The organism is Pseudomonas sp. UBT, assembly GCF_050915955.1.
GTDB classification, from domain to species: Bacteria; Pseudomonadota; Gammaproteobacteria; order Pseudomonadales; family Pseudomonadaceae; genus Aquipseudomonas; species Aquipseudomonas antarctica_A.
Map to the genome: position 1 here is coordinate 1461046 of NZ_CP168079.1, position 57671 is coordinate 1518716.

Annotated in this window: 50 protein-coding genes and 1 tRNA gene (2 of these 51 only partly in view); 24 read left to right on the forward strand and 27 right to left on the reverse strand. The window is 60.5% G+C overall.

Annotation, left to right across the window (positions count from 1 at the left end):
• The 4 genes from ACDZ94_RS06705 to hutC all read right to left on the reverse strand — a co-directional run.
• A protein-coding gene (locus tag ACDZ94_RS06705; RefSeq protein WP_064450269.1) for a purine-cytosine permease family protein crosses the window boundary here: on the reverse strand, nucleotides 1-1309 show its 5' portion. Its footprint begins 149 nt before the window's first position; 1309 of the gene's 1458 nt are visible here — the first part of the coding sequence; its start codon is at nucleotides 1307-1309; the stop codon falls past the left edge of the window.
• A gap of 143 nt (nucleotides 1310-1452) precedes the next feature.
• Entirely contained in the window at nucleotides 1453-3123 is a 1671-nt protein-coding gene (gene hutU, locus ACDZ94_RS06710) for a urocanate hydratase (RefSeq protein ID WP_064450268.1), read from the reverse strand.
• 406 nt (nucleotides 3124-3529) lie between these two features.
• On the reverse strand, nucleotides 3530-4090 hold the full coding sequence (locus tag ACDZ94_RS06715; RefSeq protein WP_262666802.1) for a HutD/Ves family protein: 561 nt from the start codon (nucleotides 4088-4090) through the stop codon (nucleotides 3530-3532).
• Nucleotides 4087-4797, reverse strand: coding sequence for a histidine utilization repressor (gene hutC, locus ACDZ94_RS06720; protein ID WP_232000148.1), 711 nt, complete (start codon nucleotides 4795-4797; stop codon nucleotides 4087-4089). The genes ACDZ94_RS06715 and hutC overlap by 4 nt, the downstream gene beginning before the upstream one ends.
• Nucleotides 4798-4944: 147 nt before the next feature.
• Between hutC and ACDZ94_RS06725 the strand changes: the two genes are divergently transcribed.
• On the forward strand, nucleotides 4945-6309 hold the full coding sequence (locus ACDZ94_RS06725; protein ID WP_432751226.1) for a formimidoylglutamate deiminase: 1365 nt from the start codon (nucleotides 4945-4947) through the stop codon (nucleotides 6307-6309).
• A 131-nt stretch (nucleotides 6310-6440) separates the two neighbouring features.
• Here ACDZ94_RS06725 and ACDZ94_RS06730 read toward each other — a convergent pair whose 3' ends face one another.
• From ACDZ94_RS06730 to ACDZ94_RS06755, 6 genes are all read right to left on the reverse strand, one after another.
• A complete protein-coding gene (locus tag ACDZ94_RS06730; RefSeq protein ID WP_064450265.1) occupies nucleotides 6441-7010 on the reverse strand; it encodes a lipocalin family protein in 570 nt (189 codons plus the stop codon).
• Between the two features lie 30 nt (nucleotides 7011-7040).
• On the reverse strand, nucleotides 7041-7295 hold the full coding sequence (locus tag ACDZ94_RS06735; protein WP_017849914.1) for a hypothetical protein: 255 nt from the start codon (nucleotides 7293-7295) through the stop codon (nucleotides 7041-7043).
• Nucleotides 7296-7439: 144 nt separating this feature from the next.
• Entirely contained in the window at nucleotides 7440-8450 is a 1011-nt protein-coding gene (locus tag ACDZ94_RS06740) for a class 1 fructose-bisphosphatase (protein ID WP_053253909.1), read from the reverse strand.
• Nucleotides 8451-8546: 96 nt separating this feature from the next.
• Nucleotides 8547-9890, reverse strand: coding sequence for a DUF3999 domain-containing protein (locus tag ACDZ94_RS06745; protein WP_432751488.1), 1344 nt, complete (start codon nucleotides 9888-9890; stop codon nucleotides 8547-8549).
• Nucleotides 9890-13426 carry a DUF2339 domain-containing protein gene (locus ACDZ94_RS06750; protein ID WP_432751227.1) on the reverse strand — a complete coding sequence of 1179 codons (3537 nt, stop codon included), beginning with the start codon at nucleotides 13424-13426 and terminating at the stop codon, nucleotides 9890-9892. The genes ACDZ94_RS06745 and ACDZ94_RS06750 overlap by 1 nt, the downstream gene beginning before the upstream one ends.
• Nucleotides 13427-13596: 170 nt before the next feature.
• Complete coding sequence (locus ACDZ94_RS06755; protein WP_064450262.1) at nucleotides 13597-16047, reverse strand: glycogen/starch/alpha-glucan phosphorylase; 2451 nt, start codon at nucleotides 16045-16047, stop codon at nucleotides 13597-13599.
• A gap of 236 nt (nucleotides 16048-16283) precedes the next feature.
• Between ACDZ94_RS06755 and ACDZ94_RS06760 the strand changes: the two genes are divergently transcribed.
• Nucleotides 16284-16718: a YkgJ family cysteine cluster protein gene (locus ACDZ94_RS06760; RefSeq protein ID WP_064450261.1), complete on the forward strand. Its 435-nt coding sequence runs from the start codon at nucleotides 16284-16286 to the stop codon at nucleotides 16716-16718.
• 358 nt (nucleotides 16719-17076) lie between these two features.
• On the opposite strand, the gene typA is transcribed toward ACDZ94_RS06760, so the two are convergent.
• Both typA and thiI read right to left on the reverse strand, forming a co-directional pair.
• Nucleotides 17077-18897: a translational GTPase TypA gene (gene typA, locus ACDZ94_RS06765; RefSeq protein WP_064450260.1), complete on the reverse strand. Its 1821-nt coding sequence runs from the start codon at nucleotides 18895-18897 to the stop codon at nucleotides 17077-17079.
• 139 nt (nucleotides 18898-19036) lie between these two features.
• A complete protein-coding gene (gene thiI / locus ACDZ94_RS06770; protein WP_221293720.1) occupies nucleotides 19037-20491 on the reverse strand; it encodes a tRNA uracil 4-sulfurtransferase ThiI in 1455 nt (484 codons plus the stop codon).
• Between the two features lie 333 nt (nucleotides 20492-20824).
• Here thiI and glnA point away from each other — a divergent pair, with 333 nt between their 5' ends.
• A complete protein-coding gene (glnA, locus tag ACDZ94_RS06775) occupies nucleotides 20825-22231 on the forward strand; it encodes a glutamate--ammonia ligase (protein ID WP_017138628.1) in 1407 nt (468 codons plus the stop codon).
• A gap of 68 nt (nucleotides 22232-22299) precedes the next feature.
• On the opposite strand, the gene ACDZ94_RS06780 is transcribed toward glnA, so the two are convergent.
• Entirely contained in the window at nucleotides 22300-22539 is a 240-nt protein-coding gene (locus ACDZ94_RS06780) for a DUF6124 family protein (protein ID WP_064450258.1), read from the reverse strand.
• A 429-nt stretch (nucleotides 22540-22968) separates the two neighbouring features.
• On the opposite strand from ACDZ94_RS06780, the gene ACDZ94_RS06785 reads away from it, so the two are divergent.
• The 3 genes from ACDZ94_RS06785 to ntrC all read left to right on the forward strand — a co-directional run bounded on the left by ACDZ94_RS06785 (nucleotide 22969) and on the right by ntrC (nucleotide 26411).
• Nucleotides 22969-23505 (forward strand): chorismate mutase, encoded by a 537-nt coding sequence (locus tag ACDZ94_RS06785; RefSeq protein ID WP_432751228.1) that lies wholly within the window; start codon nucleotides 22969-22971, stop codon nucleotides 23503-23505.
• A 387-nt stretch (nucleotides 23506-23892) separates the two neighbouring features.
• Nucleotides 23893-24978: a nitrogen regulation protein NR(II) gene (gene glnL, locus ACDZ94_RS06790; RefSeq protein ID WP_056860661.1), complete on the forward strand. Its 1086-nt coding sequence runs from the start codon at nucleotides 23893-23895 to the stop codon at nucleotides 24976-24978.
• The gene (gene ntrC / locus ACDZ94_RS06795) at nucleotides 24975-26411 is read left to right on the forward strand and encodes a nitrogen regulation protein NR(I) (RefSeq protein WP_008435682.1); all 1437 of its coding nucleotides are present in this window, start codon (nucleotides 24975-24977) and stop codon (nucleotides 26409-26411) included. The genes glnL and ntrC overlap by 4 nt, the downstream gene beginning before the upstream one ends.
• A 626-nt stretch (nucleotides 26412-27037) precedes the next feature.
• Here the strand turns inward: ntrC and ACDZ94_RS06800 are convergent.
• Nucleotides 27038-27478, reverse strand: coding sequence for a hypothetical protein (locus ACDZ94_RS06800; RefSeq protein WP_407015932.1), 441 nt, complete (start codon nucleotides 27476-27478; stop codon nucleotides 27038-27040).
• Between ACDZ94_RS06800 and ACDZ94_RS06805 the strand changes: the two genes are divergently transcribed.
• Nucleotides 27477-27932 (forward strand): tRNA (cytidine(34)-2'-O)-methyltransferase, encoded by a 456-nt coding sequence (locus ACDZ94_RS06805; protein WP_065930799.1) that lies wholly within the window; start codon nucleotides 27477-27479, stop codon nucleotides 27930-27932. The two genes, ACDZ94_RS06800 and ACDZ94_RS06805, sit on opposite strands and share 2 nt — an antisense overlap.
• A gap of 119 nt (nucleotides 27933-28051) precedes the next feature.
• On the opposite strand, the gene secB is transcribed toward ACDZ94_RS06805, so the two are convergent.
• From secB to ACDZ94_RS06820, 3 genes are read right to left on the reverse strand one after another with little or no spacing between them, the layout of a single operon-like run.
• Nucleotides 28052-28531: a protein-export chaperone SecB gene (secB, locus tag ACDZ94_RS06810; RefSeq protein ID WP_064450254.1), complete on the reverse strand. Its 480-nt coding sequence runs from the start codon at nucleotides 28529-28531 to the stop codon at nucleotides 28052-28054.
• Nucleotides 28532-28573: 42 nt separating this feature from the next.
• Nucleotides 28574-28828: a glutaredoxin 3 gene (gene grxC, locus ACDZ94_RS06815; RefSeq protein WP_064450253.1), complete on the reverse strand. Its 255-nt coding sequence runs from the start codon at nucleotides 28826-28828 to the stop codon at nucleotides 28574-28576.
• Nucleotide 28829: 1 nt separating this feature from the next.
• On the reverse strand, nucleotides 28830-29243 hold the full coding sequence (locus tag ACDZ94_RS06820; RefSeq protein WP_064450252.1) for a rhodanese-like domain-containing protein: 414 nt from the start codon (nucleotides 29241-29243) through the stop codon (nucleotides 28830-28832).
• 151 nt (nucleotides 29244-29394) lie between these two features.
• Between ACDZ94_RS06820 and gpmI the strand changes: the two genes are divergently transcribed.
• The 4 genes from gpmI (at nucleotide 29395) to ACDZ94_RS06840 (ending at nucleotide 34597) form a co-directional block, all read left to right on the forward strand.
• Nucleotides 29395-30921, forward strand: coding sequence for a 2,3-bisphosphoglycerate-independent phosphoglycerate mutase (gpmI, locus tag ACDZ94_RS06825; protein ID WP_221293719.1), 1527 nt, complete (start codon nucleotides 29395-29397; stop codon nucleotides 30919-30921).
• A 258-nt stretch (nucleotides 30922-31179) separates the two neighbouring features.
• On the forward strand, nucleotides 31180-32475 hold the full coding sequence (locus ACDZ94_RS06830; protein WP_064450250.1) for a murein hydrolase activator EnvC family protein: 1296 nt from the start codon (nucleotides 31180-31182) through the stop codon (nucleotides 32473-32475).
• 30 nt (nucleotides 32476-32505) lie between these two features.
• On the forward strand, nucleotides 32506-33822 hold the full coding sequence (locus ACDZ94_RS06835; RefSeq protein WP_064450249.1) for a S41 family peptidase: 1317 nt from the start codon (nucleotides 32506-32508) through the stop codon (nucleotides 33820-33822).
• 1 nt (nucleotide 33823) lies between these two features.
• Nucleotides 33824-34597, forward strand: coding sequence for a divergent polysaccharide deacetylase family protein (locus ACDZ94_RS06840; protein ID WP_064450248.1), 774 nt, complete (start codon nucleotides 33824-33826; stop codon nucleotides 34595-34597).
• Between the two features lie 309 nt (nucleotides 34598-34906).
• On the opposite strand, the gene ACDZ94_RS06845 is transcribed toward ACDZ94_RS06840, so the two are convergent.
• The 6 genes from ACDZ94_RS06845 to hisB form a co-directional block, all read right to left on the reverse strand.
• A complete protein-coding gene (locus tag ACDZ94_RS06845; protein WP_064450247.1) occupies nucleotides 34907-35662 on the reverse strand; it encodes a substrate-binding periplasmic protein in 756 nt (251 codons plus the stop codon).
• Between the two features lie 66 nt (nucleotides 35663-35728).
• Nucleotides 35729-36499: an imidazole glycerol phosphate synthase subunit HisF gene (hisF, locus tag ACDZ94_RS06850; protein WP_064450246.1), complete on the reverse strand. Its 771-nt coding sequence runs from the start codon at nucleotides 36497-36499 to the stop codon at nucleotides 35729-35731.
• A 79-nt stretch (nucleotides 36500-36578) separates the two neighbouring features.
• Nucleotides 36579-37328 carry a 1-(5-phosphoribosyl)-5-[(5-phosphoribosylamino)methylideneamino]imidazole-4-carboxamide isomerase gene (gene hisA, locus ACDZ94_RS06855; RefSeq protein ID WP_020299544.1) on the reverse strand — a complete coding sequence of 250 codons (750 nt, stop codon included), beginning with the start codon at nucleotides 37326-37328 and terminating at the stop codon, nucleotides 36579-36581.
• 83 nt (nucleotides 37329-37411) lie between these two features.
• Nucleotides 37412-37672, reverse strand: coding sequence for a DUF2164 domain-containing protein (locus tag ACDZ94_RS06860; RefSeq protein ID WP_064450245.1), 261 nt, complete (start codon nucleotides 37670-37672; stop codon nucleotides 37412-37414).
• Nucleotides 37673-38311 carry an imidazole glycerol phosphate synthase subunit HisH gene (gene hisH, locus ACDZ94_RS06865; protein WP_064450244.1) on the reverse strand — a complete coding sequence of 213 codons (639 nt, stop codon included), beginning with the start codon at nucleotides 38309-38311 and terminating at the stop codon, nucleotides 37673-37675.
• Entirely contained in the window at nucleotides 38311-38904 is a 594-nt protein-coding gene (hisB, locus tag ACDZ94_RS06870; protein ID WP_432751229.1) for an imidazoleglycerol-phosphate dehydratase HisB, read from the reverse strand. Before hisB ends, hisH begins: the two co-directional genes overlap by 1 nt.
• A 220-nt stretch (nucleotides 38905-39124) precedes the next feature.
• Here hisB and ACDZ94_RS06875 point away from each other — a divergent pair, with 220 nt between their 5' ends.
• Nucleotides 39125-40381, forward strand: a complete 1257-nt coding sequence (locus ACDZ94_RS06875; protein WP_221293716.1) for an MASE1 domain-containing protein — start codon at nucleotides 39125-39127, stop codon at nucleotides 40379-40381.
• Between the two features lie 43 nt (nucleotides 40382-40424).
• A complete protein-coding gene (locus ACDZ94_RS06880) occupies nucleotides 40425-41765 on the forward strand; it encodes an HdeD family acid-resistance protein (protein ID WP_064450242.1) in 1341 nt (446 codons plus the stop codon).
• 50 nt (nucleotides 41766-41815) lie between these two features.
• Here the strand turns inward: ACDZ94_RS06880 and ACDZ94_RS06885 are convergent, their stop codons facing one another.
• Complete coding sequence (locus tag ACDZ94_RS06885) at nucleotides 41816-43477, reverse strand: OFA family MFS transporter (RefSeq protein WP_064450241.1); 1662 nt, start codon at nucleotides 43475-43477, stop codon at nucleotides 41816-41818.
• Between the two features lie 333 nt (nucleotides 43478-43810).
• Here ACDZ94_RS06885 and ACDZ94_RS06890 point away from each other — a divergent pair, with 333 nt between their 5' ends.
• The 5 genes from ACDZ94_RS06890 (at nucleotide 43811) to ACDZ94_RS06910 (ending at nucleotide 48380) form a co-directional block, all read left to right on the forward strand.
• Nucleotides 43811-46027, forward strand: a complete 2217-nt coding sequence (locus tag ACDZ94_RS06890; RefSeq protein ID WP_064450240.1) for an AsmA family protein — start codon at nucleotides 43811-43813, stop codon at nucleotides 46025-46027.
• Nucleotides 46024-47091, forward strand: coding sequence for an A/G-specific adenine glycosylase (gene mutY / locus ACDZ94_RS06895; protein WP_064450239.1), 1068 nt, complete (start codon nucleotides 46024-46026; stop codon nucleotides 47089-47091). Before ACDZ94_RS06890 ends, mutY begins: the two co-directional genes overlap by 4 nt.
• A complete protein-coding gene (locus tag ACDZ94_RS06900; RefSeq protein WP_053253876.1) occupies nucleotides 47088-47360 on the forward strand; it encodes an oxidative damage protection protein in 273 nt (90 codons plus the stop codon). The genes mutY and ACDZ94_RS06900 overlap by 4 nt, the downstream gene beginning before the upstream one ends.
• 103 nt (nucleotides 47361-47463) lie before the next feature.
• Nucleotides 47464-47539: transfer RNA gene (locus ACDZ94_RS06905), tRNA-Phe, on the forward strand.
• 166 nt (nucleotides 47540-47705) lie between these two features.
• Nucleotides 47706-48380, forward strand: coding sequence for a hypothetical protein (locus ACDZ94_RS06910; RefSeq protein ID WP_064450238.1), 675 nt, complete (start codon nucleotides 47706-47708; stop codon nucleotides 48378-48380).
• Between the two features lie 20 nt (nucleotides 48381-48400).
• On the opposite strand, the gene ACDZ94_RS06915 is transcribed toward ACDZ94_RS06910, so the two are convergent.
• Nucleotides 48401-50008 carry an ArnT family glycosyltransferase gene (locus ACDZ94_RS06915; RefSeq protein WP_407015936.1) on the reverse strand — a complete coding sequence of 536 codons (1608 nt, stop codon included), beginning with the start codon at nucleotides 50006-50008 and terminating at the stop codon, nucleotides 48401-48403.
• Nucleotides 50009-50096: 88 nt separating this feature from the next.
• Entirely contained in the window at nucleotides 50097-51062 is a 966-nt protein-coding gene (locus tag ACDZ94_RS06920; protein WP_407015937.1) for an arsenic resistance protein, read from the reverse strand.
• A 170-nt stretch (nucleotides 51063-51232) separates the two neighbouring features.
• Here ACDZ94_RS06920 and ACDZ94_RS06925 point away from each other — a divergent pair, with 170 nt between their 5' ends.
• Nucleotides 51233-52141 (forward strand): alpha/beta hydrolase family protein, encoded by a 909-nt coding sequence (locus tag ACDZ94_RS06925; protein ID WP_407015938.1) that lies wholly within the window; start codon nucleotides 51233-51235, stop codon nucleotides 52139-52141.
• A 73-nt stretch (nucleotides 52142-52214) separates the two neighbouring features.
• Nucleotides 52215-52628 carry a hypothetical protein gene (locus ACDZ94_RS06930; protein WP_407015939.1) on the forward strand — a complete coding sequence of 138 codons (414 nt, stop codon included), beginning with the start codon at nucleotides 52215-52217 and terminating at the stop codon, nucleotides 52626-52628.
• 141 nt (nucleotides 52629-52769) lie between these two features.
• On the opposite strand, the gene gabP is transcribed toward ACDZ94_RS06930, so the two are convergent.
• Nucleotides 52770-54161 (reverse strand): GABA permease, encoded by a 1392-nt coding sequence (gabP, locus tag ACDZ94_RS06935; protein WP_064450234.1) that lies wholly within the window; start codon nucleotides 54159-54161, stop codon nucleotides 52770-52772.
• A 555-nt stretch (nucleotides 54162-54716) separates the two neighbouring features.
• On the opposite strand from gabP, the gene ACDZ94_RS06940 reads away from it, so the two are divergent.
• The 4 genes from ACDZ94_RS06940 to ACDZ94_RS06955 form a co-directional block, all read left to right on the forward strand.
• Nucleotides 54717-55490: an ABC transporter ATP-binding protein gene (locus ACDZ94_RS06940; protein ID WP_053253869.1), complete on the forward strand. Its 774-nt coding sequence runs from the start codon at nucleotides 54717-54719 to the stop codon at nucleotides 55488-55490.
• 13 nt (nucleotides 55491-55503) lie between these two features.
• On the forward strand, nucleotides 55504-56256 hold the full coding sequence (locus tag ACDZ94_RS06945; protein WP_064450233.1) for an ABC transporter substrate-binding protein: 753 nt from the start codon (nucleotides 55504-55506) through the stop codon (nucleotides 56254-56256).
• 74 nt (nucleotides 56257-56330) lie between these two features.
• Nucleotides 56331-57026 carry an ABC transporter permease gene (locus tag ACDZ94_RS06950; RefSeq protein ID WP_053253867.1) on the forward strand — a complete coding sequence of 232 codons (696 nt, stop codon included), beginning with the start codon at nucleotides 56331-56333 and terminating at the stop codon, nucleotides 57024-57026.
• A gap of 38 nt (nucleotides 57027-57064) precedes the next feature.
• Nucleotides 57065-57671, forward strand: partial view of an ABC transporter permease gene (locus tag ACDZ94_RS06955; RefSeq protein ID WP_026013808.1) — the 5' portion only. Its footprint extends 83 nt past the window's final position; 607 of the gene's 690 nt are visible here — the first part of the coding sequence; its start codon is at nucleotides 57065-57067; the stop codon falls past the right edge of the window.

Genomic DNA, 57671 nt, shown 5'->3' on the forward strand with positions numbered 1-57671 from the left:
CCACATCACCCAGCGCGGCCACCAGCGGGCCGGTGTAGAACTTGGTGGAGATGAATGGCAATTGCACCAGCACGCCGAAGACATAGACGCTGATACCGAGCAGGTTCCAGCGACCGTAGCGACCGTTCGGGTCGGCCAGCGCCGGCACGTCATAGCGCTCGCGGGTGATGCAGTAGTAATCCACCAGGTTGATCGCACTCCAGGGCGTAAAGAACGCCAGCAGGAACAGGATGAAAGACTTGAAAGCACCGAGGAACGAGTGCTGGCCGAGCAACGCGATCAGGGTCGCAGTACCGACAATGACCAGCACGAAGACCAGGCGTTGCAGACGCGTGACCTCCAGGCGACCCCGAAAGCCGCTGATGATGGTCGCGATGCACATGAAACTGCCGTAGGAGTTCAGCGTCGAGATGGTGACCTTGCCGAAAGCGATGCTGAAGTACAGCAGCGCAGCCGTGGCACCCGTACCACTCAAACCAACGATGTAAGCCACTTCGTGACCTGCGAATTGCCCGTTGGACATGGCCGCGGCAAACACGCCGAGGATCATCGCTACCTGTGCACCAATGACCGAGCCCGCGCCAGCGGCGAGAAAGGTTTTCAGCGAAGACGTCTTGCTCGGCAAGTAACGTGAATAGTCCGCCACGTAAGGGCCGAAAGCGATCTGCCAGGAGGCCGCGAGCGACACCGCCAGCAAAAAACTGCTCCAACTGAAGTGACGGATTTGCAGGAGTGCGCCAACGTCGGTCTGGCTGATCAGGCGGCTGAACAGGTAGACGAAGGCAACCACACCGATGACGCTGGCGACGCGACCGATCCAATGGATCACCCGGTAACCGAGCACCGTGACCAGCACAATGACACTGGCGAAAATAAGGATACCGACGCTGTCGCTGACGCCAAACAACTGGCCCAGCGCTTGGCCGGACAGTACGGTGCCGGTCGCGGTAAAGCCGAGGTACATCAAACAGACCAGCACGATCGGGATGGCCGCGCCATAAACACCGAACTGTACCCGGCTGGAGATCATCTGCGGCAGGCCAAGCTTCGGCCCTTGCGCCGCATGCAATGCCATGACACCGCCACCGATCAATTGGCCGATCAACAGACCGATCAACGACCAGAACACATCACCGCCCAGCACCACGGCCAGGGCCCCGGTGACAATCGCGGTGATTTGCAGGTTGGCACCCATCCATAGGGTGAACTGACTGAACAGACGACCGTGTCTTTCCGCTTCCGGGATGTAGTCGATCGAACGCCTTTCGATCAACGGTGTGGTGCTTGCACGTGCGTCATTTGCAGCCATGTGTGTTCAACCTCTGATGGATTGTTTTTGTTTGCAACACAGATCAAATGTGGGAGCGGGCTTGCTCGCGAAAGCGGAGGGTCAGCTAACGATTACGGTGACTGGCACACCGCATTCGCGAGCAAGCCCGCTCCCACCTTGCATTACTTGATCATCGGAAGATCGAGGCCCTGCTCTTTGGCGCAGTCGATTGCGATCTGGTAACCGGCGTCTGCGTGGCGCATCACACCGGTGGCCGGGTCGTTGTGCAGTACGCGGGCGATCCGCTCGGCGGCTTCATCGGTACCGTCGCAAACGATCACCATGCCGGAGTGCTGGGAGAAGCCCATGCCCACGCCGCCGCCGTGGTGCAGCGAAACCCAGGTCGCGCCGCTGGCGGTGTTGAGCAAGGCGTTGAGCAGTGGCCAGTCGGACACAGCGTCGGAACCGTCCTGCATGGCTTCGGTTTCGCGGTTCGGGCTGGCGACCGAGCCGGAGTCGAGGTGGTCACGGCCGATCACGACCGGTGCCGACAGCTCGCCGCTGCGCACCATTTCGTTGAACGCCAGGCCCAGCTTGGCGCGCTGGCCCAGGCCTACCCAGCAGATACGTGCCGGCAGGCCCTGGAAGCTGATGCGCTCGCGCGCCATGTCCAGCCAGTTGTGCAGGTGCGCGTCGTCGGGGATCAGCTCTTTGACTTTGGCGTCGGTCTTGTAGATGTCCTGCGGGTCGCCGGACAGCGCCGCCCAGCGGAACGGGCCGATGCCACGGCAGAACAGTGGGCGGATGTAGGCCGGTACGAAGCCTGGGAAGGCGAAGGCGTCTTGCACGCCTTCTTCTTGCGCCATCTGGCGGATGTTGTTGCCGTAGTCGAAGGTCGGGATGCCTTGCTTCTGGAACTCGAGCATGGCTTTGACGTGCACGGCCATCGACTGCTTGGCGGCCTTGATCACAGCAGCCGGTTCGGTTTTGGCGCGGGCGCGGTATTCGTCCCAGGTCCAGCCGGCCGGCAGGTAGCCGTTGAGTGGATCGTGGGCGCTGGTCTGGTCGGTGACCATGTCCGGGCGCACGCCACGCTTGACCAGCTCCGGCAGGATTTCCGCCGCGTTACCCAGCAGGGCGATGGAGATGGCCTTGCCTTCCTTGGTGTATTTGGCGATGCGGGCCAGGGCGTCGTCGAGGTCGGTGGCTTGCTCGTCGACATAACGGCTGCTCAAGCGGAAGTCGATACTGACCTGCTGGCACTCGATGTTCAGCGAGCACGCCCCGGCCAGGGTTGCGGCCAGCGGCTGGGCGCCGCCCATGCCACCGAGGCCGGCGGTGAGGACCCAACGGCCGGTCAGGTCGCTGTTGTAATGCTGGCGACCGGCTTCGACGAAGGTTTCGTAGGTACCCTGGACGATGCCCTGGCTGCCGATGTAGATCCAGCTGCCGGCGGTCATCTGGCCGTACATGGCCAGGCCCTTGGCATCCAGCTCGTTAAAGTGTTCCCAACTGGCCCAGTGCGGTACCAGGTTGGAGTTGGCGATCAGTACGCGCGGGGCGTTGCTGTGGGTCTTGAACACGCCGACCGGCTTGCCGGATTGCACCAGCAGGGTCTCGTCGTCATTCAAATTGGTGAGGCTCTCGACGATCTGGTCGTAGCACTCCCAGTTACGCGCCGCACGGCCGATACCGCCGTACACCACCAGCTCTTTCGGGTTCTCGGCCACTTGCGGGTCGAGGTTGTTCATCAGCATGCGCAGCGGCGCTTCAGTCAGCCAGCTTTTGGCGGTGAGCTTGTTACCGCGGGCGGCGCGGATTTCGACGTCACGGTATTTTGTAGGCTTGGTCACTGCTAAGACTCCTCGGCGATCGATGCGCGAACATTGATGGTGCGAAGGAGAGTCTTACGCACACATCTTTACTTGTACATACAAGCATATGCAATCAAGCGGCCAACTTTCTTAGCGAGGGCGTGAGATTTTTTGGGAAGGTGTGTGAAAGCCTTGGAAATTAAGGCCTGGAGGCTTGGTGAAATTTCTTGCGGAGGAGTTTTGCAGCGAGGGAGATTGTTCATAAAAGCGTGGCTTTGCGCCACGCTGGGGCATTCGGTAACAAATTGGTGCGCTGGCCGGAAACAGATCCCTTGAACAACACAGAAACAAATGTGGGAGCGGGCTTGTCTGCGAGGACGGTGTGTCAGCCAGCGCATCCAGTACTGATACACCGCCATCGCAGGCAAGCCAGCTCCCACAGTTTTTAACCGAGTGCGGTCAGTTCGATAATGCAGCAGCGGCCGGTAACCGAGAGGTCCAGCAGGTCGGTGTTACCGTCGATTTGCAGGCAGTCGTGATGACCCAGCTTTTGGTCCAGCACCTTCACTTCATCCGCAACGCTGAACACCAGCACGGTCTGCGCCGTACTGAAAAAACGCTGCACACCATCCATCCACTGCAAGCGTGCGTGGTAACGCTGCGGCGAATAAATCAGGTTGAAATCGCGGATCGGCCCGGTGATCAAACGGCATGACACCGTGCTTTCACCCTTGAACGCAAAGGGCTGTAGCGGTAACAGGCCGCGCTGTTCCTCGCCATCCACGGTCAGCACCATGCCCGCACCTTTGATCACGGTGATGATGCGCTGGTAGCCGGCGAAGGTGGAAAACCCACCCGACTCACCGATATCGGCAATCGACAGGCGCCAGCCAAAGCCATCCAGGCCTGTGCCTGCGTCACGGGTAATTTCTTCGGTGCTGCCGCCGCCGTTTTTCCAGGGCATGCGGATGTAATCGGTGGCGCGCCAGACTTTCACTGCACTCATTTACTGAAACGTCCTTCCAGGCTATGACGGGAACCGGGGTGGATCAAACGCGCGGCGGTCACCGGCTGGCGACCGGACCAGGTGCGACGGCGGATCAACAGGCACGGCTCGCTGGGCTCGATCTGCAGCAACTTGCACTCTTCGGCATCGGCAAGGATCGCTTCGACCACGTGCTCGCCTTCGGTCAGCGGCGCAACCTGATTCAAATAGGCGTAAGGCGTTTGCTGGGTGAAATCCTGCTGCAAGTAATCCGGTGCCACCAGGGCGTTGACGAAACGGTCTTCGATTTGCACAGGAATGTCGTTCTCGAAGTGCACGATCAACGAGTGGAACACCCGCCCGCCTTCGCGCATTTCCAGGGCGACGGCGCGCTCGGAACCGGCAGCCTCTTCGCACAGGTGAATGACCTGGCAGGTATGCCGATGCCCACGAGAGGCGATCTCATCGGCAATGTTGTGCACTTCAAACAGCGCCGACTGGCTCTTGGGTTCGGCGACGAAGGTACCGACGCCTTGCATGCGCACCAGCAACCCTTCAGCGGTGAGTTCGCGCAGGGCGCGGTTGATGGTCATGCGGCTGAAGCCCAGTTGGCTGACCAGCTCGCTCTCCGACGGCACGCGGTAATGGGGCGGCCAGTTGCCGTTGAGGATTTGCTGGCTGATCATCTGTTTGACGCGGGCATACAAGGGCGCCGGACTTTCGTCCATGTGGGCAGCCAGCGAAGACTTGGCGGGCGGAGTCGGCACAGGGAATCCTTGCAGGGGGAAAAGATGCATAGATTGCCGGAGTTTACCGAGCAGGCAAACGTCTGTATATGTATATACAAATAAACACACGACCGGGGTGCCTTGATCATGTCCGCTTTCTTTGCCGAACGCGCGCTGCTGCCTAATGGATGGGCCAACGATGTACGCTTTGAAGTCAGTGCCGATGGCTTGCTGACCCACGTTGAGCCCAACGCCAGTGCAGACGGCGCCGAACGGCTTAGAGGTCCGGTGTTGGCGGGCATGCCAAACCTGCACTCCCACGCCTTCCAGCGCGCAATGGCAGGTTTGGCCGAAGTGGCCGGCAACCCGAATGACAGCTTCTGGACCTGGCGCGATTTGATGTACCGCATGGTCGGCAAGATCAGCCCGGAGCAACTGCAGGTCATCGCCCGCCAGTTGTATATCGAGATGCTCAAGGCCGGTTACACCTCAGTGGCGGAATTTCACTACGTGCATCACGACGTCAGCGGCCAGCCGTATGCCGACCGTGCGGAGCTGTCGCGGCAAATCAGCCAGGCGGCCGCCAGCAGTGGGATTGGCTTGACCTTGCTGCCCGTGCTCTACACCCACGCCGGGTTTGGCGGCCAGGCGCCGAACGAAGGCCAGCGACGCTTTATCAACAGCACCGAAAATTATCTGGACCTGCAAGCACGCCTCAAGCCGATGCTTGCCGCACAACCGGCGCAGCAGTTGGGCCTGTGCTTCCACTCCTTGCGCGCCGTCACGCCGCAGCAAATCAATGACGTGCTGGCCGCCAGTGACAAGGCTTGCCCGGTGCACATCCACATCGCCGAGCAACAAAAAGAAGTCGATGACTGCCTGGCCTGGAGTGGCAAACGCCCGCTGCAATGGCTGTATGACAACGTTGCAGTCGATGAGCGCTGGTGCCTGGTGCACGCCACACACGCTGATCCTGACGAAGTCACGCGCATGGCCAAGAGCCGCGCAATTGCTGGCCTGTGCCTGACCACCGAAGCCAACCTGGGCGACGGGATTTTCCCGGCGGTGGATTTCCTCGCCCAAGGCGGACGCATGGGCATTGGCTCCGACAGCCATGTGTCACTCAGCGTGGTGGAAGAATTGCGCTGGCTGGAATACGGCCAGCGCCTGCGCGACCAGCGGCGTAACCGCTTGTACCGCGGTGATCAACCAATGGTCGGCCGCACACTGTTTGATGCTGCATTGGACGGTGGCGCCCAGGCGCTGGGCCAGACGATTGGCCGCTTGGAAGTGGGCAAACGCGCGGACTGGCTGGTGTTGGATGGCAACGACCCGTACCTGGCAACGGCGACGGAGGACGGCATTCTCAATCGCTGGCTGTTCGCCGGTGGTGATCGGCAGGTGCGCGATGTGCTGGTCAACGGGAAGTGGGTAGTACGGGACGGGCATCATGCCGGTGAAGAGGAAAGCAGCCGCGCCTTCACGCAAGTGCTGAGGGATATGCTGGGCTAACAAGCACTGCAAAACAAATGTGGGAGCGGGCTTGCTCGCGAATGCGGTGTATCAGTCATTACATCTGTCGACTGACACTCCGTATTCGCGAGCAAGCCCGCTCCCACATTTTGATTGGCGATGGTCCAGGTTTACTGCGAAGTCTTCGCCATCTGCTTGTCCGACGTACGCCAGATCAACCGCGTGGTGTCATACCCTTGCTGCCGCGCCCTGCTCAGCAGGTCTTCGCGGGTGTCGGCGCTGACCGTCGGCGTGCGCGACAAGATCCACATGTAGCGCCGGCTAGGGCTGCCAACGAGAGCGGTCTTGTAGTCATCACTGACGTACAGCACCCAGTAATCGCCCTTGGCAACGCCCGGCAGCAGCGCCGTGAACCAGTTATTGAATTCCACCCAAAGCTTGTCGGTCTTGCCGGGCACTTGCGGCGTGGCCGTGCCCTTGGCTTCTTCCCACTTCCACTCAGGCGTCAGGCAGCGGTTGAACACCGACATGTCGCCATCCGGCAGCAGGCTGTAGCGGGCTTCGGACTGCGCACAGTTACGCTGGAAATACATCGGCAATCGGGCCAACTCGTACCAGGTCCCCTGGTAGCGCTTCAGGTTGACGTTGCTCGCTGTCTTGGGTTGCAGATCATCGCCAGAATGGCTGGCGCAGCCCGCCAAAAACAGGCTGGCGCAAAGGAACAAAACAAAACGGATCATTCTTCTTCTCCCGCAGGCTCGCGCCCCGGTTTACTTCAGGCCTTGCCCGGAAAACATCAGAACTTTGTCACCGGCGTACTGCACGCTGATAAAGCTGTTTTTATCGCCCCACGTGCAACTGGACATACCCAGTGCGCCGGAACAATCGGTCGGCTTGCCCAGCAACGACTCAACCTCGGCCTTGGCCATGCCAGCCGACAGCTTCGCGTAATTTTCTTGATTGACCTTGCTGCAAGCGGCTAACAGCACGCAAAAAGCCAGCAAGGCGAGACGGCGTAAAGACATGGAAAAGCTCCTGAAGAGACGAAGCAGCTGGGGTATCTGCCAGAAGCTTAGAAGGGAAAAGGGGTGTCTGGTTCCCGACGAGCGAAAACAAAAAAGCCCCGAAAACGCTGAAACGTTTCGGGGCTTTTTAATTACCGCAAGGTTTTACTTCTTGTGGTAACCGGTCACACGCTCAACCTCTTCCTTCGAACCCAGGAACACCGCCACACGCTGGTGCAGGCCTTCAGGCTGGATGTCGAGGATGCGCTGGTGGCCGTCGGTAGACGCGCCGCCCGCTTGCTCAACCAGGAACGACATAGGGTTGGCTTCGTACATCAAGCGCAGTTTGCCAGGCTTGGAGGGCTCGCGGCTGTCACGTGGGTACATGAACAGGCCACCACGAGTCAGGATACGGTGCACGTCGGCCACCATCGCGGCGACCCAGCGCATGTTGAAGTTCTTCTTCAACGGGCCTTCCTCACCTGCCATCAACTCGCCGACGTAGCGAGTCACCGGCTCTTCCCAGTGGCGCTGGTTGGACATGTTGATCGCAAATTCCTGGGTGGAGGCAGGAATAGTGATGTCTTCGTGGGTCAGCACGAAGCTGCCCATTTCACGGTCCAGGGTAAAGCCTTTGACGCCGTCGCCCAGGGTCAGCACCAGCATGGTCTGTGGGCCGTAGATCGCATAACCGGCAGCGACCTGCTCGGTGCCTGGCTGCAGGAAGGCCTTTTCGTTCAGGGCTTCGTTCTGGCTCAGGTATTCGTTCGGGCAACGCAGTACCGAGAAGATGGTGCCGACCGGCGCGTTGATGTCGATGTTGGACGAACCGTCCAGTGGGTCGAATACCAGCAGGTACGCGCCTTTCGGGTACTTGCCCGGGATCTGGTAGGCATTGTCCATTTCTTCGGACGCCATGCCGGCCAGGTGACCGCCCCATTCGTTGGCTTCGAGCAGGATCTCGTTGGAGATGACGTCGAGCTTCTTCTGCACTTCGCCTTGAACGTTTTCAGTGCCCATGCTGCCCAGGACACCACCCAGTGCGCCTTTGGACACGGCGTGGCTGATTTCCTTGCAAGCACGCGCCACCACTTCGATAAGGAAGCGCAGATCGGCAGGCGTGTTGTTGCTGCGGGTCTGCTCGATCAAATAGCGACTCAGGGTAACGCGGGACATGTAAGGCTCCGGAGAATGGGGGGCTTATAAACCCGCGCAGTTTAACGCGAGTCGAGGCGTATTTCCCCTAATCAGAGGATTTAACTCCAATAGAGTTCACGGTTTGCCCGCTGGCGTGCGCAACAAACTGTAGGCCATCGCCCCCAGTGCCGCCACACCCAGCAGGAGCACGGCCCACAGGCCAAGTTTCTTCCAGTCGGTGCCCATTTCGGGCAATGGGGCAACGGCGAGGGGTTTGACCACCACCTCTCCTGTGACCGTGGCCTGACCCAACGTCTTGAGCCGCTCGGCGCTGTAGTCGGGGATCAGGGTCGACAACGGCAGGTTCGCTGCCTTGACTGAGCCATTACCCAACGCCAGGGTGAACGGCGATTCACCCCGCGCCAGGAATACCAACTGGGTGGCGCGCACAGCAAAGCGCAAAGCCGGGGCTTCGATGCCCAAGCCGCCGCCGCGCTCATCCACCTGCAGTTTTAGCTCGGCCACGGCCTGGCCAGGCAGCTGCAATTCGTCCTGCACCACGTCCTGGCCGTTTTGGGTCAGGCGGTACAACAAACCGTTGCTCAGCGGCTGCCAGGCTTGATTGGCGTCACGGCGCCCCGCCAACGTTACCGGCGCCAGCGTATTGGGCTGCTTCAACTCAATGCGCAAGCGCTCGACATGCAGCCCCGTCGGCAGCTGCCAGCTGTATTCGCCCGCCTTGAGCCGCGTCCCCGACAAGGGCTGTGACCACACCAACGGCAGCGGCAAGCTGCTGCTTGTGGCGCTCACAAGCTTGGCCGAGGTCAGCGTCGGCGCGACCTGGCCCTGCCACACCAAACGCAGGTAACGCGCCGACTGCCCCGGCAGGCTGACGTCATGCTGTTCGACGCGCTCATCGGCAAACGACAGGCGTGCCACCTGCCCATCGCCCCACGACTGCCAGTGCTGCAAGTCATCACTGGCTTCAATGCTGAAACGCTGGAAGCCATCCTGCTCACGGCTCCAGTCCAGGCTCAGTTGCTGCAACGGCGCCTTGATCGCGCTGGCATCCAGCACCCAGCCACGCAGCACTTCTTTGCCCGCCTTGGCTGGGCGGACTTCCAACAACGTGCCTTCGGCGGTGGATTTCATCACCACGTCCGGCACGTTCTCACGGGTGTCGGCGGCGTACAGCGGGAACCACTTCACGTCAGCCACATCGCGGCTTTCAGTACGCTGCGCCGATTGACGCGAAAGCGCATAGGCTTGGGGCTCACCGGCGGCATTGAACACCCGCACATCACTGAGATCAGCCTGACGCGCACTCAATTGCACCGCCAATGGCAGCTCCAGGCGATACCAGGGGGCGTTGCCGCTCACAGCCAGCGGCACGTGCGTGGTGAAGTCGGCGGGCGTTTCCTGCGCCCACACCGACAACGTCGTACACACGCCCACCGCGATTACGCTCAACTTACCGATCAAGAGGATGCTCCTTCAGTTTCCAACACCGGTTCGGCACGCTTGGGCGGCAGCGGCGCAAAGTAGCCCACCACCAGCAACAACCCGCCCACGCCGATAAACGACACGATCCGCGCCAGCCCGCCACGGTTGCTCAGTTCGACGAAGAACAGCTTGGCGACCACCACCGCAATCAGCGCCGCGCCGATCAGCCACACTTCGCGACGATGGCGCAGATGGCCGCCGATCATCAGGCCGAGAGCGACCAAGGTCCAGACGATCGACAGACCAGCCTGGACCACCATCGATTCCAGCAATGCATCCAGCTGGAAGGGCACGCCAGCCCAATGGTGGGCAGTACGCATCACCAATGCCGTAAAGAAGGCAAACAGCGAAATACCCGCGACACCTTGGGCGATCAGCTCAGTACGCGGCCCGCGTTGCGGCGCCACGCTGCGCGACCATAAATACACACCCAGCAGTGCAAACAGCAGGCCCAGATCCAGCGGGTTGAGCAGCGGTACATACGGCAGCGGTCTGGCCGTACCGTCACTGAAGATATTTGCCAGCCAGAACCAGCCGAGCATCAATACCGCCAGCGGCAACGCGGCCAGCACGCGGTATTCACGCGGATACGCCGACACCGGCCACGGCCAGCTGCGCGGCGCAGCCGCCAGCACCAGGTACAGGCTCGGCAGAATCGCCCAACCCAACCAGCGCCAGGCGTTGTACTCGCTCGACAGCAACAGCAGGCCGTAACGCAGCTCCAGCGCCAACACGCCGATCAACATCCAGCAGCCGAGCACATGAGCGATGCTCAACACGTTGCCCGGCACCCGCGCAGCCAAACGGCGCAGCGCGATGAAATGCACAACGAACACCGCCAACCAAGCCAGCCAGCCGTACTGCGCCGCCGGGTGGTAGTAGTCATGGGCAGACACCAGCAACACCACGCCCGCCGCCGGCATCAGCAAGGCGCACAGCATGCCCAGCGACGCCCAGCGCAAACGTTCGGCCAGCACTGCCCAGATCGCCACGCTCACCGCCGCGATGCCGAGCAAAAATGGCCCCTGCAGCTCCTGCGGGATAAACCGCAACACTTCACCGATCAGCGCCAGCGTCCACCAGGCCGCGCCCCACACCAGCAGCAGGTCGGACAGGCGTTGCAGCTTCAACACAGCAAACACCGGCGCATGCGGTTCACGCTGCAAGCGCCAGGCGCCCACCATCGCGGCCAAGCCCAGCACCATCGGCGTCCAGAAACCGCTGTGCGCCAAGGGGCGCAAGCCTTCGCTGCTCAGCGGCCCGAGCAACTGCGGCGCCGCCAACAGGAACGAGCCGCCGCCGATCAATTGCAGCAGCAATCCAAACACGAAGCTGACACGCTGTTGCAGGTACAGGCTCAGCCAGATGATCAACAAGCCACTGGCCGCCCACACGCCGCTGGCACTTTCCCAAGGCAGTACAAACAGCACGGCGAGATTGATCAGCACCAAACCTGCGAGCAACACCACTGACAGGCCACGCAGCAGCCGCACATCGCTGCGCACCCTGTCGTCGCGCGCCGCCAGCAGCATGCCGCCGATCAAGGCGAGGCCGATCAGCGAGGCCGTCAACAAGCCGGACCAACCCGCACTGAAGACCGCCGCCCCGTCGCCGCCTTGCAAGCGCAGCAGGAACAACGCCCCGCCAAGCAATTGCACGGCGAAGGCGGTGAACAGGAAGGTACGCGAGCCGATGCGCAGGCCGATAAACAGAGTGACCAGACCGGCTATTGCCCAACTGATGGCGGTGCCTTGGGTCAGTAACAGCAACGGCGCGAGCAGGTACAAAAAGGTCAGGCCCAGGCTTGCCAGCACGGGCAGGCCTTTGCGCTCCCAATCCGCAGCCTGTTCAGTCGGCGCCTTGCGCAACTGAGCGAAGCTGAACAGCAATGCCCCGCCCAGCAGCAGCGCACCCAACGGCGCACCGTCGAGCAAGCTCTGTGCGCCCACGCGCAGCTCGCTGAGGAACGCCAGCGCCGACCCCAACTGCAACAACAGGCCAAAGGCCCGTGCCAACGGCCGCTGCTGACGCAAGCCAAGCCAGAAGATCCCGGCGCCCTCCACCGCCCACGCGGCAGCCGTCCAGCGTGCATCGAGGCCCAGGGGAATCGCCAGGCTGGCAAAGATCACACCCAGCGCCAGGCAGGTTTCCGCCAGCAACAAGGCGCGCCCACCCCTCAACAACCGGGCCAGGCCCATGTAGATAATTCCCAGGCCCAACGCACTGAACGCGGCGGCAAAGTCCAGGTGCTGCACCAGCGCGAACTGCAAGCCAAAGCCCACCAGCGGCGGGCCGAACAGCATGCTGCCGTCGACATAATCGCCCTTGGCCGCCGACCAGCGCAGCAGTGCGTCACGGCCTTCAGGGGCGTCGCCCATCGCCAGCAGTTTGCGCCGGGCGAACAGCAGCCCGATGGCCAGGTACATCAGGAAGAACAGGATCAGGAACGGCTCGGTGCTCCACAGCAGTTCCGGCGTGTAAGCGCGCATGCCCCAGGCGAAACCAATGCCGAAGGTACCCACAAACCCGATCAGGTTGAGCAAGCGCCAGGCCTTGAACCAGGCGATGGCGAGAATGCCGGCGTTGAGCAGTGCGAAGTAGCTGAACAGCGCCACATGGTTACCGGCGCCGGTAGAGGTCAGGATCGGCGCGGCAAAACCACCCAACGCTGCCGCGCAGGCCAGGCCCAGGGCGTCCTGGGTGATCGCCAGGATCGCCGAGAACACCGTGACCGCCACCAGCAGGCCGAGTGCCGCGCCTGGGTCGATCAACGGGTGCAGGCGCATCGCAGCGAACACGGTCAGGTACAACACGGCAATGCCGGTGCCTTGCAGCATCAAGCCGTAATTGCTGTTACGCAGCCGCAACCACCAGCCCAGGCCAAGCAGGCCGATGGCGGCGGCGGCAACGCCGGCGTAACGCAGCTCGATCGGCACCACCACGCCTTCGGTGGCGTAGCGCAGCAGAAAGGCCAGGCCGAGGAATAGAAGCACGACGCCGACGCGCAGCACGGTGTTACCGCCAAACAGCCAATTGCGCGCGCCACTGATGGCCCGTTCGATCAGGTTGGGGCCTCGGGGAATGGCAGGTGCTTCAGGTGGCGGCGTTGGAGCTGCGGCCCAGACGTCATCCGGCAGTGGCTGGCTGGCCTCGGCCACCACGGCGACAGGCGCCAGCTCGGCAGGCAACTCCCAGACGAGATCGGGCGCCTTGGCCGCGACCTTCGGCTCAGGGATAGGCGATTCGGGAATGGGGGGTTCGACAAACACACTGCGCGCCAGTGGCGCAGGGTTGGGCGTTTCCAGCTGCGCCAGGCGCTGCTCCAGCGAGTTCAACGCCTTCGACGTGGTCTCTAACTGACGAGCTTGCTGGTCTGCTTGGGCGGACAGCCTCGACAGACGAATCGCCTGGCCAATGCCCAACCCCAACAGCGCACCGAAGCCGGCATCGGTGAACGACTCATCGAGTGTCCAACCGAGCACCAGGCCAATCAGCATGAAAATCCATTGCATGGTCGATATCCCTAAGCAGCCCGAGGCGGGCAAACCGGGGCCTAGTATATCGACGCGGGGCTAATGTGGGAGCGGGCTTGCTCGCGAAAGCGGGGTGCCAGTCGACATATTTGTTAACTGACCCTCCGCATTCGCGAGCAAGCCCGCTCCCACACTTTTTACTGCGGTGCTTAGTCGAGCGCTTTCCAGATCTCGGTGGCGTATTCGCGGATCGTCCGGTCCGACGAGAACCAGCCCATGCGCGCCGTATTGAGCACCGCCGAACGCCACCACGCCTTCGAGTCGTGCCAATGCGCCTCGACACGCGCCTGGGCGTCCCAGTAGGAGTCGAAGTCGGCACACACCAGGAAGCGGTCGTAGTCGATCAGGCCGTCGATCAAGCCCACATAACGGCCCGGATCATCCGGCGAGAACACCCCGCCGCGGATCGCTTGCAACACATCGTTGAGACGATGGGAGGCTGCCACTTCCGGCCCGGCGTGAAATTCACCGGCGTGCTTGCGGGCTTCCACTTGTTCGGCGCTGAGGCCGAAGATAAACATATGCTCGGCGCCCACGCGCTCGTGCATCTCCACGTTAGCGCCGTCCATGGTGCCGATGGTCAGCGCGCCATTGAGGCCGAACTTCATGTTACTGGTGCCCGAGGCCTCAAAACCGGCAGTGGAAATCTGCTCCGACAAGTCCGCCGCCGGAATGATGCTTTCCGCCAGGCTGACGTTGTAGTTGGGCAAGAACACTACCTTGAGCAAACCGCGCACGGTGGGGTCGTTGTTCACGGTGCGGGCGATGTCATTGGTCAGCTTGATGATCAACTTGGCCTGGTGATAACTCGCGGCCGCCTTGCCCGCGAAGATTTTCACGCGGGGCACCCAATCGGTGCCCGGCTCGGCGCGGATTGCCTGGTACAAGGCCACGGTGTGCAGCAGGTTCAGCAGCTGGCGTTTGTACTCGTGGATCCGCTTGACCTGCACATCGAACATCGCCGCCGGGTTCACAGAAATGCCCAGGCGCTCGTGAATGATCTCGGCCAGTGCGCGCTTGCTGTGCAGGCGCTGTTCGGCGAAGGCTTTGCGGAAAACCTGCTTCTCGGCGAAGGTTTCCAGCTCCGTCAGGCGGGTTTCCATGGTGTCGAGAATGTCCGGGCCCAAGGCTTCCACCAGCATCTCGGTAAGCTTGGGGTTGGCCTGGTACAGCCAGCGGCGGAAGGTGATGCCGTTGGTTTTGTTGTTGATGCGCTCCGGGTACAGCTTGTGCAGTTCGGAGAACACCGTGCTGCGCATCAGTTGGGTATGCAAACCGGACACGCCGTTGACGCTATGGGAGCCGAGGAACGCCAGGTTACCCATGCGCACGCGGCGGCCGTTGTCTTCTTCGATCAGCGACACCGCGCGCAGCACGTCGAAATCGTGGATGCCCTTGGCCCGCAGCGAGTCAATGTGCTGGGCGTTGATCAGGTAGATGATTTGCATGTGCCGCGGCAGCATGCGTTCCATCAGGCCGACAGGCCAGGTTTCCAACGCCTCCGGCAATAAGGTGTGGTTGGTGTAGGAAAGCGTTTCAACCGTCACGTCCCACGCGGCTTCCCACGGGATGTCGTGCAGGTCCACCAGTTGGCGCATCAGCTCGGCCACGGCGATGGATGGGTGAGTGTCATTGAGCTGGATGGCAGCGTGCTCGCCCAGGCTGAGCACCGAGCCGTGCATGTTTTTGTGGCGGCGCAACAAGTCTTGCAGCGATGCGGAAACGAAGAAGTATTCCTGGCGCAGGCGCAGTTCCTGCCCTGCTTCGGTGCTGTCGGCCGGGTAAAGCACACGCGAGATGCTTTCGGCGCGGGCCACTTCGGCGACGGCGCCCAAGTGGTCACCGGCGTTGAAACGCTCCAGGTGCAGGTCCTCCACGGCCCGTGCACGCCACAGACGCAGGGTGTTCACGCTGGCGCCGCGCCAGCCGACCACCGGGGTGTCATAAGCAACGGCGCGCACGGTTTCGTTGGGCGTCCACACCTGGATGAGCTTGCCGGAGGCGTCCGGCAGGGTTTCGACGCTGCCGCCAAAACCGATCGGGTAAATCACTTCGGCCCGCTCAAACTCCCACGGGTTGCCGAAGTCCAGCCAGCGCTCGGTCTGCTCCTGTTGCCAGCCATCCACAATCGCCTGGCGGAACAATCCGTGCTCATAGCGAATGCCGTAACCGTGGCCGGCAATGCCCAAGGTGGACATGCTTTCCATAAAGCAGGCCGCCAAGCGGCCAAGGCCGCCGTTGCCGAGCGCCGCATCGGGCTCCAGCAGGCGGATGCGTTCCAGGTCGACGCCCAGTTCGGACAGGGCTTCGCGCGCAATCTCCAACACGCCGAGGTTGCTCAGGCTGTCATAGAGCAAGCGGCCGATGAGGAATTCCAGGGAGAGGTAATAAACCCGCTTCTGGCCTTTGCGGTAAATACGTCGCGTATGGTCCATCCAGTGGTCGACCATCTGGTCGCGGGCGGCCAGGGCAATGGCTTCAAACCAGTCGTGGTCGAAGGCGTGGTCGGGGTCTTTACCCACCGCGTAAGTGAGTTTGGTCAAGACAGCATCGCGGAATGCGGCTACCTCTGCTTCTCGTGCAAGCGGTTCCTGAGACATCGGTGCGACCTCGGGCGAGATTGAAGGAGTTGCTAGAGCCTAGTCGGTCTGACAGACGGTGAACGTGCTCGTTCGGCAGTTTTTTAACTCATTCACCTTTGCGGGAAATTGATGCAGGGGTCGTGCCCGATCGGTGGTTGAGCAGCCTTCGGGCTGAAAACCGCAAAATACTGTTCAAAAAATCATCAATCCCGGTATTATCGCGCGCCCAGATAGCGCCCCACCTTGGAACCCTGATGAAGCCTCAACTGATCGCCGCCGCGGAACTCGACCGTCTCGAGACTTGGCAGAAATATTCCGCCCACATGTGCGGTGGCTGCGTGTCCAGCTGTTGCACGCTGCCGGTTGAGGTGAAGATCAAGGACCTGATCCGCATTGGCATCGTCGATGAGTTCGAACGCGGCGACCCGCCGAAGAACATCGCCAAGCGTTTGCAGAAAGAAGGCATCGTCGAGCGCTACAACTCCAAATCCGAGATTTTTACCCTGCAGCGCATGAGCAACAACGATTGCCTGTACCTGGATCGTAAGACGCGCTTCTGCACTATTTATGACAAGCGCCCGGATACCTGCCGCAACCACCCGAAAATCGGCCCGCGCCCGGGGTATTGTGCGTACAAGCCGAAGGAAGTGGTGCGCGAAACCACGTTCAAGACGCTCGACAAGTTCTGATCCGGATTTTGTAGTGCCCTCAAGGGCCTCATCGCAGGCAAGCCAGCTCCCACATTTGAATGTATTCACAGATCCAAAATGTGGGAGCCGGGCTTGCCCGCGATGAGGCCGGCACAGTCACCACAAAAACTACAGGCATAAAAAAACGCCCCCGGCCTTTCGACCGGGGGCGTTTTTCATTCAGCCTGAGTTAACTCAGTTCTTGGCTTTCTCCCACATTTGAATGCATTCACAAATCCAAAATGTGGGAGCCGGGCTTGCCCGCGATGAGGCCGGCACAGTCACCACAAAAACTACAGGCATAAAAAACGCCCCCGGCCTTTCGACCGGGGGCGTTTTTCATTCAGCCTGAGTTAACTCAGTTCTTGGCTTTCTTGGCAGCGCGGGTACGCTCGCCTTCGTCCAGGATCTTCTTACGCAGGCGGATCGACTTAGGCGTAACTTCGCACAGCTCGTCGTCCTGGATGAATTCCAGGGCTTGTTCCAGAGTGAACTTCACTGGTGGAACCAGAGCGATGGTTTCGTCTTTACCCGAAGCACGCATGTTGTCGAGCTTCTTGCCTTTGGTTGGGTTGACGCCCATGTCGTTGTCACGGCTGTTCAGACCAACGATCTGACCGTTGTAGATCTCTTGACCGTGTTCAACGAACAGCTTGCCACGCGCCTGCAGAGTTTCCAGGGAGTAGGTCAGTGCCTTACCGGTTTCTACCGATACCAGAACACCGTTCTGACGGCCGGACATGTCGCCGGACTTCATGGTGTCGTAGCGATCGAAGATCGAGGTCAGGATGCCAGCACCGTTGGTCAGGGTCAGGAACTGGTTACGGAAACCGATCAGACCACGAGCAGGGATGTTGTATTCCAGACGCACACGGCCTTTGCCATCCGGCACCATGTTGGTCAGGTCGCCGCGACGCAGGCCCATCTCTTCCATGACCTTGCCCTGGGATTCTTCCGGGGTGTCGATGGTCACGTCTTCAAACGGTTCCTGCTTCACGCCGTCAACCTGGCGGATGATCACTTCTGGACGACCAACGCCCATTTCGAAGCCTTCGCGACGCATGGTTTCGATCAGTACCGAGAGGTGCAGCTCACCACGGCCGGAAACCTTGAACTTGTCAGCCGAGTCGCCTTCTTCAACGCGCAGAGCAACGTTGTACAGCAGCTCTTTGTCCAGACGTTCCTTGATGTTACGGGAAGTCACGAACTTGCCTTCTTTACCGCAGAAAGGCGAGTCGTTTACCTGGAAGGTCATGGAAACGGTTGGCTCGTCAACGGTCAGAGGCTTCATCGCCTCGACAGTGTCCGGCTGGCACAGGGTGTCGGAGATGAACAGCGAGTCCATACCGCTTACGCACACGATGTCGCCTGCGAAAGCTTCTTCAACGTCAATACGGTGCAGACCGTGGTGACCCATCAGCTTCAGGATACGACCGTTACGCTTCTTGCCGTCAGCACCGATAGCCACAACCGGGGTGTTCGGCTTGACGCTACCACGAGCGATACGGCCAACGCCGATAACACCCAGGAAGCTGTTGTAGTCCAGTGCCGAGATTTGCATCTGGAACGGGCCTTCACGGTCAACCTTCGGCGGTGGAACGTGGTCAACGATCGCTTGGTACAGCGGGGTCATGTCTTCCGCCATGGCGGTGTGTTCCAGACCGGCAATACCGTTCAGGGCAGAGGCGTAGATCACTTGGAAATCAAGCTGCTCTTCGGTTGCACCCAGGTTGTCGAACAGGTCGAAAATCTGGTCCAGAACCCAGTCCGGACGTGCGCCTGGACGGTCAACCTTGTTGATGCACACGATCGGACGCAGGCCGGCTTCGAAAGCCTTCTTGGTCACGAAACGGGTTTGCGGCATAGGGCCGTCTTGAGCGTCAACCAGCAGCAGAACGGAGTCAACCATCGACATTACGCGTTCAACTTCGCCGCCGAAGTCGGCGTGGCCCGGGGTGTCCACGATGTTGATGTGGTAGCCGTTCCAGTTGATGGCGGTGTTTTTCGCCAGGATGGTAATACCGCGCTCTTTCTCCTGGTCGTTGGAGTCCATCACGCGCTCGTCGTTGAGCTCGTTGCGCTCCAGGGTGCCGGATTGACGCAAGAGTTTGTCTACCAGGGTGGTTTTACCATGGTCAACGTGAGCAATGATGGCGATGTTACGTAGATTTTCGATCACTTGTGTATCTCGATCAGAGGATTCGGTGTGCTGACAGGTCGTGGCAGCGATTAACAGTAGAGTCAGGCCTTGCCGTTACAGCTTGACGGCAGAGTCGGGGGGCCGGTGACGCAGGCCACAGGCAAACAGCCCCGGGCTCTTAGCTCGGTCGATAAACGCGCACATTGGCATGCCCCTCACTGAGCAAATGGTGGGCATGCAGGCGACTCATCACGCCTTTGTCGCAATACAGCAGGTACTGACGGCTGTTATCCAGTTCCTTGAAACGCGCGTTCAATGCGTAGAACGGCAGCGCTTGCACGTCGATGCCAGCGATTTCCAGCGGCTCATCTTCGGCGGCATCCGGGTGACGGATGTCGACGATAATCTGGCCGGCCAGGGCTTCGCTGACTTCTTCGATTTGCACGTCTTGGCCCAATTCTTCGATTACGCGATCGATCGGGACCATTTTAGCGTTCTCGAGCGCACGCTCCAGAATCGCCATGTCGAACTGTTGTTCTTCGTACTCCACGCGGTTGCGCTTGGCGTGGGTCTTGGGGTTCACCGAGATGACCCCGCAATATTCAGGCATGTGCTTGGCGAAATCCGCCGTGCCGATTTCTTCGGCCAGGTCGATGATGTCCTGCTTGTGACTGGCAATCAGCGGGCGCAGCACCAGCTTCTCGGTCACGCAGTCGATCAGCGACAGGTTCGGCAGCGTCTGGCTGGAGACCTGGGAGATCGCTTCACCGGTCACCAACGCGTCGATCTGCAACTGATCGGCGATTCGGGACGCAGCGCGCAACATCATACGCTTCAATACTACGCCCATATGACTGTTATCGACTTTGCCGAGAATTTCGCCCAGCACTTCCTCGAACGGCACGCTTACAAATAGCACGCGTTGGGAGCTGCCGTACTTCTTCCAGATAAAGTGCGCGACTTCCATCACGCCCAATTCATGTGCACGCCCGCCCAGATTAAAGAAGCAGAAGTGGCTCATCAGGCCGCGGCGCATGATCTGGTAGGCCGCTACCGTGGAATCGAAACCGCCGGACATGAGCACCAGGGTCTGTTCCAGGGCACCCAGCGGGTAGCCGCCGATGCTGTTGTGCTGGCTGTGAATCACAAACAACCGTTGGTCGCGAATTTCCATGCGCACTTCAATTTGCGGCGCTTTCAGGGAAATTCCGGCGGCGCCGCACTCGCGACGCAGCTTGCTGCCAACGTATTTCTCGACGTCCATGGAGCTGAAGGTGTGCTTGCCGGCGCGCTTGCAGCGCACCGAAAAAATCTTGCCTTCAAGCTCATTGCCAAAGTGCTGTTTGCACTTCTCGGTGATGTCGTCGAAGTCGCCCAGCGGGTACTCATCCACCTGCAGGAAATGCGCGATGCCCGGCATGCAGCTCAGGCGCTCGGTCATGTCCTTCAAGGCTTTGGCATCGGTGATACGGGTTTCCAGCTCGAGGTTGTCCCACACGCCATTCACCACCACAGCCGGGTCCAGGTCACGGAGCACGGCACGGATGTTCTTGGCCAACTGACGGATGAAACGCATCCGTACCGGTCGGCTTTTGATGGTGATTTCGGGGAACACTTTAACGATTAATTTCATGGAAACAGCGCGCGCCGGGCCTGCTGAAAAAGGGGGGCGCGGATTATAGCGGAAATCGCTCAAGGTTTAACCAGTTAATATGCATCACACGCAGCACGCACCAAAACGGGTCATTTATGTGAATTAGCGCTACATTGCAGTGCGTGATTTATTCCGTTTCAGCGGATTGCACCGTTATAGGGGCGATTTTGAGGCAAAAAGGCCATGTTGGCGCACTGGCATGCAATTTGCTCTCTTGTGAGGCAGGTTGCCTTGGTCGAGTATTCGCGCCGGCATCACCCACATTCTAAGGGCTAACTCCACTATCCAGCCCGAAGCCACCCGGAGGACACCATGTCGAAGTCGGTTCAACTCATCAAAGATCATGACGTTAAATGGATTGATCTGCGCTTCACGGACACTAAAGGTACTCAGCACCACGTGACCATGCCGGCTCGCGACGCGCTGGATGATGCTTTCTTCGAAGAAGGCAAAATGTTCGACGGTTCCTCCATTGCCGGTTGGAAAGGCATCGAAGCTTCCGACATGATCCTGATGCCGGACGACAGCACTGCCGTTCTCGACCCGTTCACCGAAGACCCAACCCTGATCATCGTCTGCGACGTGATCGAGCCTTCGACCATGCAAGGCTACGACCGCGACCCACGTGCGATCGCCAAGCGCGCCGAGGAATACCTGAAGTCGACCGGTATCGGCGACACCGTATTCGTAGGTCCGGAGCCAGAATTCTTCATCTTTGATTCGGTCAAGTTCAAGTCCGACATCTCCGGCTCCATGTTCAAAATCTTCTCCGAACAGGGTTCGTGGATGTCCGACCAGGACATCGAAGGCGGCAACAAAGGCCACCGTCCAGGCATCAAAGGTGGCTACTTCCCGGTTCCGCCGTTCGACCACGACCACGAAATCCGTACCTCCATGTGCAACGCCATGGAAGAAATGGGCCTGGTCATCGAAGTTCACCACCACGAAGTGGCGACTGCAGGCCAGAACGAAATCGGCGTGAAGTTCAACACCCTGGTTGCCAAGGCTGACGAAGTTCAGACCCTGAAGTACTGCGTACACAACGTGGCTGATGCCTACGGCCGTACCGCTACTTTCATGCCTAAGCCGCTGTATGGCGATAACGGTTCGGGTATGCACGTTCACCTGTCCATCGCTAAAGATGGCAAGAACACCTTCGCTGGCGAAGGTTATGCCGGCCTGTCCGACACTGCCCTGTACTTCATCGGCGGTATCATCAAGCACGGTAAGGCCCTGAACGGCTTCACCAACCCGTCGACCAACTCCTACAAGCGTCTGGTCCCAGGTTTCGAAGCACCGGTAATGCTGGCCTACTCGGCGCGCAACCGCTCCGCCTCGATCCGTATTCCTTACGTGTCCAGCCCGCGCGCTCGCCGTATCGAAGCTCGCTTCCCGGACCCGGCAGCCAACCCGTACCTGGCCTTCGCGGCCCTGGTCATGGCTGGCCTGGACGGTATCCAGAACAAGATCCACCCTGGCGACGCTGCCGACAAAAACTTGTACGACCTGCCGCCTGAAGAGGCCAAAGAGATCCCACAAGTGTGCGGCAGCCTGAAAGAAGCCCTGGAAGAGCTGGACAAGGGCCGCGCGTTCCTGACCAAAGGCGGCGTATTCAGCGACGACTTCATCGATGCCTACATCGAGCTGAAAAGCGAAGAAGAAATCAAAGTACGCACCTTCGTACACCCACTGGAATACGAGCTGTACTACAGCTGCTGATCCGGTAGCGCCGCTTAACGTGGCGTGACGAAAAGACCTCCTTCGGGAGGTCTTTTTTTGCCTTGCGTTTAGCGAGCCGGGGCGTGGCGGTCGAGCATTTTTCCAACCATCAAGGTGCCGAGAGCACTGAGCTGATGAATCGCCAGTACGGTATCGCGGTGTTTGCCTTCCAGCGCCTCGGACAAATCAAGCAACAAGGTGCTGACTGAGGAGAAGGCTTCGAAGCTGTTGACCAGCAGGGACTCGTCATCGCTGCCGGGATCGACGGTGAAGACGGATGGAGGTGGATTTGGGTTTGCTTTGAACATGTCTTAACTTCCTCGAATGAGGCCGCCATCGACTCGCTACTAAACGATAGGGTGGCAGCTATGCGCAGGTTAGTAGACCGGGGAAGTTAAGCAAAAGCCGGCGCACCCGAAGGTGCCCTACGCACAGCCGCCATGAAGGTCGGAGTGGTACGACTTAACTTAACCCTCAGGCTACTAAACCTGATCGCTGATGAGCAGCGACCGAGCAACCTTAGAGACGACAAGCTAGCCGTACAAGCCGGCGGATTCTGGCTCACCTGTAGGCAAGCACGCAAGCTAAGGTAGCCTCTGGCTGACACTGCCAGAAATCTGCAAACCCAATCAAAATGTGGGAGCGGGCTTGCTCGCGAAGGCGGTATATCAGTTAATGCATCGGGTGACTGACACACCGCCTTCGCGAGCAAGCCCGCTCCCACAAGGAGATCTACGTTGAAACATAAACTTGCATTCGCCCTGTTGTTCGCCTGCGCCACAGCCAGCGCCGCGCCGCCCACGCTGGAGCCTCTGCTCAACAGCATCGCCGAACGCCTGGAGATCGCCGACCAGGTGGCCCTGAGCAAATGGGACAGCCACAAGCCCGTAGAGGACAAGAAGCGCGAACAGGAAGTGATCGCCAGCGTCGTCGCCCAGGCGCCTACTTACAAACTGGACCCCGCCGCCGCCGAGCAATTTTTCTCGGCGCAGATCGAAGCCAATAAGTTGGTGCAATACACCCATCTATCCGACTGGCAGTTCCAAGGCAAAGCGCCCGACGACCCGCGCCCAGACCTGGTAAAACAAATTCGCCCGCAACTGGACCAACTGCAAAAACGCCTGCTCCAGCAACTGGCTGACTTTACCCCCCAGCGCACCGATCCACAGTGCCCCCAATGGCTGGCCACCGCCGTGCATGAGCCGCAGAATGATCCGCTGCGCCAACTGGCAATGATCCGCGCCACCGCCGAGCTGTGCATCTACAAAGGTTAAAGCCTGCAAACCCAATCAAAACTGTGGGAGCGGGCTTGCTCGCGAAGGCGGCGAATCAGTCGATACATGTGTTGACTGACACACCGCCTTCGCGAGCAAGCCCGCTCCCACATTTGGACTCGGTGCATTCAGTTGCGCCTTCCAAGCCTTCCTGAACAACTTTCACAAAACCGCACTATATTGGTGCGATAGCCTGCACGCTTCACACCTGGCCAGCCCATTTTGGTTCGATTCTTCCCGAACAAGCTGGCAGAACGCCACAGTTTCGCGCCTTAAACCCCTATTTCAGGGCTTTAACGCTTCTTTTCGGAGCCTTGGTTTGGTTTTTGCATTTTCCTTGTATCAGCGTGTGCCTCAAGCCCGCGCCTTGCTCCAAAAGAGGTCCTGATGACCATTAGCGATGCACTGCACCGTTTGTTACTCGACAACCTGACCACCGCGACCATTCTGCTCAATGACGACCTGCGTCTTGAGTACATGAACCCGGCGGCGGAGATGCTCCTGGCCATCAGCGGCCAGCGCAGCCATGGGCAGTTCATCAGCGAATTGTTCACCGAGTCGGCCGAAGCCTTGAGCTCGTTGCGCCAGGCGGTGGAACAGGCACACCCGTTCACCAAGCGTGAAGCGATGCTCACCGCCCTTACCGGCCAGACGCTGACCGTCGACTACGCCGTGACCCCGATCCTGAGCAACGGCGCGACATTGCTGTTGCTCGAAGTGCACCCCCGCGACCGCTTGCTGCGCATCACCAAAGAAGAAGCGCAGCTGTCCAAGCAGGAAACCAGCAAGATGCTGGTGCGCGGCCTGGCCCATGAAATCAAGAACCCGCTGGGCGGGATTCGCGGCGCGGCGCAACTGCTCGCGCGCGAACTGCCGGAGGAGCACCTCAAGGACTACACCAACGTCATCATCGAGGAAGCCGACCGCCTGCGTAACCTGGTGGACCGCATGCTCGGCTCCAACAAGTTGCCATCGTTGGCCATGACCAACGTGCACGAGGTGCTGGAGCGCGTTTGCCAGTTGGTGGAAGCCGAAAGCCAGGGCTGCATCACCCTCGTACGCGACTACGACCCGAGCATTCCCGATGTATTGATCGACCGCGAGCAGATGATCCAGGCGGTGCTCAATATCGTGCGCAACGCCATGCAGGCCATCAGCAGCCAGAACGAGCTGCGCCTGGGCCGCATCAGCCTGCGCACCCGCGCCCTGCGCCAGTTCACGATCGGCCATGTGCGCCATCGCCTGGTGACCAAAGTCGAGATCATCGACAACGGCCCGGGCATACCTGCGGAATTGCAGGAAACCATCTTCTTTCCCATGGTCAGCGGCCGCCCGGACGGTACCGGGCTGGGCCTGGCCATTACCCAGAACATCATCAGCCAGCACCAGGGTTTGATCGAATGTGAAAGCCATCCTGGCCACACCACGTTCTCGATCTTTCTGCCTCTGGAACAAGGAGCCCCATCGACATGAGCCGTAGTGAAACCGTCTGGATCGTCGATGACGACCGTTCTATCCGCTGGGTCCTCGAGAAAGCCTTGCAACAGGAAGGCATGACCACCCAAAGCTTCGACAGCGCCGACGGGGTGATGAGCCGCCTGGCGCGTCAACAGCCGGACGTGATCATCTCCGACATCCGCATGCCCGGCGCCAGTGGCCTGGACTTGCTGGCGCGCATCCGCGAGCAGCACCCGCGCCTGCCGGTGATCATCATGACCGCCCACTCGGACCTGGACAGCGCTGTCGCGTCCTATCAGGGCGGCGCCTTTGAGTACCTGCCCAAGCCATTCGACGTGGACGAGGCGGTGGCGCTGGTCAAGCGCGCCAACCAGCACGCCCAGGAACAGCAGAACCAGGAAGCCCCTCCCGCCCTGACCCGCACCCCGGAAATCATCGGCGAAGCGCCGGCGATGCAGGAAGTGTTTCGCGCTATCGGGCGCTTGAGCCACTCCAACATCACCGTGTTGATCAACGGCGAGTCGGGTACCGGTAAAGAGCTTGTGGCTCATGCACTGCACCGTCACAGCCCACGGGCGGCCTCGCCGTTTATCGCGCTGAACATGGCGGCGATTCCCAAGGACTTGATGGAGTCCGAGCTGTTCGGCCATGAGAAAGGCGCGTTCACCGGCGCCGCCAACCTGCGCCGTGGCCGCTTTGAACAGGCGGACGGCGGCACGCTGTTCCTCGATGAAATCGGTGATATGCCGGCCGACACCCAAACCCGCTTGCTGCGCGTATTGGCCGACGGCGAGTTCTACCGCGTTGGCGGGCACACGCCGGTCAAGGTCGACGTGCGCATCATCGCGGCGACGCACCAGAACCTCGAAACCCTGGTGCACGCGGGCAAATTCCGTGAGGACTTGTTCCACCGTCTGAACGTGATCCGTATTCATATCCCACGCATGTCGGACCGCCGCGAAGACATCCCGACCCTCGCCCGCCACTTCCTCAGCCGCGCCGCCCAAGAGTTGGCCGTCGAGCCGAAGCTGCTCAAAAGCGAGACCGAGGAATACCTGAAGAACCTGCCATGGCCGGGCAACGTGCGCCAGCTGGAGAACACCTGCCGCTGGATCACGGTAATGGCATCCGGGCGTGAGGTGCATATCAGCGACCTGCCGCCGGAGCTGTTGAGCTTGCCGCAGGACTCGGCACCGGTAACCAACTGGGAGCAGGCGCTGCGCCAATGGGCCGACCAGGCCCTGGCACGCGGCCAGTCGAACCTGCTGGACAGCGCCGTACCGGCCTTCGAGCGAATCATGATCGAAACCGCCTTGAAGCACACCGCCGGCCGCCGCCGCGACGCCGCTGTGCTGCTCGGCTGGGGCCGCAATACCCTGACGCGCAAGATCAAGGAGCTGGGGATGAAGGTGGATGGCGGGGATGATGATGAGGGTGATGAGGCTTAACACCTCTTCCTGATCCACTGAAGATCCCCTGTGGGAGCGGGCTTGCTCGCGAAGGCGGTGTGTCAGTCAGCAGATGTATTGACTGACACACCGCCTTCGCGAGCAAGCCCGCTCCCACATTTGGATCTCCACAAAGTTCCAGGACTGTGCACCGCTTCAATGCACCATGAACTAGCATCGCGCACATCCAGCCAGCCTGAAACACCCGCCGAATCAAGAAAAAATCAAATCGCAAAAACACCAAAGCCCCGTATTCCGGGGCTTTGCGCATTCTGGAAATTTTTTTTGGCACACATTGCAAACTCTGGCACGCGCCCTGCAATAACCCTTGTACTACCCAGTTTCGGGGACCTTGGTACAGGCAGGCCGAGAATCCCCTCTTTACACCCGGGGTGCTTGATGCGAACTGCGTCGTGCCCCACACCCGTTTCGGGAACCTCGGTACAGGCAGGCCGGGGATTCCCTCTTTAATACCGAAGCCTTGTAAGGCTTCACCCCGTTTTGGGAGCCCTGGTACAGGCAGGCCGGGAACTCCCTTCTTTACACCCGGGGCTTATGCGGCGCAGCGCCCATAGCCCCAGCCCGTTTTGGGAACCTTGGTACAGGCAGGCCGGGAATTCCCTCTTTTATTGCTCTCGGAGAAGGATCTCCAACCGCCAGCGGCCCTCGGCCTTCTCGCCTTTCCACTCCCCGCGCAACGGCCGAGCCGCCACCAGGTTCAGCAGCAAGCCGCCATCGGTCTTGCGGATGCGCCAATTCACATCGTTGTCATTGACCTTGAGTTGCCCGCTGGCGGCGTTGCCTTGCGCGTCGAACAGCAGCGCCACGGTGCCGTCGATATGTTCGCCGTGCAGCTTGGGCTCGCTGTTGAACCACACCACCACGCTGTCCGCAGCTGTCTCTACCTGCTGCAACTCAACCGGGTCGGGGGTGGTCAGGCGGCCGATCATCAGGCCGATCATCAAACCGACAATCACCAATGAGCCCATGACCTTCGGCAATAGCTTCGGTCTTGGGTCATCTTCGGGGGTAGAATGCAGCGCATCTTTGCCTTCGGAGCCGTGCATGTTTCACGTCATCCTTTTTCAACCAGAAATTCCGCCGAATACCGGCAACGTTATCAGGCTGTGCGCCAACAGTGGCTGCCACCTGCATTTGATCGAGCCCCTGGGCTTCGACATGGACGACAAGCGCCTGCGCCGCGCCGGGCTGGACTACCACGAGTACGCCACTCTCAAGCGCCACGCCGACCTCGCAAGCTGCCTGGAAAGCCTGGGCCACCCACGGCTGTTCGCGTTCACCACCAAGGGTTCGCGGCCATTTCACGATGCCAGCTTTGCCGAAGGCGACGCCTTCCTGTTCGGCCCGGAAAGCCGAGGCCTGCCGGCCGAGGTGCTCGACGCACTGCCCGAGGGCCATCGCCTGCGCTTGCCGATGCGCGAGGGCTGCCGCAGCTTGAACCTGTCCAACACCGTGGCTGTTGCCGTCTACGAAGGCTGGCGCCAGCTCGGTTTCAAATAACACCGCATAACAAATGTGGGAGGGGGCTTGCCCCCGATAGCAGTGGGTCAGCCAACACCTATTCAGCTGACACACCGCAATCGGGGGCAAGCCCCCTCCCACATTTTTAGCGCATCGACTTATTGAACGGTCGACGAACCTTCCTGTTGCATGCGCTGCAGCTCTTGAGCGTACAGGGCATCGAAGTTCACCGGAGCCAGCATCAGCGCAGGGAACGAGCCACGGGTGACCAGGCTGTCCAGGGTCTCACGGGCATACGGGAACAGGATGTTCGGGCAGAACGCACCCAGGGTGTGGCTCATGGACGCTTCGTCCAGGCCCTGGATCAGGAAGATACCAGCCTGTTGCACTTCAGCGATGAAAGCGACTTCTTCGCCGTTCTTGACGGTGACCGACAGGGTCAGCACGACTTCGTGGAAGTCGCCTTCCAGTGCCTTTTGACGGGTGTTCAGGTCCAGCGCAACGCTTGGCGTCCATTCCTGACGGAAGATGGCCGGGCTTTTCGGCGCTTCGAACGACAGGTCACGCACGTAGATCCGCTGCAGCGAGAATTGTGGGCCTTGCTCTTGCGCTGCTTCGGTGTTCTGTTGGTCAGTCATCGCAGATCCTTCTTGATCTTGGGGTCTTTTAGGGTTTTGGAGTCAGACGAGCAGCAGCGCATCGAGTTTACCGGCGCGCTCCAGAGCGAACAGGTCATCGCACCCACCGACATGCTTGGCGCCGATCCAGATCTGCGGCACGGAAGTGCGTCCCGCTTTTTTGGTCATCTCGGCGCGCACCTGCGGCTTGCCGTCGACCTTGATCTCTTCGAAGGCAATGCCCTTTTTCTCAAGCAGGGCCTTGGCCCGAATGCAGTAGGGGCAATAATCGCTGGAATACACGACAACCTGGCTCATATCACTTCACCAGCGGCAGGTTATCGGCCTTCCAGCTGCCGATACCACCGGACAGTTTGGCGGCGGTGAAACCGGCCTTGAGCATCTCGCGGGCGTGGGTGCCGGCGTGCTGGCCTTGGGCGTCGACCAGAATAATGGTCTTGGCTTTGTATTTTTCCAGCTCGGCCAGGCGTGCGATCAGCTTGTCCTGTGGAATGTTCAGTGCGCCGACGATATGACCGGCAGCGAAATCCTTGACCGGGCGAATATCCACGACAACGGCCTCATCCTTGTTGACCAGCGCGGTCAGCTCCGACGTGCTCAGGCTGCGGCCACCGCGGCTCATTTCATGAGCGATCAGCAGCGCCAGCAGGATGACGAAGGCACCCGCGAGCAGGTAGTGGGCAGTGGCAAATGCAATCAGGTGATCAACCATCAAGGAGGTTCCAGGGCGTTAAAATGGCGGTAAGTATACACAGCCGTCAGGGGCGGCCAACCCCCGTAAAGCGGTGACGTGGTCGGAACTTCGCTTTAAACTGCTACTCCCTTTTAGATTGCCTTCCTTTATTACCGCCGCGAGAGGATCTATGACTACTACGCCTAAACCTTTGGTCCTGATAATTCTCGATGGCTTCGGACACAGTGAAAGCCACCACGACAACGCCGTGTACTCGGCCAACAAGCCGGTACTGGACCGCCTGACCGCCACCGTACCCAACGGCCTGATCTCCGGTTCCGGCATGGACGTGGGTCTGCCGGACGGCCAGATGGGTAACTCGGAAGTCGGCCACATGAACCTCGGCGCCGGACGAGTGGTATACCAAGACTTCACACGCGTGACCAAATCGATCCGCGACGGCGAGTTCTTCGAGAACCCGACCATCTGCGCGGCGGTGGATAAAGCAGTCGCAGCCGGCAAGGCCGTGCACTTCATGGGCCTGTTGTCCGACGGCGGCGTTCACAGCCACCAGGACCACCTGGTCGCCATGGCCGAGCTGGCCTTCAAGCGCGGCGCAGACAAGATTTACCTGCACGCCTTCCTCGACGGCCGCGACACCCCGCCCAAAAGCGCGCAATCGTCCATCGAACTGCTCGACGCCACCTTCGCCGCACTCGGCAAGGGCCGTATCGCCAGCCTGGTCGGCCGTTACTTCGCCATGGACCGCGACAACCGTTGGGACCGCGTCTCCCAGGCTTACAACCTGATCGTCGACGGCCAGGCCGAATTCAACGCCGCCACCGCCCAGGAAGGCCTGGAAGCCGCCTACGCGCGAGGCGAGAGCGATGAGTTCGTCAAAGCCACCACCCTCGGCGAGCCGGTCAAGGTCGAAGACGGCGATGCCGTGGTGTTCATGAACTTCCGCGCCGACCGTGCCCGCGAACTGAGCCACGTGTTCGTCGATGCCGGCTTCAAAGACTTCGAGCGCGCCCGCCAGCCGAAGGTCGAGTTCGTCATGCTCACCCAATACGCCGCCAATATCCCGGCCCCGGCGGCTTTTGCCCCGGGTAGCCTGGAAAACGTGCTGGGCGATTACCTGGCGAAAAACGGCAAGACCCAGCTGCGCATCGCCGAAACCGAGAAATACGCCCACGTGACCTTCTTCTTCTCCGGCGGCCGTGAAGAACCGTTCCCGGGCGAAGAGCGCATCCTGATCCCATCGCCAAAAGTCGCCACCTACGACCTGCAGCCGGAAATGAGCGCGCCGGAAGTCACCGACAAGATCGTCGATGCCATCGAACACCAGCGTTACGACGTAATCGTGGTCAACTACGCCAACGGCGACATGGTCGGCCACAGTGGCAATCTGCAAGCGGCTGTAAAAGCAGTGGAATGCCTGGACCTGTGCGTCGGCCGTATCGTCGACGCCCTGGAGAAAGTCGGCGGCGAGGCACTGATCACCGCCGACCACGGCAACTGCGAGCAGATGTCCGACGAATCCACCGGCCAGGCCCATACCGCCCACACCACCGAGCCGGTGCCGTTCATCTACGTTGGCAAGCGCGACTTCAACGTGCGGCACGGCGGCGTGCTGGCAGATGTGGCGCCAACCATGTTGATGCTCATGGGGCTGGAGAAGCCGAAAGAGATGACCGGCACCTCAATCCTGGTCTGACTTTAAAACACACCGCAAAACCTTGTGGGAGGGGGCTTGCTCCCGAAAGCGGTGGATCAGTCGACATCTATTTGACTGACTCACCGTCTTCGGGAGCAAGCCACCTCCCACATTTGACGTCCAGCGTTTGGCAGATGTCTTTTTGCCATACGCCCGCCACTCGGCACCTATCTTGCCTTCCAGCCCGAATTGGGCGTTTTTTTTGCGGCGCTTGGCGGGCATACTAGGCCGTCCCTTTCCCTGGTGTCGCCCGCCTCTATGCTTCGCGCCTTGATTACCCTCGCTCTAGTCTGCCTGCTCCAACCGGCGTTTGCCGATGAGCGCGCACAAACCCAACAACAGTTGGACGCTACGCGTCAGGACATTACCGAGCTTAAAAAGCTGCTCGGCAAGCTCCAGGAAGAGAAATCCGGGGTGCAGAAAGACCTGCGCGGCACGGAAACCGAGATGGGCAAGCTGGAGAAGCAGGTCCAGGAGCTACAAAAAGAATTAAAGAAGAGCGAGTCGGAACTGGAGCGACTCGACGCTGAGAAAAAAAAACTCCAGAGCGCACGCGTTGAACAGCAACGCCTGATCGCGATCCAGGCCCGCGCCGCTTACCAGAGCGGCCGCCAGGAATACCTCAAGCTGCTGCTCAACCAGCAGAACCCGGAAAAATTCGCGCGCACACTCACCTATTACGACTACCTGAGCAAGGCACGCCTGGCGCAATTGAAGGGTTTTAACGAAACCCTGCGGCAACTGGCCAACGTCGAACAGGAAATAGCCGACCAGCAGTCGCAATTGCTCGACCAGAAGACCGCCCTCGACACCCAGCGCGATCAGTTGGACAAAGTGCGCAAGGAACGCCAGCAGGCCCTGGCCAAGCTCAATGACGATGTAAAAGCCCGCGACGCCAAGCTGCAAGCCCGCGAGCAAGACCAGGCCGACCTGGGCAAAGTCCTCAAAACCATCGAAGAAACCCTGGCCCGTCAGGCACGTGAGGCCGAAGAGGCGCGGCAAAAAGCGCTGATCGCCCAGCAGGAAGCGGAAAAAAAGCGCCAGCGTGAGGCCGAGCTGGCCGCCACGAGCGACGCGCCAGCGCCACGTAAACCGGCGCATGCAGCCCCTGGCCCAGTGGTTTCCAGCAGCGGCGAGTCTTTCGGCGGACCTTTTGCTTCAGCCCGTGGAAAACTTCCATGGCCTGTTGATGGTCGACTACTGGCACGCTTCGGTGAAACCCGTGGCGATGACACCCGCGCCAAGTGGGATGGCGTGATGATCAGTGCTGCCGCCGGTAGCCAGGTCCACGCCGTCCACGGTGGGCGTGTGGTGTTTGCCGATTGGTTGCGAGGCGCCGGTTTGCTGGTGATTCTTGACCACGGTAATGGCTATTTGAGCCTTTACGGCCACAATCAGACTTTACTCAAGTCGGCAGGTGATGTTGTAAAAGCCGGTGAATCCATCTCCACTGTCGGTAACAGTGGCGGCCAGGACACTCCGGCGCTGTACTTCGCTATTCGTCAGCAGGGCCGCCCGAGCGACCCTGCACAATGGTGCCGTTCCCAAGGATAGGGCCGCATCTACATTAGGAGTTCGTTCGACATGCTGCATTTGTCCCGCCTCACTTCGCTGGCCCTGACGATCGCCCTGGTGATCGGCGCGCCTCTGGCTTTTGCCGACCAGGCTGCACCGGCTGCACAAGCTGCCACAGCCGCGACCACCAAGGCGCCGCTGCCGCTGGACGAGCTGCGCACCTTTGCCGAGGTCATGGACCGGATCAAGGCAGCCTATGTCGAACCCGTAGACGACAAGACCCTGCTGGAAAATGCCATCAAGGGCATGCTCAGCAACCTCGACCCGCACTCCGCTTACCTGGGCCCGGAAGATTTCGCCGAGCTGCAGGAAAGCACCAGCGGTGAGTTCGGTGGCCTGGGCATCGAAGTCGGCTCTGAAGACGGCCAGATCAAAGTGGTCTCGCCGATCGACGACACCCCGGCGTCCAAGGCCGGCATCCAGGCCGGCGACTTGATCGTGAAGATCAACGGCCAGCCGACCCGTGGCCAGAGCATGACCGAAGCCGTCGACAAGATGCGCGGCAAGCTCGGCCAGAAAATCACCCTGACCCTGGTGCGCGATGGCGGCAACCCGTTTGACGTGACCCTGGCCCGCGCGACCATCACGGTCAAAAGCGTGAAGAGCCAGCTGCTGGAGTCAGGCTACGGCTATATCCGTATCACCCAGTTCCAGGTCAAGACCGGCGACGAAGTGGCCAAGGCCCTGGCAAAGCTGCGTAAAGACAACGGCAAGAAGCTAAACGGCATCGTCCTCGACCTGCGTAACAACCCGGGCGGCGTGCTGCAGTCTGCGGTGGAAGTGGTCGACCACTTCATCACCAAAGGCCTGATCGTCTACACCAAGGGCCGTATCGCCAACTCCGAACTGCGCTTCTCGGCCACCGGCAACGACCTCAGCGAAAACGTGCCGCTGGCTGTGCTGATCAACGGCGGCAGCGCCTCGGCGTCGGAAATCGTCGCCGGCGCCCTGCAAGACCAGAAGCGCGGCGTGCTGATGGGCACCACCAGTTTCGGCAAAGGCTCGGTGCAAACCGTGTTACCGCTGAACAACGATCGCGCATTGAAGATCACCACGGCGCTGTACTACACGCCGAACGGTCGCTCGATCCAGGCCCAGGGGATTGTGCCGGACATCGAAGTACGCAAAGCCAAGATCACCAACGAGATCGACAGCGAGTACTACAAAGAGGCGGACCTGCAAGGTCACCTGGGCAATGGCAACGGCGGCGCCGACCAGCCGACCGGCAGCGGCGCCAAAGCCAAGCCGATGCCACAGGACGATGATTACCAACTGGCCCAGGCACTGAGCCTGCTTAAAGGCCTGAGCATTACGCGCAGCCGTTGATATGCGTTTTGCCCTGATCATCGCTGTGCTGTGCAGCCTGGCCGGAGTCGCCCATGCGACTCCGGCCGAAGAGCCTCGCAAAGCCTACCTGACCCTCATCATCGACGACCTGGGGCAAAACCTGCCCCGGGATCGTCGCGTGCTCGCCCTGCCCGGGCCGGTGACCACGGCGATCATGCCCGACACACCCCACGCCGCCGAATTCGCTCGCGAGGCGCACAAGGCCGGCAAAATCGTGATCCTGCACATGCCGATGGACCCGGCCACCGGCCCATTTGCCTGGCACCCTGACCTGCCCATCGAAGAACTCGGCAAGCGCCTGGACGCCGCCTTCAAGGCCGTGCCTTACACCGCCGGCATCAACAACCACATGGGCAGCCGCATGACCGCCCAGCCGGCCGCCATGGCCTGGCTGATGGCCGAGCTGCAACGGCGTAACAAGTTCTTTGTCGACAGCCGCACCAGCGCACAAACCGTCGCGGCCGCCGAAGCACAGAAGATCGGCCTGGCCCATGTCTCGCGGGATGTATTCCTCGATGACGAACGCACCGAAGCGGCGATTACCACGCAGCTGCAAACCGCGATCAAGCTGGCGCATAAACAGGGTTCAGCGGTGATGATCGGCCATCCTTATCCACAGACCCTGGCCGTGCTTGAGCGCGAGTTGCCCAAGCTCAAGGCCCAAGGCGTCGACTGGATTGATATCAAGTTGATGATCAGCGTACGCAGCAACCAGGCCATGAGTGCCCACGGCAAAAACGGCATCTACCGCTAGATACGACGACGAAGAACCAAAGTGGGAGCTGGCTTGCTCGCGAAAGCGGTGCATCAGCTGGCATATTTGTCACTGAAAGAGCGCTATCGCTGGCAAGCCAGCTCCCACATTTTTGACCGCGTTTATCCAGAGGCTGACGACCGTCACATGGCCATCCTGCTGATTGCTGTGCACGACAGGGCTGTATTTGGAATGCAGTCAAACCTGTGGGAGCGGGCTTGCTCGCGAAAGCGGTGGGTCAGCTGGCATATTTGTCACTCAAAGACCGCTATCGCAGGCAAGCCAGCTCCCACAATTGCCTCCTGCCAGTTACAGGTAACGGGCCATGATCTCATCAACCACGCCATCTTTACGCAGTTGGTCCAGCGCGGCCTGAAGCTTGGCCACCAACTCGTCCGGTACGTCCTTGTTCAATGCGAGGTAGAGCTGGGCGCTGTTGAAGCGCAGGACCGTCTTCAACCCCGTCACCCCCACCTGGCGCGCCAAATAACGCCCGGCCGGGTCACCGGTGGCCCACAGGTCGATCTGGCCGTCCATGAGCTTTTTCGCGTTGTCCTGGTCGCGTAACACCACCAGTGGGTTGAGGCCCTGCTTTTCCAGGGACTCGGCAATGGCATCGCCCTTGTATGCGCCGATCTTGTAGCGGCGCGCGTGCTCGAGGTCGTCCAGTTGAATCTTGCTGTCGGCTTTGGCCAGCATCACCCAATCGTCCGGGCCGATAGGGCCGACCCATTTGAACAGGGCTTCCCGGTCCGGTAGGCGGGCCATGACGAAGACGCCGTAGCCAGGCTTTTCCAGGGCGAGTTTGTAGATTCGCTCCCAAGGAAAGCGCAGGGTGAGGTTGTAGGAAATGCCGGCGCGCTTGAAAGTCTCCCGCACCACGTCCACAGCGATGCCTTCGATGTTCTCGTCTTTGGCGAAGTTCTTGCCGTTTTTCGCCATGTTGTAAGGCGGGAAATTTTCCGTCAGCAACACCAGGGAGGCGTCGGACGGTTCTTCGGCGTGGGCAGCACCGGCGATGAGCACGGAGGTACTGGCGAGAGCGAGCAGCAGGGTCTTGAACATGAAGGCTACCGGAATCCATGGCAAGCGCAGAGAGTGCCGCGCGCCTGCCATGGTGTCCAGCAGCGTTTAGCGAACGACGATACCGCGCGCCGCCATGTAGGCCTTGGCCTCGGGAACGGTGTATTCGCCAAAGTGGAAAATGCTCGCTGCCAGCACCGCGCTGGCGTGACCTTCGATTACGCCGTCGGCCAGGTGCTGCAGGTTGCCGACGCCGCCGGACGCAATCACCGGGATACCCAGTGCATCACTGATGGCGCGGGTCACACCCAGGTCGAAGCCGTTTTTCATGCCGTCCTGGTCCATGCTGGTCAGCAGGATTTCACCGGCGCCCAGGCCTTCCATCTTCATCGCCCATTCCACCGCGTCCAGGCCGGTCGGCTTGCGACCGCCATGGGTGAAAATCTCCCAGCGCGGGGTTTCGCCCGGGCCAGAGACTTTCTTGGCGTCGATAGCGACCACGATGCACTGCGAGCCGAAGTGCTGCGCGGCCTCGCCGACGAACTCCGGGTTGAACACGGCAGCGGTGTTGATCGAGACCTTGTCCGCGCCGGCGTTGAGCAGGTTGCGGATGTCTTGCACGGTGCGCACGCCACCGCCGACGGTCAGTGGGATAAACACCTGGCTGGCCATGCGCTCGACGGTGTGCAGCGTGGTGTCGCGACCGTCGACGCTGGCGGTGATGTCGAGAAAGGTAATCTCGTCGGCACCTTGCTCATCATAACGACGGGCGATTTCCACCGGGTCGCCGGCATCGCGGATGTTCTCGAACTTGACGCCCTTGACCACGCGACCGTTGTCGACGTCCAGGCAAGGGATGATGCGTCTGGCTAAAGCCATAGACTTAATCTCCGATTAAGAAGCTTCAAGCTATAAGCTGCAAGTAGAAGCGGATTTGCTTTTGCTTGCAGCTTATAGCTTACGACTTGGAGCTGGCCGCGTAGCCATCACAAAACGCTTGGGCTTCGGCCACATCCAGCGTGCCCTCATAAATCGCGCGGCCTGTGATAGCGCCTATGATGCCGGGGGCCTTGGCGTCCAGCAGCGACTTGATGTCGCCCAGGTTGTGAATGCCACCGGAAGCGATAACCGGAATCCTGGTGGCCGCAGCCAACGCAGCCGTGAACGGTACGTTGCAGCCCTGCATCATGCCGTCTTTGGCGATGTCGGTATAAACGATGGCGGACACGCCGTCAGCTTCGAACTGCTTGGCCAGGTCGATCACCTGGACAGTGCTGATTTCAGCCCAGCCGTCGGTGGCGACGAAACCGTCTTTAGCGTCCAGGCCCACGATCACTTTACCCGGGAACGCGCGGCAGGCCTCAGCGACGAACGCCGGGTCTTTCACGGCCTTGGTGCCGATGATCACGTAGCTCACGCCGGCCTTGACGTAGTGCTCGATGGTTTCCAGGGAGCGGATACCGCCACCGATCTGGATCGGCAGGTTCGGGTAGCGCTTGGCGATGGCAGTGACCACTTCGCCATTGACCGGCTGGCCTTCGAAGGCGCCGTTCAAGTCCACCAGATGCAGACGACGGCAGCCCCCTTCTACCCATTTGGCAGCCATGCTCACCGGGTCATCGGAGAACACGGTGGAATCTTCCATGCGGCCTTGGCGCAGGCGGACACAAGCGCCGTCCTTGAGATCGATAGCGGGGATAATTAGCATGCTTTTCCTTCGTCAAAGAGCTGCAAGCTGCGAGCTATAAGCTGCAAGCAAGCACGCGTATTAAGTCTTGCAGCTTGAGGCTTTCAGCTGCTTTTTTCTAAAGCCCACAGGTCGCTTTCGATGCTTTCGAACCTTTCTTTAAGGAGCGTCTGCGTGTCGAAAATCGCCCTGTTGTAATAGTGCGGCGCAACTTCGGTGGTGAACAGTTCAAGAAGCTCGGCGACCTCGAACGAGCCCAGCTTGAGCTCGAAACGGTCCTCCATGAAGCGCTTGATCTTGAAGGTAGCCTCACGCTCCTGCTCGGGCGTGAGGTTCAAGATCGGCACCTTGGGCTGCTTGGCCATTTACCAGCGGCCATCCCACGCGGCGAAGTTCTGCAGCAATTGCAGGCCATGGGTATGGCTCTTCTCCGGGTGGAACTGCACGGCAAAGCGCGAACCTTCGGCCAGCGCCGCGGCGAAGTCGACGCCGTAGTGCCCGCCACCCACCACCTGGCGCGGGTTACCGGCGGCGATGTAGTAACTGTGCACAAAGTAAAAACGCGCCATGTCCGGGATTTCGTGCCACAGCGGGTGATCCACGGTGCGGCGCACTTCGTTCCAGCCCATGTGCGGGACTTTCAAATGCTCGCCGTCTTCATGCAGGTCTTTGCCGAAGAACTTCACCTGGCCGGGAAACAGGCCGATGCAGTCAACGCCGCCGTTCTCTTCACTGCTGTCGAGCAAGGCTTGCATGCCCACGCAGATGCCGAGGAACGGGCGGTCCTGGCTGACTTCGCGCACCAGGCTGTCAAAGCCCAGGCGGCGGATCTCGGCCATGCAATCGCGAATCGCGCCGACGCCCGGAAACACCACCCGGTCGGCTTCGCGAATCACGCTGGCATCGCTGGTGATCAGCACCTTGCCGGCACCTACGTGCTCGAGGGCCTTGGCCACCGAGTGCAGGTTACCCATGCCGTAGTCGATAACCGCGACCGTCTGCATTACAGAACGCCTTTGGTCGAGGGCATCTGACCGGCCATGCGGTCATCGAGCTCTACAGCCATGCGCAGCGCGCGGCCGAAAGCCTTGAACACGGTTTCGATCTGGTGGTGGGTGTTGGTGCCGCGCAGGTTGTCGATGTGCAGGCTGACCAGTGCGTGGTTGACGAAGCCCTGGAAGAATTCCTGGAACAGGTCGACGTCGAAGCCGCCCACGGTGGCGCGGGTGTAGGGCACGTGCATCTGCAGGCCTGGGCGGCCGGAGAAGTCGATGACCACACGCGACAGCGCTTCGTCCAGCGGGACATAGGCGTGGCCGTAGCGACGGATGCCTTTTTTGTCGCCGATGGCCTTGGCAAACGCCTGGCCGAGGGTGATGCCTACGTCTTCCACCGTGTGGTGGTCGTCGATATGCAGGTCGCCCTTGCAGACGATATCCAGGTCGATCAGCCCATGACGGGCGATCTGGTCCAGCATGTGCTCAAGAAAAGGTACACCGATATCAAATCGGGCCTTTCCGGTGCCATCCAGGTTAATCGAGGCTTTGATCTGGGTTTCCAGAGTGTCGCGCTCGACGGACGCCTTACGTTCGGCCATCACCAGCTCCGCAAAATCATTGGGCGAAAAAGGCAGCCATTATAGGGGCGCGGGCGCCAAACAGAAACATCGAAGGGCATAAGACTGATGGAGTGTCGAGGATAGACATGTGCATACAAGTGGCCGCCCCAGGATGGTGCGCTCAGCGCATTTACCCGATGCCCCCGGCGGCTTCGCGGTAATATGAGCGCAATGTTTAAAACCTAATGAATATTCAACAATGACGATACCGACAGTCTTACAGCGCAGCGGCGTCCTCCTCCTGTGGGCGGTGACCTACTACGTGACCGGCGTCATGTCGCTGGCCTTTGAAGATCCCGTCTCGCAGATGGCGATTATCTGGTTCCCGGCGGGTATTTCCGTGTCGGCGTTCCTCAGCTCGCGACGCGCTCACTGGCCGATGTTGTTTGCGGTGTTTCTGGTCGCACGGGTGCTGCTGGATGAGCATGGCTGGCAACATCTACCGGCCGCCGTGGCGCTTTCAGCAATGGCACTGGCAGGCTCTGTTGCGATTGCCTGGCTGGTTCGGCGCTTCGCTCGGCGCGGCGACGAACTGCATGCCATTTTGCTGTGGTTGCTGGCAACCGTGGGCGTTTGCTGCGTCCTGGCATTGATCAGGAAAGGCTGGCTGATGCTGGCCGGGGAAGTATCACCGCACACGTTCATGACCAACTGGATGTCCGGCATGAGCGGCGTGTTCTTCTCAACCGTCGTGGTGATGAATGTACTGAACAGCAACCTGCGCGACTTTCCTGCGCGCACGCGCACGAGACTGGCCGGCGGGGTATGGTTGCTGCTGCTGGCATTGAACACCTGGTACGTTTTCGGGGCGTCCCCGCTCTGGCTCATCAACAGGCTGGGCTCCGACGCGGGCGCAGCGGCGTATTTCATCCTGGCCTGCCTGCCCATCGCCCTTACGCTCGCCGTTTGCATAACGTGGCGCAGCCCTGGCGGCTCGATCGCGCTACTGGTGCTGGGCGGTATCGTGGTCAATTTCACCGACCAGAAGACCGGGCCGTTTTATGTGCACGGCCTGCTGGAAGGCGAGCCCTTGCTGCTTGCGCAAAGCTACCTGTCCATCACGGCATTACTGGTGTTGGTAATACGCTTGATGAGGCAATCCGCTCAACCTTATGACCTGGAAACCGGGCGCTTGGCGGGCAGCGGTGTGATGTACCAACTGCACCCGGGAACCGGGGAAATTCTCTGGGACGACAACCTTGAAACGCTGCTGGACGTGAGTGCCCAGCCCCTGCGCACCGTGCAGCAGGTCCTGGAGCGTGTACACCCAGAGGACCGCGACAGACTCAAACGCCACTGGTCGCCGGAAACCCATACCCGCGCCGCGTCATTGGCCTTTCGCATCGACAAGGGCAATGGTGAATGGCTGACCCTGTATGACCAAAGCCCCGGCGCCCTGCGTGATGCCCATGGCCAAGTGATTGTCGGCAACTGGCAAAGCGGCCGCTACTCCTGAACCTTCGCCTGTGACAGCCTGCTTTTCCCTGTAGGGGTACTTAATGATTCAGATTGCTTTACTGCTGTTCGGCGTTGAGTTCGTGCGATCCAAATTCTGGATTCTCGGCCTGGTGGGTATCCTGTGGGGCTCGCTGGGCCTGGGCGTGATGTACGACGGCCTGGACGGTGCACTGTACTTTCCGATGCGCGCATTCGGTTTGATGTTGCTGCTGGAAAGCATTGTCACCCTCAGCGTGGCTGCCAGCGGCGTAGGCGCTCAGCGGGCCGTGCTGTATTTCAAGGGTGGCATTTTCTTCTTCGTCGCCGTGTTGATTCTCGCGAACAATGTCTATAGCCACCTGTTGCTGGCGATCATCTTTGGCCTGACCTACTTCGTGATCGGCTTGCTGACCATTAGCTCGGCCTGGGTCGTCAGGTTCCCGCACTGGCGATCGTCGTTGATCAGCGGCGGCGCTCAGTTGGCGTTCGCGGGGTTGCTGGTCAGTCCTTATCCCATCGCGCTCAGTGCAACGGTGTCGTTTTTCCTCGGTGCATTGATGATCGTCAGCGGCTTCAACACGGTGCGCATTGCGAATCGCGTGAGGCGATTGCGCAACGGCACTTCAACGTTTGAGCTGCTTGTACCAAGGGATTTACTGTCAGACTTCAAGAAGCTGCCACCGCAAAAACCGCTGGAGCCGCGCCTGGAGCAAGAGCCTGACTTGCAGGACCCATTGATCGTGCATATCTGGACGCCGGAAGGCACCGCCGGCGCAACGACAATTCCTCGCCCGATCATCAATCGCTACATTGCGGCGGTGGATGCACAAGGCGTGATTTCAACCGGGCACGCAGCGATTGAGCTGTCGCCCTCGGTGTACCTGAGCCTGTACCCGGTCGCGGACATCGATCGCTCACCGGCGGAGTTCTTCCGCATCCTCAAGGCCACGCGCAATAACGACGTGCCAGGCACATTCCAGCCGGACTACGCCACTGAAGTGGCCAACTGGTGCGACTCGGACCGCAAGATTATTTTTCACCAGTACAGCCGCAAAGCGCTGATCGAGTTCTCGAATAACTATCGCCAACAGGCCACCTACAACCTGACCTACCGCAACTGTTCCAGCAGCGTGGCCTTTGCGTTGGAAGCATCGATGGATGGCGTGTTGTCGGAACGGTCCCGGCGCTGGCGCTCGGTCCTGCAGACCTTGCTCATGCCTGAGTTGTGGATTGCCGCGCAAGTACGCAAGCGCGCCATGACCATGGCGTGGACACCCGGCCTGGTCATGGACTATGCACGTGCCTTGCGGGTGATTGTTCATCCGGTGCCGCGCCCATGGTTTCAACGCATTCCATGGCGCGGCGCTTCAGCCAGGACCTTGCCTGACAAGAAGCAGGACTAGTTGCCCGACGCCCACTCACGTTGCATGAGAGGGCACCGGGAAACCGGGTATCAGTGGAACAGTACCGCCGTCTTTTGCAGGGTCACCCACACACCCCACGCCAACGGAACACCCACGACCAACCACGCCGCAACTGCTAGCGGCACGCTGCCAGACGACGCTTTCCACTCCAGCGAAGTGCTGGCGTCAGCCCCTTTGTCATGGCCCAGCGCCTGTTCGGCCGCCAGCTCTGCGTCAGTCATGAAGTACTTGTCGGCCACCGGGCGCACCAGCAGGTTGCAGATGAAACCCAGCACCAACAGGCCCGCGAGGATGTACAAGGTGATGTCGTAGGCAGCAGCGCGTTCAACGCCGATGCTCAGCTGATACTCACGCAGGTAGTTCACCAGCACCGGGCCCAACACGCCCGCCGCAGCCCATGCGGTCAGCAGACGACCGTGGATCGCACCGACCATCTGGGTGCCGAACAGGTCGGCCAGGTAAGCCGGGACGGTCGCAAAACCACCGCCGTACATCGACAGGATGATGCAGAACGCTGCCACGAATAGCGCTACGTTGCCCAGGTGACCGAGGTTCGGGATCAGCGCGTAAAGGGCAAAGCCCAGGGCGAAGAACACGAAGTAGGTATTTTTACGGCCCAGGTAGTCGGAGAACGACGCCCAGAAGAATCGGCCACCAATGTTGAACAGGCTCAACAAACCGGTAAAACCCGCAGCGATAGCGGCGATCGACGCCAACTGCCCGGCATCCAGCTGACCGAACGTCAGCCCATTGCCCAACAACTTGCCACCGAACACTTCCTGAAGCAGTGGCGAAGCCATGCCGAGAATACCGATACCGGCAGACACGTTCAGGCACAGCACCAGCCATACCAAACGGAATTGCGGGGTTTTCCACGCCACACTCACGTGAACGTGACGATGGGTAATCATCGCATTGCTGGCCTTTTTCGCCGGGGCAGTCCAGCCCTCAGGCTTCCAGCCGGTTGGCGGAACGCGGTACGACAATGCGCCGCCGATCATGAACACGAAGTAGATCGCAGCCATGACCACGAAGCTCTGCCACACGCCCACGCTGGTTGGCGAAGCAAAGTGGCCCATCAGCGCTGCGGCCAACGGTGCACCCACCATCGCGCCGCCGCCGAAGCCCATGATCGCCATACCGGTGGCCATGCCGCGCTTGTCCGGGAACCACTTGATCAGGGTCGATACAGGCGAGATATAGCCCAGGCCCAGACCGATACCGCCAATCACGCCGGAGCCGATCCACATCAGCCAGATCTGGTGGGTGTAGACACCCAACGCCGAGATCAGCAGGCCGCCGCACCAGCACAGCGCCGAAACAACGCCGGCCTTGCGTGGCCCGGCATGCTCAAGCCAACCGCCCCAGATCGCTGCCGAGCAGCCCAGGAAGATGAAGAACAGGGTGTAGATCCAGCCCAGCATGGAGATGGGCCAGTCGCATTGGGAAGAGAAGACTTGCGCGATGAAACTCATGTCCGGCGCACAGGCGACCGGTGCGGTGATACCCAGCGCCTTGGACAGTGGCAGCCAGAACACCGAGAACCCGTAGGCCATGCCGATGCACAGGTGGATGGCCAGGGCGGCCGGTGGAACCAGCCAGCGGTTGAACCCCGGCTTGGCGATAATGCGTTCCTTGGACAGGAACGCAGGCTGTGCGGCATGACTGCTCGCCGCAGTGCTAGTGCTCATTGGTGTTTCCCCCAGTTATTAGTATGTGTCCGTCAGGCGCTCTCTCCCTCGGCCTTGCACGCAGAGCGTTGGCCGTTGTTGTTGAGTAAAGCTCCTTTTGAGCGCGACGCTGTGTCGCAGACGACAGACGACAGACGAACCTACGAAGATTAGCACCAGTGGGTGACAGAAAAACCAAACTGACATCACCTTTTTCACGCGATCGGGTCTGTTCAGCGACAAAATCCGATTTTGCCGACGCCAGATACAATGTAACGATGCGTGAACTGACGTAAGCCTTCGGGCGTTATACTCTGCGGCTAAATTTTGAAATCGACATACAAGGACTCGCCCATGAAAGCGTTCGGCAAAATCCTGGGTCTGGTACTTCTCGGGCTGTTGCTGATCATTGTGGCCCTGGGCTTTGCCCTGACCCACCTCTTCGATCCCAACGATTACAAAGACGAGATTCGCCAGATTGCCCGCGACAAGGCCCACATCGAGCTGACGCTCAATGGCGATATCGGCTGGAGCCTGTTCCCCTGGCTAGGCCTGGAACTGCACGAAGCCAGCGTGGCGACCCTGACCAACCCCACCCAACCGTTCGCCGACCTGCAAATGCTCGGCCTGTCGGTGCGCGTGCTGCCGCTGCTGCGCCGCGAAGTGCAGATGAGCGATGTGCGTGTCGAAGGCCTGAACCTGCGCCTCAACCGCGACAAGCAGGGCCATGGCAACTGGGAAGACATCGGCAAGAACGTGCCTGTCGCCAGCGCCGATGCGCCAGCTCCCGCCCCCGTGCAAACGCCGGCCGAGCCGGAACCGGAAAAACCGCCAAAGCCGATCCGCCTGGACATCGACAGCCTGACCATCAACAACGCCCGCGTTGAATACAACGATGAACAGACCGGCAAACAGTACAGCGCCGAAAGTATCCAGCTGAGCGCCGGCGCCGTGCACGAAGGTGCGAGCATTCCGCTCAAACTCACCGCCTTCCTGGGCAGCAACCAGCCGCTGTTGCGCGTCAAGACCGAGCTCAACGGTAACTTGCGCATCCAGAACGCCCTCAAGCGCTACCAGTTCGAAGACATGAAGCTCAGCGGCGAAGCCACCGGCGAGCCGCTGCAAGGCAAGACCGTGACCTTCTCCACCCAGGGCCAATTACTGGTGGACCTGGCGGCCAACGTCGCCGAATGGACCAACCTGAAACTCTCCGCCAACCAGCTGCGCGCCCTGGGCGAACTGAAGGTCAACAACCTGGACAAAACCCCGCAACTCAGCGGCGCCTTGTCCATTGCCCAGTTTGACCTGGCCAAGTTCCTCGACAGCGTCGGCCATCCGCTGCCGGCCATGGCCGAGGGCAGCCTGAGCAAGGTCGAACTGGTCAGCCGTCTCAAGGGCTCGCCCACCAGCGTGGCCCTGGAAGACTTGAACCTGAAACTCGACGCCAGCACCTTCACCGGTCGCATTGCGGTAGATGACTTCGCCAAGCAATCCCTGCGCGTACAGCTCAAGGGCGACACGTTCAACGCCGACAACTACTTGCCGGCCAAGTCCGAATCCGCCAAAGGGGCGACCGCAGCACGCCAGGCCGAAGTACAGAACAGCGAAGTCGGCGCCATGGCCGCTGGTGGCACCACACCGCTGCCGGAAGCTCCGACCAAAGGCGCGTGGAGCACCGACAAGCTGCTGCCATTGACCCGCCTGCGCACTCTGGACGTGAACGCCGACCTGGCCTTTGGCCAACTGACCCTGAGCAAGCTGCCGATCCAGAATGCAGGGCTCAAAGCCTCCGGCATCGATGGCCAGCTCAAGCTCGACACCCTGAGCGGTGGCCTCTACAACGGCACCTTCCAGGCCAACGGCACACTCGATGTGCGCCAGGACATCCCGGTGTTGGCGCTGCAAACCCACATCAAACAGGTACCGGTTGAGCGCATCCTGCAAGCCCAGGGGCAAACCCCGCCGGTGAAAGGCCAAATCACCCTCGACAGCAACCTCACCGGCCGTGGCAACAGCCAAAAGGCGCTGATCGACAGCCTCAATGGCACCGCCAGTTTTGTGATCAATAACGGCGCGCTGCTCAACGCCAACATCGAACAACAACTGTGCACCGGCATTGCCCTGCTCAACCGCAAGACCTTGAGCACCACGCCACAGGGCAAGGACACGCCGTTCCAGGAACTGCGCGGCAACCTGACCTTCCGTAACGGCGTGGCCAGTAACCCTGACCTCAAAGTGCGCATCCCCGGCCTGACCGTCAACGGCAACGGTGACGTCGACCTGCGCGTGCTGGGCATGGACTACCGCGTCGGCATCATCGTCGAAGGCGACCAGCGCGACGTGCCGGACCCGGCCTGCCAGGTCGGCAGCAACTTCCAGGGCATCGAAGTGCCGCTGCGCTGCCGCGGCCCGCTGGAACTGGGCGCCAAGGCCTGCCGCCTGGACAAGGATGGCTTGACGCAGGTCGCCATAAAAGCGGCTGGCAACAAGCTAAGCGAAAAGCTTGAAGAGAAGCTCGACAAGGTCAACCCACAGTTGAAAGACGCTCTGAAGGGCCTGTTCAAACGATGAGAAACGAGCAGTTTTCACAGGCGGTGCTGGATTGGTACGACCGCCACGGTCGCCATGACCTGCCCTGGCAACAGGGCATCACGCCTTACCGGGTGTGGGTCTCGGAGATCATGCTGCAACAGACTCAGGTCAGCACTGTGCTCAACTACTTCGACCGCTTCATGGCCTCGTTGCCGACGGTCGAAGCGCTGGCTGCCGCGCCGGAAGACGAAGTGCTGCACCTGTGGACCGGCCTGGGTTACTACACCCGCGCACGCAACCTGCAGAAGACCGCCAGGATTGTCGTCGCCGAGTACGGTGGCGAGTTTCCAAGGGATGTCGAGAAGCTCACCGAATTGCCCGGAATCGGCCTGTCCACTGCCGGAGCGATCGCCAGCCTGAGCATGGGCCTGCGTGCGCCGATCCTCGACGGCAACGTCAAGCGCGTGCTGGCGCGCTTTACCGCGCAAGAGGGCTACCCAGGCGAACCCAAGGTCGCCAAGCAGCTCTGGGCGACCGCTGAGCGCTTCACGCCACACGATCGCGTCAACGCCTACACCCAGGCGATGATGGACATGGGCGCCACGCTCTGCACCCGCAGCAAGCCCAGCTGCCTGCTGTGCCCACTGGAAAAGGGCTGTGAAGCCCACATGCTCGGCCTGGAGACGCGCTACCCGATCCCCAAACCGCGCAAAACCATCCCGCAGAAGCGCACGCTGATGCCGATGCTGGCCAATGCCGAGGGTGCGATTCTGCTTTACCGCCGCCCGTCCACGGGCCTCTGGGGCGGTTTGTGGAGTTTGCCGGAACTGGACGACCTCGAAGACCTGGAACACCTGGCCAACCAGCACTCACTGGCGCTGGGCAACCCACAGGCACTGCCGGGGCTGATCCACACCTTCAGCCACTTCCAGCTGGCCATTGAACCCTGGCTGGTGCAGGTCGAGGAATCCGCCCATCACGTGGCCGAGGCCGACTGGCTCTGGTATAACCTCGCCACCCCGCCGCGCCTGGGCCTTGCCGCCCCGGTTAAAAAACTGCTGAAGCGCGCGGCTGAAGTATTGAACGCAGGAGTTCTGTCATGACCCGCACCATCATGTGCCGCAAGTACAAAGAAGAATTGCCAGGCCTCGAACGCCCTCCGTACCCGGGTGCCAAGGGTCAGGACATTTTCGACCACGTCTCCGCCAAAGCCTGGGGCGACTGGCTGAAACACCAGACTCTGCTGATCAACGAAAAACGCCTGAACATGATGAACGGCGAAGATCGCAAATACCTGGCTGGCGAAATGGATAAGTTCTTTTCCGGCGAGGATTACGCCAAGGCCGACGGTTACGTGCCGCCTGCTCAATAATTGATCAAAACCCGGGGTCGGCACGTAAGCGACGGTAATAATTAAATATTTTTTGAAAACTTGCTTGACGACCCCCTGAAAAACCAGTTTAATGCGCCCCGTTGCCCAGATAGCTCAGTCGGTAGAGCAGGGGATTGAAAATCCCCGTGTCGGCGGTTCGATTCCGTCTCTGGGCACCACTAATACCGAAAAACCCCAAGCGAAGATGATTCCTTGGGGTTTTTTATTGCCTGCGATTTAGTGGTTGCCGGGCGACGCTCACCCCTATCCCTGCCTGGGGGTTATTTATCGCAAGGCTCATTCGTTTAGGTGTTACTGAATTTTCTGTTGCAAGGTAGTTATTTGATGACCCGGTATTTGTTCTGCGCGCTTTTGCTGCTGACGGCGTTACTCAGTGGATGCGCCACCCAAATGGACGTCTCGATCGACGCGACACCTGATCCGGACTATCACTTTGATCGACAGGCAACGGTACTGGTGACGACGTCCGTGGGCGGCAGTGCGCAAAGCACGCTGAATGCCCGCTACTACTTGCGGGACATGGTCAATGCCATGAAGGACCAGGGCTTTCGGGAGGTGTTTACCGACACGACCCTACCCAAGAACCATGCACCGATCAAAATGACCATCACCCTTGATGTCGACAGCCGGCAGGTCACTTACCGTTACACCGCCACCGACTACGGCCAGGTGCCAACCACCACGACCACCCAGTGCAAGAAAAACAAGAAAAAAGAAGACCAGTTGACCTGCACCAGCAAGCCCAACACCACCTATGGCCCGGTGGGCACCTCAGAGCGAACCGGCTACACCACGCTCACCACGTTCACCGCCACTGCGCGGGATGAAGTGAGCAGGCGCGCGGTGTACCTGCTCCGGGCGATGTCCTACAACGAAGACTGCCAGGCCGCCAAGATCGAAACCTTCCTGGTGGAGCAAGGCTTGCAGAACCTGAATTTCCAGGACCGCGTGCACCGCAACTACACCGTCACGATGCCCGAGGGGTACCAGTGCAAATAGCCTGCACTGGATCGCCTGCCTTACTTCAGTAAAAACACCATCAGCGGGTTGTCGTTCAAGCGCCCTTCGAAATCTGGCGTCTGCTGCTGCATCGGCGTGCCCTTGAGCAGCACAGCCTCTTTGCGCGGCACGATCACCCAGGATGGCCGGGGCAAGGTCAGCAGCTTCTCAGGCTCGTTGCCTGCCACGAACAACGGCTGCTCGTCGTGCGTAAGGTTCATCATGTAGCGTATCGCCCACGTGTCGCGGCCGAGGTCGACAAACACCAATGGCCCCGGCTGCGACGCACGAAGCGTCTCCACTTGGCTGACGAAATTGTGAGTGTCGAACTGCAGGTCCTTGGACGGCTCTATCACCACCACCAGCAGCAACCACTGCGCTACCAGTGCAATCAGGCTGAGCCAGACCAAGCGCACTGACCGACGCCAGGCAACCAACGCCGCCACTTGCAGAATCACCAACCCGCCAATCAACAGCGGCAACGAAACGTCAGGCCAGTAACCGCGTTTTTGCCAACTGTACCGACACACAAACAACACAACCACGCACAACGCCGGCAGCGCCGCGACAAGCCCTTCGTAGCAGCGGCGCACGCCGACAAGCCAGCCTTGCGCCTGGAGCAGCCCATAGGCGGCGACAGCGGCAAACATCGGTACCATCGGCAGAATGTAGTAAGCGCGCTTGAAGTGCGGCACCGACAGCCCGAGCAAAATCATCAAGCCGCACGCCCCCAGCCGCACCACCAACTGTACGTCGTCATTGACCCACCGCTCAGACCAACGATGGCGCAGCGCAATCAAGGCAGCCAGCGCCAACGGCACCACCGGGAAGTAACGGTACAGACTCAGCTTGAAGTAGAAATAGAACGGCTCACCACTCTCATCGAGCCGCCCGCTGACTTGCATCCTGAACACGTCATCGGCAAAAGCATCGCCACCACTGAACCGCGCCAGCTTCATCAACACCCACCAGCAGGCCACGAGCAGCGCAAACCCCACGAAACCGTGGATCAACACCTGCTTGACCCGCTCCCCCGGCCGGCCCAGCGCCCAATACACGCACACCACACCACAGACCTCGATCAGCCCCAATGGCCCGCGAATCGCAAAGGCCAGGACAAACAATGGGAATACGGCCAACTGCCTGACGCGCGACCCCAGGCGTTCACCACTGTGCAGCAGGTAGAAACTGCCCACGCATAGCAGCGCGACCATCAGGTCCAGGCACACCGAACGCGACTTATCGAGCAGTTGGGTGGTGAGCAACGTGAGCAACACCGTCAGCAACGCCCAGGGCCGGCTGGACGGCGCCAACAGGCGATAGATCAGGGCGATCACGCCCGCCGAAGCCAGCGCCGTCGGCAGCACATTCGCGAGATGGTTCGGCGCACCGAATATTCGAGCAAATACGAAACTGAAGAAGGTGGCGGTACCCGGGTAGTCGGGATACGGCTCGCCGTAGGTGGTAGGGAAAAGACTCGCGCCGTGGCGAAACATTTCCTGCATGAACAGCGCCCAGCGCCCGTCAAATCCTTGGGGTTGTTCGTCCCAGACACCCAACGTAAACAGCAATAAAGCGATCAGAAAAATGCCCAGGGACTCCAGGCGAAAACGACTGCGGTGATCCATTGAATGTCCTTTCAGGTAGGGTGCGCCGACTCCATGGTGCCGACTCTGCCCCTGAATAGCGCCTGAACAAACCCGAATATTTATGGATCTATCGACCGGCGCGCCATACCAGCGCGGGAATCAGCCGGATGTAGAGTAGCTCGCCCACCAGCTCAAGCAGGGTTTGCAGAATCACCGCCGTCGCGGCCAGCCCGCGCACGTCTTCGGGCAAGGCCAGCGCCAGCGGCAATACCACCAGGGAGTTGCGGGTCGACGCACTGAACGTGACCGCCCGCGCCGTGACGGCGGGCAAGGCGAACAGCCGCGCAGCCAACGCGCCCAGCAATGGCGCCAGCAACAGGAAGCCTAGGTAGACCGGAATCACCGGCAACAACAACGCGATATCGCGCACCACCGAGGTGATCTGCGAGCCGATGACCACAAACAGCACCAGCGCCATCGCCGGCACCGGCAGCCAGGCCCAGGCATTGCTCCACAGGTTGATGGCGCTTGAACGCCGCGCCAGAGAAGTCGTCAGCACCGCCAGGACCATCGGCAGCACGATCAACCACAAGAACGCCTCAACAAACGGCCCGGCCGCCACCACCACGGCGGACTGCGCGCCCAGCATGAAACCCAGGTACACCGGCAACAACACCAACTGCAGCAACAACAGCACTGGCGTCGCCGCCAGCATCAGCCGCGAATCGCCCTTGCCGATATGGGTAAACACCACCACGTAGTCGATACATGGCGTCAGCAACACCAGTAACGCGCCCACCAGCAAGGCCGGGCGCTCTACCAGACCACGGGTCAACGCCCACACCAGCAACGGCACCAGAATGAAATTGGCCAACAGCAAGGCCGATATAAAGCGCTTGTTGCCCAGGCCCTGGCGCAGATCCAGAAATGGAATTTGCAGAAACATGGCGTACATCAGCACAGCGATGGCAGGCGTGACCAGCACGCCAAGTCCCTGGGCCGACAAAGGCGCGAGCACACCGAATGCAGCCGCCAGCAAGACGGCGGCAAAGTAGACAGGGATCTGGTTGTGCTCGAGGGTGTCGCGGGTCATGGGCTGACTCTGGCTGATCAATAGACCGCAAGCCTAAGCACACAGGGCGCCAAGGTCGAGCATCGAAAATTTCCTGCGCTCATGCCGCGCTAAATTTGTTAGTTTCGAATGCTTATAAAAGCGCGTGGCTCCCAAGCCCACACCCAAAAGCGCAAGGATCGAGCCGACCGATGAACCTGCCCACCCGAGTTGCCCCAGAAGCCTTCCGCGAGTCGGCTGCCGACGGCTACCCTGTCAGCGGCTTCACCTGGCGCCCCATCAGACCCGACCCGACACGCCCGGTCGTCATCATCAACGCCGCCACCTCGGTACGCTGCCGCCACTACTCACGCTTCGCCGACTACCTGTTCGCCAACGGCTTCGACGTCATTACGTACGACTACCGTGGCATCGGCGAATCCCGCAATGGCTCGTTGCGCGGTTTCAAGGCGTCGTGGTCGGATTGGGGCGCGCTGGATTTCGAAGCGATGTTGCAGCGCGCACAACGGGAGTTTCCGGGGCAGCCGATTGATGTGGTCGGCCACAGTTTTGGTGGCTGCGCGGCGGGACTGGGGGCGTCAGGCGCGGTGATTCGGCGAGTCGTGACGGTCGGCGCGCAGTTTGCGTACTGGCGCGATTACGCGGCGGGCGGGCGCTGGCGCATGTTTGGCAAGTGGCATGTGGTAATGCCGTTGGTGACGGCGCTGTGCGGGTACTTCCCCGGCAAACGCCTGGGCTGGCTGGAAGATACGCCGGCCGGTGTGGTGCGCGACTGGGGCACGCCAACGCCCAGGTACGAGACGCGGCCCAGCGGGCGCACCTTGGGTGAGTTGCCCTTCACCCGGGTGAAGGCGCAACTGCTGGCCATCAGCATCACCGACGACCCGTTTGGCACGGTAGAGGCCATCGAGCGGTTGCTGAGCTATTTCGATAGCAGCGAGCGCACTCATCTGCGGATTGCTCCCGAAGATATTGGCGAAACAGCTGTCGGGCATTTCGCCTTCTTCCGCAGCGACTATCAGGACCGGCTGTGGCCAATTGCGCTGAAGTGGCTGCAACACGGCGCGCTGGCGCAAGGCACACCCGGACAGCGCGTCTAGAAACCCTTGGGATTTGCACCAACCTGCGCTTCAATAGTCCACCCAGATCCAGCACCCAAAGGACGTTGAGCCCATGGCCTCGCCGAACAAGCAACAAAAACGCGCCCAGCGGTCGAAAGCCAAAGCCAAGCAAAACCGTACCCAGCGCGCCGTCGCCACCAAGCCGGATGCGTTCGCAGGCGACGACAGCCGTATTGACCTTGAGTCGGTGGATTTGACCGAGCTGTTTGTCGAGATGCGCACGGCGGGCGAAACCAGCCAGCAGGCACTGTGTGCGGCGTTCCTGTCGCACCCGTTGCTGGCAGTGGTGCTGGAGCAGGAAGGCGAGGAAGAGGCGACCGACTTTATCGTGGCGGCGCTGATCGAGTATCGGCAATGGGCGACGGATACCGAGGATGAAGCGGCGGCGCTGGCGTGGGTCGAGTCGCCGCAATTCCAGGCCGATTATGTTGCGGCGTCCCAAGCGCTGATTGGCGCCCAGGACTGATACAAAACCAAATGTGGGAGCCGGCTTGCCCGCGATTGCGGCGTGTCAGTCGAAGAAGATCTCAACTGTCAGTCCGTCATCGCGGGCAAGCCCCGCTCCCCCGTGGTTGATGGCATGCTCCAGAAGCAGCACGCCGTCACATCAATTGAGTACCGCAGCGCCTGCCCTTTGAGCCTTGCGACGGCTCGACACATACAACCCTGCCAACACCACCAGCAAGCTCAGGATCCCGGTCGCAATGATCTCGACCCGGTGTGCTTCCTGGAACAGCATGATAGTCAGCGTCCCCACGATGAACACCATCACCGCGTAGGTCAGGCCGGGGAACAGCCACATCTTGAAGACAATCTTCTCGCCCGCTGCCGTGCGCTTCTGGCGCATGCGCAGTTGCGACACGGCAATCACCAGGTACACCAGCAACGCAATAGCGCCGGAACTGGCCAACAGGAATTCGAACACCGCCGCCGGGGCCACGTAGTTGGCGAATACCGCCAGGAACGCCGCGCCAGTCGACAACATCACCGCCCAGTAAGGCGTGCCGCTCTTGTTGGTGCGCTTGGCCACAGCCGGTGCGTCACCGCGACGGCCCAGGGAGAACAACATGCGCGAAGCGGTGTACAGCGCCGAGTTGAGGCAACTGGTCACGGCAACCAACACCACCAGGTCGACGATCAACTTGGCGTTTGGAATGCCCATGCGTTCCAGCACGGTCTGGTAGGAACCTACGGCCGCCAGGGTCGGATCATTCCATGGCACCAGGGACACAACGATGAAGATCGACAGCAGGTAGAACAAACCAATCCGCCAGATCACCGAGTTGGTGGCCTTGGTGATTTGCTGGCCCGGGTTCTTCGATTCCGCTGCTGCGATGGTGACGATCTCGGTGCCCATGAAGGAGAACATGGTGGTCAGGATTGCCGCCAACACCGCGCCCATGCCGTTCGGCATGAAGCCCTGGGTGTCAAACAGGTGCGAAACGCCGCTGACCTGGCTGGTCGGCAGGAAGCCGAAAATGGCAGCCAGACCAAGGATCACAAAGCCCACGATCGCCACGACTTTGATCAGGGCAAACCAGAACTCGAACTCACCATAATGTTTCACGCTGAACAGGTTAGTCGCCGTCAGCAGCAAGGTGATGATCAAGGTAAACGCCCAGATCGCCACATTGGGGAACCAGGCATGGAGGATGGTCGCCGCCGCGTTGGCTTCCAACGGAATCACCAGCACCCAGAACCACCAGTACAACCAGCCGATGGTGAAGCCGGCCCAGTGACCGATCGCGCGGTCAGCGTAGGTGGAGAACGAACCGGTGTCCGGCGAGGCCACGGCCATTTCGGCGAGCATGCGCATCACCAACACCACCAGCGTACCGGCAGCCGCGTAGGCCAGCAGCACTGCAGGGCCGGCGGCAGCAATCGCGTGGCCGGAGCCGACAAACAAACCGGCACCAATAACGCCGGCAATCGACAGCATGGTGACGTGACGCGGTTTGAGCCCCTGTTCGAGGTCATTGGAGCTTTGCGTACTACTCATTGACACACCTTTGCGAGGAATTGCGAAAACGGTCCGCCCGACCTGCGATCTTTCTCGTGAAAAGAAACCAACGGGGCGTTCTTTATTTTTTACGCAAGATTTGCGCCAAAATGTTACAAGGTCGCGATTGACGCGGGCTGTAGGACAATTGATCAGCCGTCGCAAGTCATTGAGAACAATGGCATTCCGCTATAGCGTTACCGAGCGACTCACTTTCAAGACGCCTGCGCGCACCAAAAACACACACGAAAAGTGCGTGACGCCCCATTAGGGGGCTGATATGGACCGTTTGCCCGGTTAACCCTTCCAACACCCGGCCAAAGCTGGCACCATCGCGCCCTTTTTTACGCGAAGCCTGTGGATTTATCGGGTTCAAACGTCTGTTAGGTTGTTGATGGCGCGACACGCTGCTGTGCCGATGCGACACCCTGCCGCACACCACCCGTTAACCGTCCGTAGCGCTGTTGGCTGCCATCCGAACGCTATGCTAGCTTGGCGCCTCGCCAGGAAGGCGGCCCAACAGCAAGAACGCAATGAACACAATGAGGACCGCACATGGCCCAGGCCGCGCCCGCGCTTGAAATCCGCAACTTGCACAAACGCTATGGTGAGCTGGAGGTACTTAAAGGTATCTCGCTGACCGCTCGCGACGGCGACGTGATCTCGATCCTGGGCTCCTCCGGTTCCGGCAAGTCCACATTCCTGCGCTGCATCAACCTGCTGGAAAACCCGCACCAGGGTCAGATCCTGGTCGCCGGTGAGGAGCTCAAGCTCAAGGCTGCAAAGAACGGCGAGCTGATGGCCGCCGACGGCAAGCAGATCAACCGCCTGCGTAGCGAAATCGGTTTTGTGTTTCAAAACTTTAACCTGTGGCCGCACATGAGCATCCTCGACAACATCATCGAGGCGCCCCGCCGTGTGCTTGGCCAGAGCAAGGCCGAAGCGATAGAAGTGGCCGAAGCCCTGCTGGCCAAGGTCGGCATCAGCGATAAACGCCACGCCTACCCTGCGCAACTGTCCGGCGGCCAGCAGCAACGGGCGGCCATTGCGCGCACCCTGGCGATGCAGCCCAAGGTCATCCTGTTCGACGAGCCGACATCGGCGCTTGACCCGGAAATGGTCCAGGAAGTACTTAATGTGATCCGCGCGCTGGCCGAAGAAGGCCGCACCATGCTGCTGGTCACCCATGAAATGGGCTTCGCCCGTCAGGTTTCCAGTGAAGTGGTGTTCCTGCACCAGGGCCTGGTCGAAGAGCAAGGATCGCCACAGCAGGTGTTTGAAAACCCGCTTTCGGCGCGCTGCAAACAATTCATGTCCAGCAACCGCTAACGGAGCAACATGCATGCAGAACTATAAAAAATTCCTTCTGGCCGCGGCCGTTTCGATGGCGTTCAGCGCCACGGCCATGGCAGAAACCTTGAAAATGGGGATCGAGGCGGCCTACCCGCCCTTCAACAATAAAGACGCCAGCGGCAACGTCGTCGGCTTCGACAAAGACATCGGCGACGCCCTGTGCGCCAAGATGAAAGTCGAGAAGTGCGAAGTGTATGTGTCTGACTGGGACGGCATCATCCCGGCCCTGAACGCCAAGAAGTTCGACTTCCTGGTGTCCTCGCTGTCCATCACCGATGAACGCAAGCAGGCTGTCGACTTCACCGACCCGTACTACTCCAACAAGCTGCAATTCATCGCACCTAAAGCCACTGCGGACTTCAAGACCGACGCGGCTTACCTGAAGGGCAAGATCATCGGCGCCCAGCGCGCGACGTTGGCCGGTACTTACCTGGAAGACAAGCTGCCGGACACCGAGGCCAAGCTCTACGACACCCAGGAAAACGCCTACCTCGACCTGACCTCCGGCCGCCTCGACGGTATCCTCGCCGACAAGTACGTGCAGTACGAATGGCTCAAGAGCAAAGACGGTTCGGCCTATGAATTCAAAGGCGACCCGGTTGTAGAAAGCGACAAGATCGGTATCGCCGTACGTAAAGGCGACCCACTGCGCGAGCGCCTGAACAAAGCCCTGGCAGAGATCAAGGCAGACGGCACCTACAAGAAGATCAACGACAAGTACTTCCCGTTCAGCATCGAATGATCTGAACGGCCTGACCGACGCGCTCGCTTGAGCGCGCCGGCTTTTAGCAATGCCTGCCGCGATATGAAAACACCATGAATTTCGATCTCTACGGATTCGGCCCGGCCCTCGCCGCCGGCGCGCTGATGACCGTCAAACTGGCGCTCACGGCCTTGTGCCTGGGGCTGGTGCTGGGCCTTGCCGGCGCCTTGGCCAAGACGTCCCCGTACAAGCCGTTGCAATGGCTTGGCGGTGCTTACTCGACCATCGTTCGTGGCATTCCCGAGCTGCTGTGGGTGCTGCTGATTTACTTCGGCACGGTCAACCTGATGCGTGCCCTCGGCGAGTTTTTCGGTAACCCCGACCTTTCGCTCAGTGCCTTTGCTGCCGGGGTTATCGCCCTGGGGCTGTGCTTTGGCGCCTACGCCACCGAAGTGTTTCGTGGCGCGATCCTCGCCATCCCCAAAGGCCACCGCGAAGCCGGTGTGGCGCTGGGGCTGTCGAAGTTTCGGATTTTCACCCGGTTGATCATGCCGCAGATGTGGCGCATCGCCCTGCCGGGGTTGGGCAACCTGTTTATGATCTTGATGAAAGATACCGCACTGGTGTCGGTGATCGGGCTGGAAGAAATCATGCGCCATGCGCAGATCGGCGTGACCGTGACCAAGCAGCCGTTCACCTTCTTTATGGTCGCGGCGTTCATGTACCTGGGCCTGACCGTGCTGGCCATGACCGGCATGCACTTCCTGGAAAAACGTGCCGCCCGCGGCTTTGCAAGGAGCACCCAATGAGCGGTGACTACAGCTGGCTGTCGCACTTCGACCTGGGCCTGAACTGGGCCGTGATCATCAAGTGGCTGCCCAAACTGGCCCAGGGTGCGACCCTGACCCTGGAGCTGGTCGCCATCGCGGTAATCGCCGGCCTGCTGCTGGCTATCCCGCTCGGTATCGCCCGTTCTTCGCGCCGCTGGTACGTGAGCGCCCTGCCCTACGCCTACATTTTCTTCTTCCGTGGCACGCCGCTGCTGGTGCAGTTGTTCCTGGTCTACTACGGCCTGGCGCAGTTCGATGCCGTACGTGAGAGCTTCATGTGGCCATACCTGCGCGATCCGTTCTGGTGCGCCACCGCCACCATGACCCTGCACACGGCCGCCTATATCGCCGAGATTCTGCGTGGCGCGATCCAGGCCATTCCACCGGGTGAAATCGAAGCGGCGCGCGCCCTGGGCATGTCCAAGCCCAAGACGCTGTTCTACATCATCCTGCCGCGTGCTTCGCGTATCGGCCTGCCGGCGTACAGCAATGAAGTGATCCTGATGCTTAAGGCCAGTGCCCTGGCCAGTACGGTGACCCTGCTGGAACTGACCGGCATGGCGCGGACCATCATCGCGCGCACCTACCTGCCAGTGGAGATCTTCTTCGCCGCCGGGCTGTTCT

Coding starts and splice junctions, on each gene's coding strand:
- ACDZ94_RS06715 (WP_262666802.1), bottom strand. CDS start 4,090: ATGAGTGCAGTGAAAGTCTGGCGCGCCACCGATTACATCCGCATGCCC.
- hutC (WP_232000148.1), bottom strand. CDS start 4,797: ATGGACGAAAGTCCGGCGCCCTTGTATGCCCGCGTCAAACAGATGATC.
- ACDZ94_RS06725 (WP_432751226.1), top strand. CDS start 4,945: ATGTCCGCTTTCTTTGCCGAACGCGCGCTGCTGCCTAATGGATGGGCC.
- ACDZ94_RS06730 (WP_064450265.1), bottom strand. CDS start 7,010: ATGATCCGTTTTGTTTTGTTCCTTTGCGCCAGCCTGTTTTTGGCGGGC.
- ACDZ94_RS06735 (WP_017849914.1), bottom strand. CDS start 7,295: ATGTCTTTACGCCGTCTCGCCTTGCTGGCTTTTTGCGTGCTGTTAGCC.
- ACDZ94_RS06740 (WP_053253909.1), bottom strand. CDS start 8,450: ATGTCCCGCGTTACCCTGAGTCGCTATTTGATCGAGCAGACCCGCAGC.
- ACDZ94_RS06750 (WP_432751227.1), bottom strand. CDS start 13,426: ATGCAATGGATTTTCATGCTGATTGGCCTGGTGCTCGGTTGGACACTC.
- ACDZ94_RS06755 (WP_064450262.1), bottom strand. CDS start 16,047: ATGTCTCAGGAACCGCTTGCACGAGAAGCAGAGGTAGCCGCATTCCGC.
- ACDZ94_RS06760 (WP_064450261.1), top strand. CDS start 16,284: ATGAAGCCTCAACTGATCGCCGCCGCGGAACTCGACCGTCTCGAGACT.
- thiI (WP_221293720.1), bottom strand. CDS start 20,491: ATGAAATTAATCGTTAAAGTGTTCCCCGAAATCACCATCAAAAGCCGA.
- glnA (WP_017138628.1), top strand. CDS start 20,825: ATGTCGAAGTCGGTTCAACTCATCAAAGATCATGACGTTAAATGGATT.
- ACDZ94_RS06780 (WP_064450258.1), bottom strand. CDS start 22,539: ATGTTCAAAGCAAACCCAAATCCACCTCCATCCGTCTTCACCGTCGAT.
- glnL (WP_056860661.1), top strand. CDS start 23,893: ATGACCATTAGCGATGCACTGCACCGTTTGTTACTCGACAACCTGACC.
- ntrC (WP_008435682.1), top strand. CDS start 24,975: ATGAGCCGTAGTGAAACCGTCTGGATCGTCGATGACGACCGTTCTATC.
- ACDZ94_RS06805 (WP_065930799.1), top strand. CDS start 27,477: ATGTTTCACGTCATCCTTTTTCAACCAGAAATTCCGCCGAATACCGGC.
- ACDZ94_RS06800 (WP_407015932.1), bottom strand. CDS start 27,478: ATGCACGGCTCCGAAGGCAAAGATGCGCTGCATTCTACCCCCGAAGAT.
- secB (WP_064450254.1), bottom strand. CDS start 28,531: ATGACTGACCAACAGAACACCGAAGCAGCGCAAGAGCAAGGCCCACAA.
- grxC (WP_064450253.1), bottom strand. CDS start 28,828: ATGAGCCAGGTTGTCGTGTATTCCAGCGATTATTGCCCCTACTGCATT.
- ACDZ94_RS06820 (WP_064450252.1), bottom strand. CDS start 29,243: ATGGTTGATCACCTGATTGCATTTGCCACTGCCCACTACCTGCTCGCG.
- gpmI (WP_221293719.1), top strand. CDS start 29,395: ATGACTACTACGCCTAAACCTTTGGTCCTGATAATTCTCGATGGCTTC.
- ACDZ94_RS06830 (WP_064450250.1), top strand. CDS start 31,180: ATGCTTCGCGCCTTGATTACCCTCGCTCTAGTCTGCCTGCTCCAACCG.
- ACDZ94_RS06835 (WP_064450249.1), top strand. CDS start 32,506: ATGCTGCATTTGTCCCGCCTCACTTCGCTGGCCCTGACGATCGCCCTG.
- ACDZ94_RS06840 (WP_064450248.1), top strand. CDS start 33,824: ATGCGTTTTGCCCTGATCATCGCTGTGCTGTGCAGCCTGGCCGGAGTC.
- ACDZ94_RS06845 (WP_064450247.1), bottom strand. CDS start 35,662: ATGTTCAAGACCCTGCTGCTCGCTCTCGCCAGTACCTCCGTGCTCATC.
- hisF (WP_064450246.1), bottom strand. CDS start 36,499: ATGGCTTTAGCCAGACGCATCATCCCTTGCCTGGACGTCGACAACGGT.
- hisA (WP_020299544.1), bottom strand. CDS start 37,328: ATGCTAATTATCCCCGCTATCGATCTCAAGGACGGCGCTTGTGTCCGC.
- ACDZ94_RS06860 (WP_064450245.1), bottom strand. CDS start 37,672: ATGGCCAAGCAGCCCAAGGTGCCGATCTTGAACCTCACGCCCGAGCAG.
- hisH (WP_064450244.1), bottom strand. CDS start 38,311: ATGCAGACGGTCGCGGTTATCGACTACGGCATGGGTAACCTGCACTCG.
- hisB (WP_432751229.1), bottom strand. CDS start 38,904: ATGGCCGAACGTAAGGCGTCCGTCGAGCGCGACACTCTGGAAACCCAG.
- ACDZ94_RS06875 (WP_221293716.1), top strand. CDS start 39,125: ATGACGATACCGACAGTCTTACAGCGCAGCGGCGTCCTCCTCCTGTGG.
- ACDZ94_RS06880 (WP_064450242.1), top strand. CDS start 40,425: ATGATTCAGATTGCTTTACTGCTGTTCGGCGTTGAGTTCGTGCGATCC.
- ACDZ94_RS06885 (WP_064450241.1), bottom strand. CDS start 43,477: ATGAGCACTAGCACTGCGGCGAGCAGTCATGCCGCACAGCCTGCGTTC.
- ACDZ94_RS06890 (WP_064450240.1), top strand. CDS start 43,811: ATGAAAGCGTTCGGCAAAATCCTGGGTCTGGTACTTCTCGGGCTGTTG.
- mutY (WP_064450239.1), top strand. CDS start 46,024: ATGAGAAACGAGCAGTTTTCACAGGCGGTGCTGGATTGGTACGACCGC.
- ACDZ94_RS06900 (WP_053253876.1), top strand. CDS start 47,088: ATGACCCGCACCATCATGTGCCGCAAGTACAAAGAAGAATTGCCAGGC.
- ACDZ94_RS06910 (WP_064450238.1), top strand. CDS start 47,706: ATGACCCGGTATTTGTTCTGCGCGCTTTTGCTGCTGACGGCGTTACTC.
- ACDZ94_RS06915 (WP_407015936.1), bottom strand. CDS start 50,008: ATGGATCACCGCAGTCGTTTTCGCCTGGAGTCCCTGGGCATTTTTCTG.
- ACDZ94_RS06920 (WP_407015937.1), bottom strand. CDS start 51,062: ATGACCCGCGACACCCTCGAGCACAACCAGATCCCTGTCTACTTTGCC.
- ACDZ94_RS06925 (WP_407015938.1), top strand. CDS start 51,233: ATGAACCTGCCCACCCGAGTTGCCCCAGAAGCCTTCCGCGAGTCGGCT.
- ACDZ94_RS06930 (WP_407015939.1), top strand. CDS start 52,215: ATGGCCTCGCCGAACAAGCAACAAAAACGCGCCCAGCGGTCGAAAGCC.
- gabP (WP_064450234.1), bottom strand. CDS start 54,161: ATGAGTAGTACGCAAAGCTCCAATGACCTCGAACAGGGGCTCAAACCG.
- ACDZ94_RS06940 (WP_053253869.1), top strand. CDS start 54,717: ATGGCCCAGGCCGCGCCCGCGCTTGAAATCCGCAACTTGCACAAACGC.
- ACDZ94_RS06945 (WP_064450233.1), top strand. CDS start 55,504: ATGCAGAACTATAAAAAATTCCTTCTGGCCGCGGCCGTTTCGATGGCG.
- ACDZ94_RS06950 (WP_053253867.1), top strand. CDS start 56,331: ATGAATTTCGATCTCTACGGATTCGGCCCGGCCCTCGCCGCCGGCGCG.